Annotated in this window: 54 protein-coding genes and 1 pseudogene (1 of these 55 cut by a window edge); 25 read left to right on the top strand and 30 right to left on the bottom strand. The window is 66.0% G+C overall.

Features of this window, described 5'->3' with window-relative positions; translation table 11 throughout:
- From BLW05_RS33715 to BLW05_RS33680, 8 genes are all read right to left on the bottom strand, one after another.
- A protein-coding gene (locus BLW05_RS33715) for an ABC transporter ATP-binding protein (protein ID WP_093169028.1) crosses the window boundary here: on the bottom strand, positions 1–483 show its 5' portion. The gene continues 279 nt to the left of window position 1, outside the view; only the first 483 of its 762 coding nucleotides appear in the window; the start codon lies at positions 481–483; its stop codon lies off the left edge, out of view.
- Positions 480–1,493 (bottom strand): branched-chain amino acid ABC transporter permease, encoded by a 1,014-nt coding sequence (locus BLW05_RS33710; protein WP_093169026.1) that lies wholly within the window; start codon positions 1,491–1,493, stop codon positions 480–482. Before BLW05_RS33710 ends, BLW05_RS33715 begins: the two co-directional genes overlap by 4 nt.
- Positions 1,490–2,365: a branched-chain amino acid ABC transporter permease gene (locus BLW05_RS33705; RefSeq protein ID WP_093169024.1), complete on the bottom strand. Its 876-nt coding sequence runs from the start codon at positions 2,363–2,365 to the stop codon at positions 1,490–1,492. Before BLW05_RS33705 ends, BLW05_RS33710 begins: the two co-directional genes overlap by 4 nt.
- Before the next feature lie 13 nt (positions 2,366–2,378).
- Positions 2,379–3,530 carry an ABC transporter substrate-binding protein gene (locus BLW05_RS33700; RefSeq protein ID WP_093169022.1) on the bottom strand — a complete coding sequence of 384 codons (1,152 nt, stop codon included), beginning with the start codon at positions 3,528–3,530 and terminating at the stop codon, positions 2,379–2,381.
- Positions 3,531–3,556: 26 nt separating this feature from the next.
- Positions 3,557–4,504 (bottom strand): zinc-dependent alcohol dehydrogenase, encoded by a 948-nt coding sequence (locus tag BLW05_RS33695; RefSeq protein WP_093169020.1) that lies wholly within the window; start codon positions 4,502–4,504, stop codon positions 3,557–3,559.
- Entirely contained in the window at positions 4,501–5,298 is a 798-nt protein-coding gene (locus BLW05_RS33690; RefSeq protein ID WP_093169018.1) for an SDR family NAD(P)-dependent oxidoreductase, read from the bottom strand. The genes BLW05_RS33695 and BLW05_RS33690 overlap by 4 nt, the downstream gene beginning before the upstream one ends.
- Before the next feature lies 1 nt (position 5,299).
- On the bottom strand, positions 5,300–7,027 hold the full coding sequence (locus BLW05_RS33685) for a thiamine pyrophosphate-binding protein (RefSeq protein WP_093169016.1): 1,728 nt from the start codon (positions 7,025–7,027) through the stop codon (positions 5,300–5,302).
- Positions 7,028–7,209: 182 nt separating this feature from the next.
- The gene (locus BLW05_RS33680; protein WP_093169054.1) at positions 7,210–7,812 is read right to left on the bottom strand and encodes an SCO family protein; all 603 of its coding nucleotides are present in this window, start codon (positions 7,810–7,812) and stop codon (positions 7,210–7,212) included.
- A gap of 172 nt (positions 7,813–7,984) precedes the next feature.
- Between BLW05_RS33680 and BLW05_RS33675 the strand changes: the two genes are divergently transcribed.
- Positions 7,985–8,644: a TetR/AcrR family transcriptional regulator gene (locus BLW05_RS33675; RefSeq protein ID WP_177142937.1), complete on the top strand. Its 660-nt coding sequence runs from the start codon at positions 7,985–7,987 to the stop codon at positions 8,642–8,644.
- Between the two features lie 3 nt (positions 8,645–8,647).
- Here BLW05_RS33675 and BLW05_RS33670 read toward each other — a convergent pair whose 3' ends face one another.
- Both BLW05_RS33670 and BLW05_RS33665 read right to left on the bottom strand, forming a co-directional pair.
- Complete coding sequence (locus BLW05_RS33670) at positions 8,648–9,103, bottom strand: carboxymuconolactone decarboxylase family protein (protein WP_093169012.1); 456 nt, start codon at positions 9,101–9,103, stop codon at positions 8,648–8,650.
- An 11-nt stretch (positions 9,104–9,114) separates the two neighbouring features.
- Positions 9,115–9,564 carry a cupin domain-containing protein gene (locus BLW05_RS33665; RefSeq protein WP_256330630.1) on the bottom strand — a complete coding sequence of 150 codons (450 nt, stop codon included), beginning with the start codon at positions 9,562–9,564 and terminating at the stop codon, positions 9,115–9,117.
- Between the two features lie 177 nt (positions 9,565–9,741).
- Here BLW05_RS33665 and BLW05_RS33660 point away from each other — a divergent pair, with 177 nt between their 5' ends.
- The 3 genes from BLW05_RS33660 (at position 9,742) to BLW05_RS33650 (ending at position 14,013) form a co-directional block, all read left to right on the top strand.
- On the top strand, positions 9,742–11,229 hold the full coding sequence (locus tag BLW05_RS33660; protein WP_093169010.1) for an efflux transporter outer membrane subunit: 1,488 nt from the start codon (positions 9,742–9,744) through the stop codon (positions 11,227–11,229).
- An 80-nt stretch (positions 11,230–11,309) separates the two neighbouring features.
- Entirely contained in the window at positions 11,310–12,437 is a 1,128-nt protein-coding gene (locus BLW05_RS33655; RefSeq protein ID WP_256330629.1) for an HlyD/EmrA/EmrK family protein, read from the top strand.
- Between the two features lie 7 nt (positions 12,438–12,444).
- Entirely contained in the window at positions 12,445–14,013 is a 1,569-nt protein-coding gene (locus BLW05_RS33650; protein ID WP_177142936.1) for an MFS transporter, read from the top strand.
- On the opposite strand, the gene BLW05_RS33645 is transcribed toward BLW05_RS33650, so the two are convergent.
- Positions 13,999–15,042: an AraC-like ligand-binding domain-containing protein gene (locus BLW05_RS33645; protein WP_143045011.1), complete on the bottom strand. Its 1,044-nt coding sequence runs from the start codon at positions 15,040–15,042 to the stop codon at positions 13,999–14,001. The two genes, BLW05_RS33650 and BLW05_RS33645, sit on opposite strands and share 15 nt — an antisense overlap.
- Before the next feature lie 59 nt (positions 15,043–15,101).
- Here BLW05_RS33645 and BLW05_RS33640 point away from each other — a divergent pair, with 59 nt between their 5' ends.
- Genes BLW05_RS33640 through BLW05_RS33625 form a run of 4 tightly spaced genes read left to right on the top strand, consistent with a single transcriptional unit; the run spans position 15,102 to position 18,596 of the window.
- Complete coding sequence (locus BLW05_RS33640) at positions 15,102–16,754, top strand: cbb3-type cytochrome c oxidase subunit I (RefSeq protein ID WP_093169002.1); 1,653 nt, start codon at positions 15,102–15,104, stop codon at positions 16,752–16,754.
- The gene (locus BLW05_RS33635) at positions 16,744–17,346 is read left to right on the top strand and encodes a cbb3-type cytochrome c oxidase subunit II (RefSeq protein WP_093169000.1); all 603 of its coding nucleotides are present in this window, start codon (positions 16,744–16,746) and stop codon (positions 17,344–17,346) included. The genes BLW05_RS33640 and BLW05_RS33635 overlap by 11 nt, the downstream gene beginning before the upstream one ends.
- Before the next feature lie 8 nt (positions 17,347–17,354).
- Positions 17,355–17,942 carry a c-type cytochrome gene (locus tag BLW05_RS33630; RefSeq protein WP_093168998.1) on the top strand — a complete coding sequence of 196 codons (588 nt, stop codon included), beginning with the start codon at positions 17,355–17,357 and terminating at the stop codon, positions 17,940–17,942.
- Positions 17,943–17,951: 9 nt separating this feature from the next.
- Complete coding sequence (locus tag BLW05_RS33625) at positions 17,952–18,596, top strand: SCO family protein (RefSeq protein WP_177142935.1); 645 nt, start codon at positions 17,952–17,954, stop codon at positions 18,594–18,596.
- Between the two features lie 575 nt (positions 18,597–19,171).
- On the opposite strand, the gene BLW05_RS33620 is transcribed toward BLW05_RS33625, so the two are convergent.
- Positions 19,172–20,422, bottom strand: coding sequence for a YbfB/YjiJ family MFS transporter (locus tag BLW05_RS33620; RefSeq protein WP_371127014.1), 1,251 nt, complete (start codon positions 20,420–20,422; stop codon positions 19,172–19,174).
- A gap of 51 nt (positions 20,423–20,473) precedes the next feature.
- Here BLW05_RS33620 and BLW05_RS33615 point away from each other — a divergent pair, with 51 nt between their 5' ends.
- Positions 20,474–21,085 (top strand): TetR/AcrR family transcriptional regulator, encoded by a 612-nt coding sequence (locus tag BLW05_RS33615; protein WP_371127013.1) that lies wholly within the window; start codon positions 20,474–20,476, stop codon positions 21,083–21,085.
- A gap of 10 nt (positions 21,086–21,095) precedes the next feature.
- On the opposite strand, the gene BLW05_RS33610 is transcribed toward BLW05_RS33615, so the two are convergent.
- The 6 genes from BLW05_RS33610 to nuoF form a co-directional block, all read right to left on the bottom strand.
- On the bottom strand, positions 21,096–21,827 hold the full coding sequence (locus BLW05_RS33610) for an alpha/beta fold hydrolase (RefSeq protein ID WP_177142934.1): 732 nt from the start codon (positions 21,825–21,827) through the stop codon (positions 21,096–21,098).
- 83 nt (positions 21,828–21,910) lie between these two features.
- Entirely contained in the window at positions 21,911–22,924 is a 1,014-nt protein-coding gene (locus tag BLW05_RS33605) for a helix-turn-helix domain-containing protein (RefSeq protein WP_143045010.1), read from the bottom strand.
- Between the two features lie 55 nt (positions 22,925–22,979).
- A complete protein-coding gene (locus BLW05_RS33600) occupies positions 22,980–23,945 on the bottom strand; it encodes an AraC-like ligand-binding domain-containing protein (RefSeq protein ID WP_177142933.1) in 966 nt (321 codons plus the stop codon).
- Position 23,946: 1 nt separating this feature from the next.
- Positions 23,947–24,951 carry a helix-turn-helix domain-containing protein gene (locus BLW05_RS33595; RefSeq protein WP_177142932.1) on the bottom strand — a complete coding sequence of 335 codons (1,005 nt, stop codon included), beginning with the start codon at positions 24,949–24,951 and terminating at the stop codon, positions 23,947–23,949.
- A gap of 115 nt (positions 24,952–25,066) precedes the next feature.
- Positions 25,067–25,774 carry a helix-turn-helix domain-containing protein gene (locus tag BLW05_RS33590; RefSeq protein WP_143045009.1) on the bottom strand — a complete coding sequence of 236 codons (708 nt, stop codon included), beginning with the start codon at positions 25,772–25,774 and terminating at the stop codon, positions 25,067–25,069.
- 177 nt (positions 25,775–25,951) lie between these two features.
- The gene (gene nuoF / locus BLW05_RS33585; protein ID WP_093168982.1) at positions 25,952–27,298 is read right to left on the bottom strand and encodes an NADH-quinone oxidoreductase subunit NuoF; all 1,347 of its coding nucleotides are present in this window, start codon (positions 27,296–27,298) and stop codon (positions 25,952–25,954) included.
- A gap of 204 nt (positions 27,299–27,502) precedes the next feature.
- On the opposite strand from nuoF, the gene aceE reads away from it, so the two are divergent.
- A complete protein-coding gene (gene aceE / locus BLW05_RS33580; protein WP_093168980.1) occupies positions 27,503–30,214 on the top strand; it encodes a pyruvate dehydrogenase (acetyl-transferring), homodimeric type in 2,712 nt (903 codons plus the stop codon).
- Here aceE and BLW05_RS33575 read toward each other — a convergent pair.
- From BLW05_RS33575 to BLW05_RS33545, 7 genes are all read right to left on the bottom strand, one after another.
- Positions 30,172–31,065: an intradiol ring-cleavage dioxygenase gene (locus tag BLW05_RS33575; protein WP_093168978.1), complete on the bottom strand. Its 894-nt coding sequence runs from the start codon at positions 31,063–31,065 to the stop codon at positions 30,172–30,174. The two genes, aceE and BLW05_RS33575, sit on opposite strands and share 43 nt — an antisense overlap.
- Before the next feature lie 39 nt (positions 31,066–31,104).
- Positions 31,105–32,178 carry a maleylacetate reductase gene (locus BLW05_RS33570; RefSeq protein ID WP_093168976.1) on the bottom strand — a complete coding sequence of 358 codons (1,074 nt, stop codon included), beginning with the start codon at positions 32,176–32,178 and terminating at the stop codon, positions 31,105–31,107.
- Positions 32,175–33,092, bottom strand: coding sequence for an FAD synthetase family protein (locus tag BLW05_RS33565; RefSeq protein WP_093168974.1), 918 nt, complete (start codon positions 33,090–33,092; stop codon positions 32,175–32,177). The genes BLW05_RS33570 and BLW05_RS33565 overlap by 4 nt, the downstream gene beginning before the upstream one ends.
- A gap of 34 nt (positions 33,093–33,126) precedes the next feature.
- Positions 33,127–34,680, bottom strand: a complete 1,554-nt coding sequence (locus BLW05_RS33560) for a 4-hydroxyphenylacetate 3-hydroxylase family protein (RefSeq protein ID WP_093168972.1) — start codon at positions 34,678–34,680, stop codon at positions 33,127–33,129.
- 47 nt (positions 34,681–34,727) lie between these two features.
- Positions 34,728–35,324 (bottom strand): flavin reductase, encoded by a 597-nt coding sequence (locus BLW05_RS33555; protein WP_093168969.1) that lies wholly within the window; start codon positions 35,322–35,324, stop codon positions 34,728–34,730.
- A gap of 107 nt (positions 35,325–35,431) precedes the next feature.
- Complete coding sequence (locus tag BLW05_RS33550) at positions 35,432–36,811, bottom strand: MFS transporter (protein WP_093168967.1); 1,380 nt, start codon at positions 36,809–36,811, stop codon at positions 35,432–35,434.
- A gap of 47 nt (positions 36,812–36,858) precedes the next feature.
- Positions 36,859–37,845 (bottom strand): SphA family protein, encoded by a 987-nt coding sequence (locus BLW05_RS33545; RefSeq protein ID WP_256330628.1) that lies wholly within the window; start codon positions 37,843–37,845, stop codon positions 36,859–36,861.
- A 257-nt stretch (positions 37,846–38,102) separates the two neighbouring features.
- Here BLW05_RS33545 and BLW05_RS33540 point away from each other — a divergent pair, with 257 nt between their 5' ends.
- Positions 38,103–39,056 carry a LysR family transcriptional regulator gene (locus BLW05_RS33540; RefSeq protein ID WP_093168965.1) on the top strand — a complete coding sequence of 318 codons (954 nt, stop codon included), beginning with the start codon at positions 38,103–38,105 and terminating at the stop codon, positions 39,054–39,056.
- 644 nt (positions 39,057–39,700) lie between these two features.
- On the opposite strand, the gene BLW05_RS33530 is transcribed toward BLW05_RS33540, so the two are convergent.
- The 5 genes and pseudogenes from BLW05_RS33530 to BLW05_RS33520 all read right to left on the bottom strand — a co-directional run bounded on the left by BLW05_RS33530 (position 39,701) and on the right by BLW05_RS33520 (position 43,271).
- Positions 39,701–40,357, bottom strand: coding sequence for a trimeric intracellular cation channel family protein (locus tag BLW05_RS33530; protein ID WP_256330627.1), 657 nt, complete (start codon positions 40,355–40,357; stop codon positions 39,701–39,703).
- Positions 40,354–41,616 carry a M20 family metallopeptidase gene (locus BLW05_RS33525; protein WP_093168961.1) on the bottom strand — a complete coding sequence of 421 codons (1,263 nt, stop codon included), beginning with the start codon at positions 41,614–41,616 and terminating at the stop codon, positions 40,354–40,356. The genes BLW05_RS33530 and BLW05_RS33525 overlap by 4 nt, the downstream gene beginning before the upstream one ends.
- 352 nt (positions 41,617–41,968) lie before the next feature.
- The gene (locus tag BLW05_RS36710) at positions 41,969–42,091 is read right to left on the bottom strand and encodes a hypothetical protein (protein ID WP_256330632.1); all 123 of its coding nucleotides are present in this window, start codon (positions 42,089–42,091) and stop codon (positions 41,969–41,971) included.
- Positions 42,084–42,204 (bottom strand): annotated as a pseudogene (locus BLW05_RS36705) (IS30 family transposase); the annotation flags it as partial. The gene BLW05_RS36710 and the pseudogene BLW05_RS36705, both read right to left, overlap by 8 nt.
- 86 nt (positions 42,205–42,290) lie before the next feature.
- Positions 42,291–43,271, bottom strand: a complete 981-nt coding sequence (locus BLW05_RS33520) for a LysR family transcriptional regulator (protein ID WP_093168959.1) — start codon at positions 43,269–43,271, stop codon at positions 42,291–42,293.
- A gap of 143 nt (positions 43,272–43,414) precedes the next feature.
- Here BLW05_RS33520 and BLW05_RS33515 point away from each other — a divergent pair, with 143 nt between their 5' ends.
- From BLW05_RS33515 to BLW05_RS33450, 14 genes are all read left to right on the top strand, one after another.
- Positions 43,415–44,602: a muconate/chloromuconate family cycloisomerase gene (locus tag BLW05_RS33515; RefSeq protein ID WP_093168957.1), complete on the top strand. Its 1,188-nt coding sequence runs from the start codon at positions 43,415–43,417 to the stop codon at positions 44,600–44,602.
- Between the two features lie 49 nt (positions 44,603–44,651).
- On the top strand, positions 44,652–45,587 hold the full coding sequence (gene catA / locus BLW05_RS33510) for a catechol 1,2-dioxygenase (protein WP_093168955.1): 936 nt from the start codon (positions 44,652–44,654) through the stop codon (positions 45,585–45,587).
- A 113-nt stretch (positions 45,588–45,700) separates the two neighbouring features.
- Positions 45,701–47,065, top strand: coding sequence for a Rieske 2Fe-2S domain-containing protein (locus tag BLW05_RS33505; protein ID WP_093168953.1), 1,365 nt, complete (start codon positions 45,701–45,703; stop codon positions 47,063–47,065).
- Positions 47,062–47,553 (top strand): benzoate 1,2-dioxygenase small subunit, encoded by a 492-nt coding sequence (benB, locus tag BLW05_RS33500; protein ID WP_093168951.1) that lies wholly within the window; start codon positions 47,062–47,064, stop codon positions 47,551–47,553. The genes BLW05_RS33505 and benB overlap by 4 nt, the downstream gene beginning before the upstream one ends.
- An 18-nt stretch (positions 47,554–47,571) precedes the next feature.
- On the top strand, positions 47,572–48,591 hold the full coding sequence (benC, locus tag BLW05_RS33495; protein ID WP_093168949.1) for a benzoate 1,2-dioxygenase electron transfer component BenC: 1,020 nt from the start codon (positions 47,572–47,574) through the stop codon (positions 48,589–48,591).
- On the top strand, positions 48,588–49,382 hold the full coding sequence (benD, locus tag BLW05_RS33490; RefSeq protein ID WP_093168947.1) for a benzoate diol dehydrogenase BenD: 795 nt from the start codon (positions 48,588–48,590) through the stop codon (positions 49,380–49,382). Before benC ends, benD begins: the two co-directional genes overlap by 4 nt.
- A 25-nt stretch (positions 49,383–49,407) precedes the next feature.
- The gene (locus tag BLW05_RS33485; RefSeq protein ID WP_093168945.1) at positions 49,408–50,769 is read left to right on the top strand and encodes an MFS transporter; all 1,362 of its coding nucleotides are present in this window, start codon (positions 49,408–49,410) and stop codon (positions 50,767–50,769) included.
- A 58-nt stretch (positions 50,770–50,827) separates the two neighbouring features.
- Positions 50,828–51,004: a hypothetical protein gene (locus tag BLW05_RS36225; protein WP_177142931.1), complete on the top strand. Its 177-nt coding sequence runs from the start codon at positions 50,828–50,830 to the stop codon at positions 51,002–51,004.
- Positions 51,005–51,035: 31 nt separating this feature from the next.
- Positions 51,036–51,734, top strand: coding sequence for a 3-oxoacid CoA-transferase subunit A (locus BLW05_RS33475; RefSeq protein WP_093168941.1), 699 nt, complete (start codon positions 51,036–51,038; stop codon positions 51,732–51,734).
- Positions 51,731–52,399, top strand: a complete 669-nt coding sequence (locus tag BLW05_RS33470; RefSeq protein WP_093168940.1) for a 3-oxoacid CoA-transferase subunit B — start codon at positions 51,731–51,733, stop codon at positions 52,397–52,399. Before BLW05_RS33475 ends, BLW05_RS33470 begins: the two co-directional genes overlap by 4 nt.
- Before the next feature lie 33 nt (positions 52,400–52,432).
- On the top strand, positions 52,433–53,638 hold the full coding sequence (gene pcaF, locus BLW05_RS33465; protein ID WP_093168938.1) for a 3-oxoadipyl-CoA thiolase: 1,206 nt from the start codon (positions 52,433–52,435) through the stop codon (positions 53,636–53,638).
- 12 nt (positions 53,639–53,650) lie between these two features.
- Positions 53,651–54,478 carry a 3-oxoadipate enol-lactonase gene (gene pcaD, locus BLW05_RS33460; RefSeq protein ID WP_177142930.1) on the top strand — a complete coding sequence of 276 codons (828 nt, stop codon included), beginning with the start codon at positions 53,651–53,653 and terminating at the stop codon, positions 54,476–54,478.
- Between the two features lie 17 nt (positions 54,479–54,495).
- Positions 54,496–54,774 carry a muconolactone Delta-isomerase gene (gene catC, locus BLW05_RS33455; protein ID WP_093168936.1) on the top strand — a complete coding sequence of 93 codons (279 nt, stop codon included), beginning with the start codon at positions 54,496–54,498 and terminating at the stop codon, positions 54,772–54,774.
- A gap of 3 nt (positions 54,775–54,777) precedes the next feature.
- Positions 54,778–55,758: a tripartite tricarboxylate transporter substrate binding protein gene (locus BLW05_RS33450; protein ID WP_093168934.1), complete on the top strand. Its 981-nt coding sequence runs from the start codon at positions 54,778–54,780 to the stop codon at positions 55,756–55,758.
- Positions 55,759–56,347: the final 589 nt, after the last annotated feature.

Raw genomic sequence — 56,347 nt, 5'->3', positions numbered from 1 at the left:
CTCCAGCCGCTTGAGCGCACCGTAGGGCAACTGGCTGGCCTGCGAGCGCGCGTACTGTGCGACACCGGTGAACTCCATGAGATCGAGCGCCCGCTCGCGGCATGCGGCATCCGCTCGTCGCATCGAAGGCAGCCGCAGCATGCCGCCGAGCAGACCCGACGCCAGTGACAGGTGCGCACCGATCACCACGTTGTCGACCGCACTCATGTTCATGCAGACCTGCAGGTTCTGGAACGTCCGACTCAGTCCCTGCACGGCGAGGCGCTCCGGCGTGCAACCTTCGACGCGCTGGCCGAAGAGCTCGATGCTGCCGCTGTCAGGTGCGTAGATCCCTGTCACCAGGTTGATCAGGGTCGTCTTGCCTGCACCGTTGGGGCCGATGATGGCGTGGACCGTGCCGGGATGGACATCGAAGCAGAGGTCCTGGATGGCCTTCACCCCACCGAAGGATTTCGACAGTCCTTTCACGTTGAGCGCGTTCATGCCTGGCTCCCCCGAGCGCCGCAGGCCGAGCCTGATTCCTCGGGGGCCTCGCTCTGCTTGGCCCGCGCCGCGCCGGCAACGCGGCCCGCGAAAGCCGCTTGCAGCGAAGGCACGATGCCAGCGCGCATGAAGATCATGGCCCCGGTCAGGATGACGCCGAGCAGCAGCGTCTCCCACGACTCGAAGGCGTGCAGCAACTGCGGCAGCAGCGTGACGATGCCCGCCCCGACGATGGAGCCGAACACCGATGCCGTTCCGCCGAGGACCACCATCATCACGAACTCCACCGAACGCCCGAGCCCCGCCGCGGCGGGCGTAAGAAAGCCCACATAGTGGGCCATGAGGCTGCCCATCAAGCTCGCAACAACGGCCGACAACACGAACACGCGCGTCTTGAAGCGCGCCGCGTCGATGCCGACGATGCGGGCGGCGACCTCCGAGCCGCGGATGGCCTGCAGCGCGCGACCGGCGGGCGACTGCACCAGGTTGAGTGCGCCCCAGGTCACGATGATCAGCAACACCGCCACCAGCACGTACCACGCAGGCTCGCCCGAAAGAGTGAAGCCGAAAGCCGCAAGTGGCGCGACCGCCATGCCGTCGGAGCCGCCCGTCCAGCGGGTTTCGTTGTTGAAGACGATGGTCGCGATGAGCCCGAGCGAGAGGGTCGCCATCGCCAGGTGGTGTCCCGACAGCCGCAGGATCGGCCGCGCGATCACGAAGGCCAGCGCGCCCGTCGCCGCGGCGCCTGCCACCAATGCCGCGAGCGGCGACCAGTCGAAGTGCGTGGTCAGGATCGCCGAAGCGTAGGCGCCGAATCCGAAGAAGGCCGCATGCCCGAGACTGATCTGGCCCGCGTATCCGAACAGCAGGTTCAATCCGATCACCACGACCGCGTTGATCGCGATGCGGATCGCAAGGTCGTACGCAAAGCTGTCCGGCCCGAACCACGGGAACGCGAGCAGCACGACGGCAAGAACGCCGAGGCCGGCGCGACGGGATTGCAGTGTCATACGCGCTCCGTGACTCTTGCGCCGAAGAGGCCGCGCGGCATGAACATCAGCACCAGCAGGATCAGCACGAATGCAACGGCGTCCTTGTAGGCGGCCGAAACATAGCCGGCCGCCATGGCCTCCATCACTCCCAACGCGAGACCGCCCGCGATGGCGCCCGGCCCGCTGCCGATGCCGCCCAGCGCGGCGGCGGCGAAGCCCTTGAGGCCCAGCACGACGCCGGCGTCGTAGCTCGTGAAGGTGATCGGCGCGGTGATGACACCACCGATGGCACCGAGCGCGCCCGACAGCGCGAACGAGGCCAGCAGCACGCGGTTCGTGCTCACGCCCACCAATTCCGCCGCGAGGCGATTGTGCGAAGTCGCCAGCATCGCCTTGCCGGACACCGTGCGGCCGAAGTACCAGGCGAGCGCCATGACGACCAGCAGCGTGACACCGAACACCCAGAGGCTTTGCGGGACAAGCGTCGCACCGCCCACGCGGATCGGCGCATCACCTGAGAACGCGGCCAGCGTGTGATTGCCCTTGCCGAGCGCGACTTGCACCGCACCGCGAATCACGAGTGCGACGCCCAGCGTGACGATCAGGAGCGTGACCAGCGGCGCGCCACGCGCAGGCCGGATGGCCAGTCGCTCCATGCCCATCCCCGCGACCACCGACACCACGATCGCTAGAGCAATCGCCATCGGCAGGCCGATGCCCGCCTCCGTCAGCGCGGACGCGGTCATTGCGCCGAGCATGATGAATTCGCCCTGCGCGAAGTTCACGATGTGACTGGCGTTGTAGATCAACGCATAGCCCAGGGCCGCGAGTGCGTACATCGCGCCAACGGTCAGGCCGGAGAAAAGGAACTGCAGCAGTTCGGAGGCCATGGGAGCTCCCGGTCTACTTCACGAGCTCGAACCGGCCGTTGCGCACTTCGACGATGCGCAACGATTCCGGCTTCAGCCCATTGTGGTCGGAGCTGGACATGGTGAAGATGCCGTTCAGCCCGACCAGGCCCTTCGTGGCCTCGATCGCATCGCGCACCTTCGCTCGGTCCGTCCCGCCGGCGCGCTGGATCGCGTCGACGGCGATCGCCAGGGCGTCGGCGATGTTGCCGCCGAACGGCGACGCGTCAGCCTTGTAGGCTTCCTTGTAGGTTCGGTAGTAGTCCAGCGACGGCTTCTTCTGCGGATCGCTTCCGGGCAGTGCGTCTGGCACGACGAAGCCCGTGGTCGGCATGCGAACGCCCTCGGTCGCCGGGCCGCCGAGCTTGATGAACTCCCGGTTCACCGCCGCATGCGGCATGTACACCGGCAGCTTCATTCCCATCTGCGCGTAGTTCTTGATCGCCACCGCCGGGCTGGTGCCCGCACCGCAGAAGATCAGCATGGCCTGCGTGTCCTTCAGGTTGCGCAGCCGCGTGAGCTGCGGCGTGATGTCCGTGTCCTTCGCGCCGTAGGTCTCCTCGCCGACCACCGTGATGCCGAACTTACCGGCGGCAGCGTTCACTTCCTTCTTGCCGGATTGCCCGAAGCCGCTGGTTTCCGTCAGCATCGCGATCCGCTGGATACCGCGCTCCTTCATGTCCTGAAGGATGCGCTCCGCCACCATGCGGTCCGAATGCGGGGTCTTGAAGACCCATTTCTTCACGGGATCGACCAGCGACAAGCTACCGCCCGTCGAGACAAAAGGCACGCCCGCACGTTCTGCATAGGGCACCATCGCGAGTGCCGGCGGCGACACGGTGCCACCCAGAAGCACATCGACCTTGTCGGATTCGATGAGCCGCTTCGCGAACGTGTTGGCGTTGTTGGGGTCCGACTGGTCGTCGTACACGGTGAGCGCGATCTTGCGACCCAGCACGCCGCCCTGCTCGTTGAGCTGCTTGACGTGCAATTCGAGAGTCTTTTGCTGGGGATCGCCAATGAAGCCCACCGGCCCTGTAGCGGAAAGCACCGCGCCAATGCGGATCGGCTCCCCTTGTGCATGCGCTCCGGCGGCGGCCAGGCCGGCGGCCGCGAGCGCGGCCGCGCGGATCAATCGACTGAACATGGTTTCGTCTCCTTGGATGTTTCGAATCAGGCGCGCATGCGCATCTGCAACTTAATATGCCCGGGCGGCGAACGCCCTTCGATCAGTGCGGTGAACAAGCCCTCGGCTTCACCGAAAGGCACGGTGTGGACCCAGCGCGTGTCCAGGTCCGGGAGCATCGCGACGGCTTCGCGGAACTCGTCCGGCGTGTAGCCGAACGAGCCCTTGAGGGTGCGCTCGCCGCCAATCAGCGGACCCGCGGGCACCGAAAGATCGGCGCTGTGCAGGCCCACGAGCACTGCAGTACCGCCGGCGCGGGTCTTCATCGCCGCGTCTCGCCGAGTTGCGACGGCGCCCACGGTGTCGTAGACGACGTCGTACACGCCGCCGATGCTCTCCACGGTGCTGTCGGCGCCGAGTTCGCGCGCGAAGGCCAGGCGTTCGTCGGACAGGTCGGCGACCATGATGTTCGCGACGCCGAAGCGCTTGAGAACGAAAAGCATCGACAAGCCGATGGCGCCTGCCCCGATGATCGCGACCGGCCCACGGGGCTCAGGCGCGAGCCGGAAGGCATGCAGCGCAGTCGCGATCGGGTCTGCCATTGCAGCCTGAGCGGCCGTGGTGTCGCCCGCCGGCACGAGGTTGGCTTCGGGCACCGCCACTGATTCCGCGAACCCACCGCCTCGGTGGACACCGATGACTTCGCGGCGTTCGCAAAGATGCGGACGGCCTTCCTCGCAGGCACGGCAGCGTCCGCAAGCGAGCAGCGGATTGACGATGACGCGCTCGCCTGTGTCCTGGCGCAGCCCGACGAACTCGTGGCCGAGCGTGACCGGCGCATTCGCCTTCGGCCGCTCGTCGCGCACGACGCACAGGTCGGTGCCGCAGATGCCCGCCTGCAGGACGGTGACCATCACTTCGCCGGCACGCGGAAGCGGCGAGGCCACGTTCAGTTGACGCACCTTCGCGTCGCCGAGATAGACCAACGCCTTCATGCGGCCGCTCCTGCGCGCCGCGACGCGAGGCTGGGGTAGCGCATCATCGATGCACCGCCGTCGACGTAGAGCGTCTGCCCCGTGACGTACGCGGCATCGTCGCTCGCGAGAAAAGCGACCGCGGCCGCGATGTCCTCTGGCCGCGCGGGCCGACCGGCCGGGATGTTGTCGAGGAACGCATCGCGCGCAGAAGGGTTCGCGAGCAGGCGCGCCACCATCGGCGTGTCAGTGAGGCCCGGTCCGACAGCCGCGACGCGGATGCCGTAGGGTGCGAGCTCGAGCGCCGCGACGCGGCTGAGCATGTCGACCCCTGCCTTGGCCGCGCAGTAGGCCGCAAGGCCTTCCCCGGGCTGCTGCGCATTGGTCGATGCGATGTTGACGATCACGGCTGGGCCGCCCTGCGCAATCATCTGGCGCGCCTGCGCCTGGGATGACACGAAGACGCCGGTCAGGCACACGTCCATCACGCGCTGCCAGGTTTCCATCTGGGTGTCGACCAGCAGGCTGCTGGCGCCGACGCCTGCGGCATTGACCGCGATGTCGAGACGCCCGAAGCGCTCCACGACTTCCGCGACCGCGCGCTGCATGTCCTCCACATTGGCGACGTCGGCCGCCACTGCATAGGCGTCGTCACCGATCGCGGTCGCCGTCGCGTTCGCAGCGGCTGCGTCGCGGTCGAGCGCGACGATCCTCGCGCCTTCTTCGGCGAGGCGCGTGCAGATGGCGTGGCCGATGCCGGAGCCCGCGCCTGTGACGAGTGCAACGCGCCCTTCGAGTCGATTGACGTGGATCATCTCAGGCCTCCAGGTCGTCGGCATAGGGAACGAAGTTGCGGGACGCGTCCTGCTCCGCCATGCGCCCGACGAATCGCTGGGTGATGGGATGCATCACGCCCGGGTCCGTCATCACATTGACGCACGCCGGCTTGTTCGAGGCCAGCGCGCGCTCGATGGCCGCGTCGAGATCCGCCACGTCTTCGACAAACTCGGCGTGGCAGCCGAAGCCTGCCGCAGCCTGGTCGTAGCGTGTGCGGCCGAGCTCGCTCACCATGCGCTTGCCTTCGCCGTACATCAGGTCCTGCCCATGGGCGGACATGCCCCACATCTGGTCGTTGTTGACCACCACCACCACCGGCAAGCCATGCCGCACGAACGTGTCGAACTCGGCGAAATTGAAGCCGAGCGAACCGTCGCCCGTGAAGCAGACCACGCGCCGGCCCGGATTGGCGACCTGCGCGCCGACAGCCAGCGGGAGTCCTTCGCCCATCGAGCCGACATACCCATGTCCCAGCCAGCGGCCGGGCGCATCGCTATGTGCCGTCATGTCGATCCAGGAGTGCGATTCGCCACCATCCAGGCAAACGACGGCGTCGCGCGGGATTGCGTTTGCCACTGCCAGTGCAAGGCGGTACGGATGCACCGCGCCACGCTCGCTCTTGGCAGCAGCGGCGAAATTCTGCTTCGATGCCGAGCCCACCGCGCACAGGCGAGTGGCCCAGTCACGCGTGTCCGGTAGCGGATTGCGCTCGGTGGCCTGCAGCAGCGCGCGCAGGGTTTCACCGCAGTCGGCGATCACGGCGAGGTCGGCTTCGCGGATACGGCCGATGTCGCCGCCCTCGATGTCGACCTGCACGATCTTCGCTTCAGGTGGTAGGAAGGACTTGCGTCGGCCACCGGTGTAGATGCCGAAGCGCGCGCCGAGCACAAGCAGCAGATCGGGCACGAGGCCCTGCCCCCGCGCAGGCGCGAGCGTGGCATAGCCGCGACCCCAGAGCGGGTGATCGGTCGGCAGGATGCCGCGCGACTTGCCGTTGGTAAGCACCGGAATGCCCGAGCGCTCGGCAAACGCGCGCAACTCCTTCGCGCAACCCGAATAGAGCGTGCCACCGCCCGCGAGGATCACCGGCCGTTCCGCGCCTCGCAGCATTTCCACGATCCGGTCCACGGCCTGTGCGTTCGGCGCGGGGCGCGCTGGCGCGACGTCTCCATCCAGATGGCGCACCTCTGCTTCTTCGATGCGGCCGAACATGATGTCGATCGGCACCTCGACGTACACCGGGCCGGGCTTGCCGCTGCCTGCCTTGCGGATCGCCTGCCCGAGCAAGTCCGCGAGGCGGTTGATGTGAGGGACTTGAACGGCCCACTTCGTGATCGCGCGCATCACAGCCATCTGGTCGACGCCGCCATTGACCGGCAGCGCATCGACGTCCTGCAACGCGGGGGCGCCGCCGATGATCAGCATCGGCACGCAATCCGCGAGTGCATTGGCCACGGGCGAGACCACATTCGTGATGCCGCCTCCCGCTGTGACCATCGCCAGCCCGACCCGCCCGCTGCTGCGCGCATAGGCCGATGCCGCGAAGCCCGCCGCTTGCTCGTGCCGCGTGTCGATCACGCGCATGCCCGCATCGCGTGCGGCCTGATAGGCCGCATCCAGATGACCGCCATGCAGCGTGAATGCCGTATCGATTCCGAAGCGCCGCAGCACTTCCACAAGGACCTGACCGCCGTTGAGTTTCGCCAAGAGAATTCTCCAGAGTGAGCCGCAACGGGTGCGGCTCGAGAAAGAAGGACGGCTCGTGTTGAAAGCTATCCGCGTTGGCCGAACTATATTTAAACGCGTTCAATTATCCACTTAGCGTTTACCCTGACCTGCCACTTTCTGGCTGGTGCGGCTAGGCTCGCCGTAGGGTCAGCGCTCGGAGGTCATAAAGCTGGAACGCCTTGTTCCAGGCGCGCCCGGATGCTCCCGGCGATGGTTTCGGCGTTGCGGATCTCGGGGAAATGCGTTTCGTACCGACCACCCGGCCCCATCAAATAACTGAACGCCGTGTGCGGCACGACGTAGCCGTCAGGCGCGGTCGGATCGTCCACTGGCGCCGCAAAGATTCGATAGGACTTCTTCGCGGCCTCGACCTGTTCCGCCGAGCCGGTCAGGCCCACGAAGTCGCCCGGGAACCGCGCGAGAAATCGACGCATCGTGGCGGGGTCGTCCCGCGCAGGATCGACCGTGATGTAGAGCGGCTGAACCCGCGCAGCCAGCGGCCCCAGCAGGGTGAGTACGTGACCGAGCTTGGCGAGTTCGCGTGGACAGACGACTGCGCAGTGGGTGAACCCGAAGAACACCAGCAGATGCCGGTCGCCGTAGCTGCGCTCGCTCACCGCCAGTCCGAAGTGGTCGATCAGCTCGAACGTGCCAGCGATGGGCCCTGGCCGCGCGTCACCCGCGGGTGCCTTGTTGCTGCCGCAGCAGCACGATGGTGTGGGTGGCGTCGACGACCCGGGGGTCGTCGCAGGGGCGTGTTGCATGGTTGCTCCCGAGAGGCTGCCGATTTGCAGATTGCGCGATATTAATTGCACATGTTCAATTACTATTCGGGACTTACCCGCTCCCAACGGTTGGGGCCGTGGGCTGCCCGTCGGCCCGCGCCTATACTTTTTCAATTCCCTCCGCAGTGCGCCTCGCGCCTCACCACGCAACATGTCCTTTCGCCATCCGAAGAACGAGGTCCTCAGCCGCGCACGCACCCCCGAGGACAAGGCAAAGGTCCGCGAGGCCTTCATCGCCGCGGGACGCAAGCTGTTCGCCGAGGAGGAAGACCATTCGCGCATCTCCCTGCGCCGCATCGCCGCCGAAGCCGGCTACGCGCCGGGTGCGATCTACCAGTACTTCGCACACCAGCAGGACCTGTTCGTTCAGATTCGCGCGCACGACATGCACGCGGCAACGCAGGACCTGCGGCATCTCATCGCCCGCACCCGCGATCCCGCCCGGCGCGTCGAGAAGCTGTTCATAGGCGCCGCGGAGTACTGGCTCGGTCACATGGACGAGTTCCTGATGATCTTTCCCGCGGCATCCACGCAGCCCGCGCCGGTGCCCGCGGGCACGCAACCCTTCGGCCAATCGTCCGTGGTGATGGAAAGCCTGGATCTCTACTACGAGACCGTCGAGGGCTTGTGGGCGACGCTTTCATCCCCCCCTATGCCTGCACGACTTGCGGCCGACATGCTGATCGCAGCCGTCCACGGAACGATCGTTTTCCCGTGCATGACGCGCACCATGGAGTGGTCGGACACGCGCCTCATGGTGACAAAGCTCGTGACCACCATCGTCCGCCAATGGACGTCGCACAAGGACTAGCCCTTACCCGGGCATTGCAACTTCCGGCGTCTTCCGGAAGGCGATCGCAAGCCGGTTGTAGGTATTGATGAGCCCCACCGCGAGCGTCAGGTCCACGCGCTCGCGCTCGGTGAAGTACTCCGACATCGCGTCGTAGTCGGCCTGCGGCGCTCCGGTTTCCGATACGCGCGTAAGCGATTCAGCCCACTGCAGCGCGGCACGTTCGCGCGCCGAGAACACCATGTCCGCTTCGTGCCAGGCATTGAGCATCATCAGCTTGACCGGCGGCACGCCCGCTTTCAGCAAGTCACGGGAGTGCGCGGCCACGCAATAGGCACAGCCGTTGATCTGCGACACGCGCAGATAGACCAGGTCGATGAGCTCATGCGGCAGCCCCGACTTGTTCACGTACATGTAGACGCCACCGAGGCTGCGCATACCTTCGGGCGCGATCGATTGGTGATCCAGACGCTGTGTCATCAGGTACTCCTTCAAGGTTGATCGGGAATCTTGAGTGCGTCGCCCGTGTTGGCGACAAATACCACCAGCAACCGCGCCGGTTGCGAGCGGCTTGCGTTCTCGGTGAGTGGATGACGCACGCCGGGCGGCTCGAACCAGTTGTCGCCCGCGTGGTAAACGCGCGGCGCTTCATCGTTGATCTGGCTGCGCAATGCACCCTTCAGCACGTAGGCATAGACGAAGGCTTCTCCATGACGGTGCGGCTTCGCCTTGGCACCCGGCGGAAAGTCGACGATCAGGGTGGTCAACGTCTTGCCCGGCACATTGGGAAGCGCTTGCGAGAACTTGGGCGAGACGGTTTCCTCGACCGCGTCATGCGCGCGGGCGGCAGGCATCGGAAGAGCAAGGACTCCCGTGCACACAAGGGTGATGAAGGGGGCGGGAAGTCGAGGTAGTGGAAGAAGCATGGTGATCTCCTGCAATTGACGTTCGCGGATAGGTCCATCTTGCGGACTCAGTCGCCTATGCGATGGAATGAAGCAGGCGTGATTGGCGCTTGTCTGGCAAAGATTGGCACTGCACGTCGGCGTGATCGGTTTGATCCAAAGCCACGCGATTCATCAAAGAAGCGCGCCGTCGGCTGTCCGACCATCGGGTCCATGGGTTCAGTCTCCTTGCGCCGTGTATCGGATGCGATTCGCCGTCAGCGCACCGCACTGGTTTTCGCCGTGCCCACCTTGTGGTTGACCGCCTGTGCATTGCCCGAACAACTGCCACCGCAAGTTGGCCGGCTTGAGGCGGATGCCATTGGCCTTCGCCCCGAGCTCGCTGCCCCGTCGGTCGATGAGGCATGGTGGCGTGTGTTCCGCGATCCCGAGCTCGACGCATTGGTCGAGAAGGCGCTTGCGGACAGTCCGTCGCTCGAGATCGCCGCCGCACGGTTGCGGCGCGCGTGGGCGGTTGCGGCGCGCATCGACGCCGAAGACCGCCCCCTCGTCGCCGCCCGCTTCGACAGCGTCTACCAGCGCTTTCCGGAGCATGCGCTGTATCCGCCCAGCATCGGCGGCACGCAACAGGCCTTGACGACCGTTCAGCTCGCAATGAGCTGGGAGCTCGACTTCTTCGGGCGCAACCGGTCCGCCTTGGCCGCCGCGCTCGGCAACGCTCGCGCAGCGCAGGCGGACGCCGCCATGGCACGGCTGCTTCTGGCGTCCCAGGTCGTACGCAGCTACGTGCAACTGTCAAGGCTGCTGGCGCTGCGCGAGGTGGCCGAGCGCGCACTGTCGCAACGCAACGAAGTCCTCGCGCTCGTGCGCCGGCGCACCGGCGCCGGACTGGACACCGCGGTCGAGCTCCAGCAGGCCGAGGGGGCCATCCCCGAAAGTCACCAATCGATCGAGGCGCTGGACGAACAGATCGCGGCGCGCCGTCATGCACTCGTCGCGCTCACCGCGCAGCCGGTTGGTGCGGCAGATGCGCTCCGCCCGCGCATCGCGCAACTGGCGCCGCAGCCCCTGCCCGCCGATGTGCCGGCCGACCTGCTCGGGCGCCGCGCCGACATCGACGCCGCGCGCCGTCGCGCCGAGGCGGCAGCACGCGAACTCGACGTGGCGCACGCGGACTTCTATCCAAGCGTGAACCTCGTCGCCTTCGCCGGCTACAACGCGTTGGGGCTCGACCGCCTGTTCGAAGGCGGAAGCCGCGCGATGGGCATCGGCCCGGCGATCCGGCTGCCAATCCTCGACGCCGGCCGGCTTCGGGCCAATCAGCGCGCAAAGGCCGCCGACCTCGATGCGGCCATCGCCGCCTACAACGCAGCGTTGCTGGAGGCCGTGCGTGACGCGACGGACCAGATCAGCGCGCTGCAATCCATCGATCGCCAGCAGCAGGACCAGACGCGCGCGCAGGCTTTCGCGGAGCGTGCCTATCGCCTCGCGGTCGCGCGCTACGAGGCGGGACTCAGCTCGTACCTGGTGGTGCTGAGCGCAGAGAACAGCGTGCTCGCGCAACGGCGCGCCGCGGCCGACCTGCAAGCGCGGGCACTCGACAGTCAGGCCGAACTGATGCGCGCGTTGGGCGGTGGATACATCGCGACGGCGGACGACCCGGATGGCCGTCCGCGACATGCCGGAGAGTTTCATCCATGAATGCACCGCTTCCTGCGACAACCCCCCCGCCCCCTCAGGGCCAGCCATCTCGACGCCCTGCTGGCGTCGTGGTCACATCCGTGGCGGTCGCCATCGTGCTGGCCTTCCTTGCTTTTCGGCTGCTGGGTTTCGGAAGCGCCGTGACCACCGACAACGCCTATGTGCAAGGCAACATGATCCAGATCACGCCGCAGGTTGCCGGCACGGTGCTGGCGGTGCTCGCCGACGACACCGACTTCGTGCATGCCGGCCAGCCGCTCGTGCGCCTCGACCCGGCCGACGCACGCCTTGCGCTCGAGCAGGCTGAATCGCAACTGGCGCAGACGGTGCGCGAGGTCCGCACGCTGTATGCCAACAACGAGGTACTTGGCGCGCAAATCGCACTGCGGCAGGCCGAGGTCGGCCGGCTCGAATCCGAGCTCGCACGCGCCCGACTCGATGCTCGGCGCCGCGAAGCGCTGGTGGAGGACGGCGCCGTGGGCCGAGAGGAATTCGAGCATGCCGGCTCGCAGTTGACCTCGGCCCGAAATGCGCTCACCTCGAGCCGTGCGGCGGCTCGGGCGGCCGAGGCCCAGTTGGCGGCCAATCTATCGCTGACCGATCGCACGAGCGTGGAGCGGCATCCCAACGTCTTGCGCGCGGCGGCACGGGTGCGCGAGGCCTATCTGGCGCTTCGGCGCGCGGAGGTGCGCGCGCCGGTCGACGGCTTTGTCGCGCGACGCAGCGTGCAGGTCGGCCAACGGGTGCAGGCGGGGTCCACGCTGATGACGGTGGTGCCGCTGGATGGCATCTGGGTCGATGCCAATTTCAAGGAGGCGCAATTGCGCCACCTCAGGATCGGGCTGGACGCAACGCTGATGTCCGACCTGTACGGCCAGGACGTGCAATACCACGGGACGGTAGCAGGTCTGGGCGCGGGAACAGGATCTGCCTTCGCGCTCCTGCCGGCCCAGAACGCAACGGGCAACTGGATCAAGGTGGTGCAAAGGGTGCCGGTGCGCATCCTGCTCGACCCGCAAGAGGTTGCACAGCATCCGTTGCGTATTGGCCTCTCCGTGGAGGTCTCGGTCGAAACGGCTCGGAGCGATGGCCCCCGCCTGGGCCAGATCCAGCGGCCCGCCGCGGCCGTGACAACCGTGTTCGACGGCCAAGACAGTACTGCCGAGGATGCGGTGCGGCGAATCATCGGCGAGAACCTCGCACGCTGAGAACGCGATGCAACCGACCGCCTCCACGCCCTCGGTCACGCGACGATTCGCGCTGCTCGTGCTGATCGGGGCATTGCCTTTCAGCGACTTCCTGCAGACCGGCGTGTACGCCTTCAACGCCGCGCCGATCATGGGCGACATCGGCGCGAGCCCCGAGGAATACAGCCTTGTCGCCACCTTCTACGCGGTCACCGCGATCGGGATGATCTTCAACCACCGGTGGCTCGTCGAGCGGATGGGATGGCGCTGGTTCATGCGCGTCGCCAGTCTGCTTTTCGCCGTCGGCGCGCTGGTCTGCGCAGCGAGCGAGGGGCTAGGAACCTTCGCGGCGGGGCGCCTCATCACCGCCTTGGCATGTGCCTCGTTCTTCACCGCAGGGCGCGTGTTGGTGAATCTCATCCCGCCATCTCCCCAACGCTTCACCGGCGTCAAGTTTTTCGCGTCTGGCATTGCGTGGGGCGCGGTTTGCGGTCCGCTGTTGGCATCGGTTGCACTGTCGCTGCAGGACTGGCGACTGGCGTTCGTCGCCCAGTTGGTGCCGGCCGTGCTGCTCGCGCTGCTGGGGGAGCTCGCGCTGCCGAACGTGCCACCGCCCGCGCGCTCGCCGTTCGACGTACGCGGCCTCATCACGCTGGCCGGCGGCAGCGCGCTCGTTCTGTTCGCGCTCCAGCGCAGCGTCTTCGACTTCTTCTCGGATCGTCTTCCGCTCTATACCTACGTGACCGTCGGCGTGCCGGCGCTGGTGTTCGCAGTCTGGCTGGTGTTGAAGCGCGAGCTGCCGGCCATCCGCTTGCGAGAGATGTCGCAGCGACGCTATCTCATCGGCCTGGCCGCCTTCGCAGTCTGCTATGCGCTTCTCGGCGCCAACAACACGGCGATACCGGTGCTGCTGCTGCGCGGTCTCAACCTTCCGCTCGAAATCATCGGCCGCTACGTCGCGCTCGGGGCGCTCGGCGGCGTCCTCGTATGGATTCTTCTGTCGCGGCTGGTTCCGCGCCACCCTGGGCCGACGCGCTATTACGTGCTCGGGTTCTCGCTGCTTGCAGCGTGCGGGCTCATGCTGGGTGGTCTGAGCGAGACCGTGGAGCCGCGCCTGCACGTGCTGCCCGCGCTGCTCTGCAACGGTGCGTTCGTGATCGCGGTTCTATCGACCACTGCGGTCCAGACCTTCCGCGACCTGCAGCGCGACGAGACCCTGTTCTCGCACGCCAACCAGGTCAAGAACGTGCTCGCACAGTTCGGCGTGGCAGCGGGCATGTGCATTGCCACGCTCTTCCTGCAGTGGCGCACCACGCTGCACTACGTACGTGTCGGTGAATCCCTCGGCGTCTGGAGCGCAGCGCTGCAGGACACCCTGCGCCTCCTCGCGCAACGCTACGGCGCGGCGCAGGATCCGGAGGCGGCGTTGCGGATGGCGACCGCGACGGTCAATGGCCTGCTCATGCAGGAAGCCACGTTCATGGCATCGCTCGACTACTTCAACGGCATCGCCGCGCTGGCAGGTCTGTGTCTTCTGGCCGTGCTGGCGGAGCGCGCATGGCGCTACGGGCGCCAGCGCCGTTCAGCCGTGGCGTGACTGCCTGAGCTGCAGCGGCGTCTGGCCGACCCGCGCACGAAAGACGCGCACGAAGTGCGACGGGTCGGAGAAGCCGGCGCGTCGCCCGATCTCTCCGGTCGTCAATCGCCGGAAGAGCGGGGATTCGAGCATCCGGACCGCCGCAGCGATGCGTGCCGCCATCACGGCACCACCAAAAGTCTCGCCGGCGGCGCCAAGGCTGCGGTGAAGCGTGCGCACGGAGACCTGCAACTGCACTGCGACGTCCCCGGCAGTCAACGATGGATCCTGGCACCGCTGCGCGATGGCTTCGCGCGCGCGCTCGCAGAGCGCCCTGTCGGCGGGGGTCGGCGATCGCGGTGCAGCAATCTCGTGCGCCGACAAGGCCAGCAACGATCCCAGGTGATCCGTCAGCAATGGGGTCGGAAGCGGCGAGTCGACGACCGTCTCCGGAGAGAGCTGCTGCGCGAATGCGGTCAGTGCCCTCCCCCAGCCTTGCTTGGCGGAAATGGCACGGCCGACGAGAACGCCGGGCGACGGCAGCCACTGCTGCATCCAGGCATCGGTGAAACGGATGTGGACGAACTCGTACGCTTTCGTGATGTCGATGTCGTACGGCAGATCGGAATCGAACAGGACTGCTTCGCCCGGACGCACACGCAGCGTGCCGCGATGACGCGCCGTCCAGTCGGTATCGAGGCTCACGAGCAGATGAAAGGACCGCTCCCCGCTGCGCTCGATGTCGCGACGAACCCGGCGCGCGCTATTGCCCGAGCCGGTTTGCCTCATGACCGAGACGCCACCCAGATCGACCAGGGTCATCGCCGCCGCAAAGGATCGGGGCGACTCGCTGAAGACACTCATCGGCGTCTGCGTGGTGCTCAGCACCTCTGCGTAGTAGTCGAAGCGCGCTGTCGGTGGTACTTCGTCGGTCGTCCATCGGATCGCGCTCGGCGCATGCGCTTGTGCCACGGCTTTTCCAGTTCGGGTGGGGTGAATCACTATACGCCTCGACGACAACCAGACACCAAACAGGGCAAGCGCGTTCAAGGCCTGAAAGCCACTCACGGGTAGCCTTCCCCGGGTCCGCACAACGCCCGCGCCACCCGATGAACAGCACCCTTCTCAGTCTGCTCAGCGCCTTCCTGCTGTCGATCATCGGGTTGTTCGTCTTCATCTGGTCGATGCGCCGGGGGCTGTTGATCGAGAACCCCCGCGGGGCTTCGGTCATCTTCGCGCGTGGCGAAATCGGGAAGATCGACGATCCGGCGCTCGATGGCGATGCACGCGATTCGATGCAGGACAAGGCAAGCGGCGCCGGCCGGTCGGTGCCCGCTCCCGACCCGTCCGAGCTGCGAGACCGGGTGGCGGCCGACACATCCACCGCCTTCCCGGTGTTCATGTTCATGGCCTTCGCATGCCTCTGGCTGCTGGTGGGCTCTTTCGCTGGACTGGTCTCGGCGATCAAGTTGCACGAGCCCGACTGGCTGGTCAGCCAGGCGTGGACAAGCTTCGGCCGGCTCCGCACCGTGCATCTGAACGCAGTGTTCTACGGTTGGTTGACGAATGCAGGGCTTGGCGTGGTCCTGTGGGTGTTGCCGCGCCTGCTGCGCACCCCGCTGGTGGGCGGCATCTGGGCCATGATCGGCGGCGCCCTGCTCAATACCGGCATCGCCGGCGGCATCGGCGCCATCGCCACCGGCTGGAACGACGGCATGGAATACCTGGAGATCCCCTGGCAGATCGGGATCTTCATCTTCGCCGGCCTCGCGCTGGTCATTCTCCCGGTGCTCTTCACGCTGGTGAACCGCAAGGTGGAGCACCTGTACGTCAGTGTCTGGTACATGGTCTCGGCGATGCTGTGGATTGCCCTGCTCTACCTTGTCGCCAAGTTGCCGGGCATCCACACCGGCGTTCAGCAGGCCACCATGAACTGGTGGTACGGACACAACGTGCTGGGACTGTGGTTCACGCCCGTCAGCGTCGGCGCCATCTACTACTTCCTGCCGAAGGTCATCGGCAGGCCCGTGCAGTCGTACAACCTGTCGATCCTCGGCTTCTGGACGCTGGCCTTCTTCTATGGCCAGGTCGGCGGCCACCACCTCATCGGCGGACCGGTGCCGGGATGGCTGACCACGCTGTCGATCGTGCAGAGCCTGATGATGATCATTCCTGTCGTGGCCTTCGCGATCAACATGGCAGGCACCCTCCGCGGCCAGATGCACCTGGCGATCCATTCGCCCACGCTGCGCTTCATGATGTTCGGCGGACTGATGTACGCAGCCTCGTCGCTGCAGGGGTCCTTCGAGGCGCTGCGCAGCGTCAACCAGGTTGCACACTTCACGCACTACACGGTCGGGCACGCGCACCTGGGCGCCTACGGATTCGTCTCCATGGTGATGTTCGGGGCCATCTATTTCATGATGCCCAGGGTGCTGAACTGGGAGTGGCCCTATCCCCGACTCATCATGCTGCACTTCTGGCTGGCGGTGATCGGCATCGGCATCTACTTCATCGGACTGTCGATCGGCGGGTGGCTGCAGGGCAAGGCCATGCTCGATGCGCAGCGTCCGTTCATGGACTCGGTCGTCCTGACCTTGCCCTACCTCAGGTCGCGCTCGATCGGCGGCTCGCTGATGGTGCTCGGCCATCTGGTTTTCATCGGGCATTTCCTCGCGATGGCGCTCCGGTTCGGGCCGGCACGCGTGGGCGCGGCGCTCTTCTGGCAGCAGGGCCAGGTCGAGGCGGCCCGTGGACAGTGAGATCCGACTTGCCGCGGGAGCAACGGTCGCGCTGGCCATCGCCACGGCGGCGCTGGTGGCGATGCCGTACATCGAGGTACGCGACATCCAGCCCGCGCCGGGCCTGAAGCCCTACACGGCCGCCCAGTTGCGCGGACGCGAGGTCTATATCGCCAACGGATGCGTCTACTGCCACACGCAGCAGCCGCGCGATCGCAATCTCGGCCCCGACAGCGCGCGCGGTTGGGGCCGGGCGTCCGTCCCTGCCGATTATGTGTACGACAAGCCCCATCTGCTCGGCAGCATGCGGACTGGGCCCGACCTGTTCAACATCGGCGTGCGCCAGCCCAGTCAGGACTGGCATCTCGGGCATCTCTACCAGCCGCGGGCCTACGTGGCGGATTCGATCATGCCGGCGTTTCCGTATCTGTTCGTCGTCAAGGATGCGGCCGAGGCCGATGAGCATGTCGTCGCCATTCCCGGCGGCTGGCGGCCGCCCGTGGGCAAGGTGGTCGTGGCCACACCCCAGGCGCTCGATCTCGTGAAGTACCTGCAAGCGCTCGATCACAGCTACCCGGTGCTTCCGCCAGAAGCACCGCCACCCAAGCCCTGAGCAGCAGGATGAAACAGCACGCCCAACAACGCGAACAGGCCGACCCGGTGGAACGCACCCGGCCGGTGCCCCTGTTCGTGGCGGCCCTCACGCTGGGCGTGGTGCTCATCGGCGTGGCCTACATCCTTCTGTCCGAGTCCTTCGGTCCTCCGGGGATGGGCGACCGTCGCACCGTGGCCGATCTGCGCGGCGCGATCCCCAAACCCGGCCAACGGGTGGATGGCAAGCAGGTCTTCACCGCCAACTGCGTCGCCTGCCACCAGGCCACGGGGCTGGGCCTGCCCGGTGCATTCCCTCCGCTGGATGGTTCGGAATGGGTGCAGGGGGACGAGCGCATCCTCGCCAACATCCTGCTGCACGGCGTGACCGGCCCCATCACGGTCAATGGCGCGAATTTCGCGGGCGCCATGCCGGCTTTCGATCGGCTCAGCGATGCGGAGCTTGCAGCGGTTGCCAGCTATGTGCGCGCCAGCTGGTCCAACAAGTCGCCGCCGCTGACCGCCGAGATGTTCGAGACGGAGCGCAAGAATGGGTCTCGCACCGCGCCATTCGCCGGTGGGGACGAGCTCAAGTCGCTCGCGGCAAGGACACCTTGAGGGGCGCTCATGACGATCTTCAGGACCGTCTTCGCGAGCGTGATGATCATCGCCACCACATGCGTCGCGGCGCATGGCTTGACGCACGGCTTTCGTGCCTGGACGGCCGAGGACGTGCGCCGGCTGGAGATCGCAACGCACCCGGTGCCGACGCCGGCGGTGCAGGTGGAAGGTCCCGGAGTTGCAGGTGTGTCGCTGCACACGCTGCTGGCCCACGAGACGACACCCACCATCGTCGACTTTGCCTACACCCGTTGCCAGATCGCTTGCGCGGCATTGGGCAGCGTGTTCCAGCAGCTCCAGCGCGCGATCCTCGACGACGATACAGCGGGGTCGCGCGTGCACCTGCTCACCATCAGCTTCGATCCGGCGTACGACGATGCCGAGGTGCTGGGGCGCTACGCCGTGGCGTTGCATGCAGAGCCGCGCGTATGGCGCTTCGTTCGCGCATCGCCCGGTGACGCCACTCAGGAACTGCTGGATCGATTCCGCGTGACCGTCATCGACGACGGCCTGGGTGGGTGGGAACACAATGCCGCGCTCCTCGTGATCGACGGATCGGGTCGGTTGGTGCGGGTGTTCGATTACAGCGAAACCGAGCGCGCATTGCGCTTTGCGCGCTCGCTGTCGTCGCCCGAAAGTGCGACTCCGTGACGCGACATCCAGGCCCTGCGATCGCCGCAGGGGCCAGCCTGCTGGTGCTGCTCGCCCTGCCGCCGATGCGCCACGCGCTGGAGGCCGGGATGCGGCCGCACATGCTTCTCCAGTACCCGCTCGTCATGCTGGCCGGGGCATTGCTCGCGCATGCCGCGCCGAAGGGCCTGCGGCAGCGGCTGGGTGACTGGAACGCGATGGGCCTCAGCGGCCTCGCGATGTTCCTCTGCGTCACGACAGTCCTGATGATTCCCCGCGTCCTCGACCTGGTCCTGGTCGACCTGACGGCGGAGTCGTTCAAGTTCATCGCGTTGCTCCTGGCCGGCGCGTTGCTTCCCGCATCCTGGTCACTCGCGGGCCGCGTGCTGCAGGCTTTCCTTCTCGGCAGCGTGCTGCCGATGGGGGTCGTGGTCGGTGAGGTCCTTCAGGACTCGTCGCAGCGCCTGTGCAGCGCCTACCGCCTGGACGAGCAACAGCGGCTCGGCGAGGACCTGGTCTGGATCGCGGCCACCGTCGCCCTCGTGTGGCTATGGCGCGCCGGCCGCGAACTCATGGTGTCGGATCTTCAGAGGCGATCAGGTCCGGGGCGCATCTACGCTGCGCCCGACGATGGGCGACGCGACGCCCCGGCCGAACCAATCGAGCAGCCATGCGAGGACCAGCGCGACGCATCCCACCGCAAACAGCAATGCGTGCCGCTGACCACTGAGCGCGAACAGGTACGAGTAGGCATACCCGGCCAGCGCCTGGAACAACGCGAACACGGTGGTCGCCCGGCTCCAGGCCGCATCCTGGGCGGCAGGCGCATCGGGCAACTCGTGGTGGACACGGGCAAGCACCAGAGGCACCGCACCCGGCGGGAAGGTGCCGATCAGCACGCTGGCAAGGCCCAGCACGAACTCGTTGCGCGAGACGGTGAGTGCGGCAACCGCGAGTGCCTGCACCAGCAGCACGAGCCTCAGCGCGAGTGACGATCCGAGCCGGTCGGCAAGCGCGCCGTAGGTCATGGGCCCGACGATCGCGCCCAAGCCATAGAGCACCCAGTAGACCGCACCGGCGTGCGCGCCCATGCCGAGGCCACGCGCAACGAAGTCGGACAGGAACACCATCGTCGGCACCACCGCAACGGCCATGAGCGCGTATTCGATGTTGACGAGCAGGAGCGCGCGGCGCTGACCAGCCTTCGGCGAAGACGAAGACACGTGTGCCGCCGCGCGTGGCGCGGCCACGGCCGCCTCGGGCCAGCCCTTCCAGCTCAACGCGGTGAGCAGTGCCGAGAGCAGGCCAAGGCCGATCCAGGTCTCGCGCAAACCCAAGCCCAGCAACAGCGGCACCAGCGTGCCCGAACCCGCGATGCCCAGACCCAGCCCCATGAAGATGGCGCCTGCAGCGAGACCCTTCCGCGCGCCGGGCACATGAGGCAGAACCGTCGAAGCGACCAGCACCATGATCACGCCGCCCGCCACGCCGGACAGGAGCCGCCACCCGAAGAACCACGCTGTCGACAGCGGCACCGCGCACGCCACGAACGCCAGTGCCGCGAGGGCCATCATCAGCCGGAGCGCCCACGCATTGCCGAGGCGGCGCCCGATTGGCCGGCCGGACAGGGCACCGATCAGGTAGCCCGCCAGGTTGGCCGCACCGAGATAGATCACATCGCTGGCCTCGAACCAGTGGGATTCGATCAAGGTCGGGATGAGCGGCGAATACGCAAATCGTGCAAGGCCGATACCGACGAGGCTGGCGCTGAGCCCCGCGAACATCGTGTGCCATGGGATGCCGGCAGGCGCGGCCGGCCGGCTGGATTGGGAGTGATCGTTGGACACGCTATTTCCTATGTTGTGGTCTACATGTTTGACACTGTCGTCAAACTTGACATGTATGTCAAAGACGTGTCCAATTCACCCATGGCAGGAGTAAGGCAATTCGACGAAGACGAGGCACTCGAGCGCGTGCTCGCAGTGTTCTGGCGCAAGGGCTACGGCGCGACGTCCATGCAGGACCTCGCCGAGGCCACGGGCGTGCTGCGCGGCTCGCTCTACAACGCTTATGGCGGCAAGGAGGCGATGTTCCTGGCCGTCTTCGATCGCTACAAGGCGCGCTACCTCGCCGATGCAGCGAAGGCGCTCGACAAGCCGGACATCGAGACGGCGCTGACGGACTTCTTCGCGTTCTCGATCCGGTCGATGACGACAGGCAAGCCGTCGCGCGGCTGTCTCACCACCAAGACCGCAACCGATGAAAGCGCCGACAGCGCCGAGATTCACGCAGCGCTTGGAAGCCTCCTCGACGGCCTCGAGGAACTTTTGCAGCAGCGATTCGCGAGGGACGATGCGCATGGACGTCTGCAGCTCCCACCAGCGCAGGCTGCGCGGCTCGTCGTCACGATGACCCGGGGCATCGTGGTCATGGAACGCATCCATGGCGACGCTGCGAAGCTCCGGGCCACGGCTTCGGCGCTGGTGAAAGTGCTTCTGCACGCACCTTGAATCGCACGGTTCACGGCCCTGCCCCGACCAGCGCGTCCACCGCTTCGAGGATGACGGCCGTGGTCTCCCGCGGCCGCGACAGGAAGAGTGCGTGGCCGGATCGCACGCTGGACCACCGCGCACCCATGCGCATCGCCATGCGGCGCTGCAGGGCCGGCGGGACCAGCCGGTCGCGCTCGGCGACCAGGAACCAGCACGGGCGCACGTGCCACGCGGCGGCCCCGAGTCTTTCCTCGAGGCTATCCGCCTGAATCGGTCGCTGGGCCGCCGCGAGCACCCGGGCGTTGATGATCGGCACGTCCTGCGCGATGCGCGACGGCCAGGTGTCCTGCGGAAACGCCAGCAGCCCACCTGAATCCCTGCGCAGGAAATCGACGTGGGCCGGAGCACCTTCGGCGCGCCGCAAGTCCTCCACGCTTTCGCCGTGGTCGGGCGCGTAGGCAGCCAGGTAGACAAGCGCAACCACCGCCGCCGCGTCGCCCGCCTGGCTGATGACCGCCCCACCCCAGCCATGCCCCACGAGCACGATCGCCCCGCGATGTGCATCGATGGCGCGGTGCACGGCGACCACATCCGCGACCAACGAAGTCAGCGGGGGTTGGACGGCCGAGACCGCCAAGCCGAGTTCCTGCAACCTGGAGATCACATCGCCCCAAGCAGAGCCGTCGGACCAGGCGTCATGCACCAGGACGATGGCCGGCGCGTTCGGGCCGTATTGCGAAGGGACGCGTGGAGTCGTCATGCGATGCGTGGATGTGCCCGGGGCGCCCGGCGATGCCCGCAGCATCCGGCCGGGCCGCGGCGAACTCTTGCATCCAACCGGCGTCAATGTTCCGAATTCGCCTCGGCCTCGATCTGCGGCAGGTTCCCGGCCGAAGCGTTCAGCCCCGTGTACTCGTCGGCCTCCGACGCCCCGGCTCCCTGCCGGCGACGGAGCTGCGCGGGCGTCGCACCGAGGCGCCGGCGCAGCACGCGCGTGAAATGCGAAGCATCGCTGAAGCCGGCGCGTCGACCGATCTCGGCCGCAGTCAGCCGCCGGTACAGCGGCGACTCCAGCATGCGCAACGCGAGGCCGACCCTGGCGTTCATGAGGCTCTCGCCGAAGGTCTCGCCAAAACGGGTGAACACACGATGCAGCGTGCGTGTCGAGAGGTCCAGCGAGCCAGCGACCGCCGCGGCGGTCAGTGCAGGCTCGGCACACCGCTGGACGATCACCTCCTGGATGCGCTGCTGCAATGCGCCGTCCGCACGGGTGGGCCGTTGTGGCGACGCTCGGAATTCACTGGCCAGCAGTGCCAGCAACGCCCCGAGCTGATCCGAGACCATGGACAACGGAAGCGGCGTCTGAACCAGGAAGCGCGGTGTCAATTGCGCGGCAAAGGCAGTCAACGCCCGGCCCCACCCTTCGCTGGCCGCGATCCTGCGACCGACCAGGCTGCCGGGCGAAGGCACCCATTGGCGCATCCAGGCTTCCGACAGCTTGAGGTTGATGAACTCGTAGGTCTGGTCCACATGAATGTCGTGGTTGAAGCGGGAATCCGTGAGCATCGCGTCGCCCGGCGCCATCCGCTCACGGCCTCGGTGTGCGATGCGCCAGGGCGACGACAGGTTGATGATGAGATGAAAGCTGCGGTGTTCATCTCGCCCGAACTCCGGATCCTCGCGATAGCACCGGTGCGCGCTGCCGGCCTGCCGCACGGCAGCGAGCAGACCGAGGTCCGCGATCTGCATGTCGGCCCAGAAGTCCGCAGGGCTGGCGCTCTGCACCGCCATGGGCACCAGCGCAGAGGTCAAGGCGCTTGCGTAGTAGTCGAAGCGATGCCGCTGCGAAACTTCCACGGTCGACCAACGGACAATCTCGAGCGACGGTGCATGAACCACGGCGCGCCCCGCTTCAATGCCCGCGCAACTGCCAGGGCGAGCGTCCGGTGCGCGCGCGCAGCGTGCGCTCCAGGTGTGTTGCGTCGTTGAAGCCCGTGCGTCGCGCAATTTCCTCGATGCTCAAGCGCCTGAAGATCGAAGAGCCGAGCATGCGCAACGCGATGCCCGTGCGCGTGCCGGTCAGCAGTTCGCCAAAGCTCTCGTCGCCCGCCGAGAGCGCGCGGTGCAAGTGCTCGTCCGGAATGCCCAGCGCCTCCGCGACCTGCACGGCGCACAGGCCCGGCTCCATGCACCGCTCGAGAACGCAGGCGTGAATGCGCTCGCGCAAGGCTGCATCGCCCCGGCTGGCCTTCTTGGGAGCGCCACCGAACTCGCTCGCGACCAGCGCGAGAAGGGCGCCGACCTGGTCGGCAAGCAGGCTTTGCGGCAATGGTGAGTCGACAAGGAACTGCGGCGACAACTGCGAAGCGAAGGCAGTCAATGCGCGCCCCCAACTCGAGGTCGCAGGGATCCTCCGACCGACCAGGACCGACGGCTCGCTCACCCATCGCCGCAACCAGTCGCCCGACAGCTTCAGGTGCATGCACTCGTAGCGTCCGGGCATGTGCAACTCATGACCGAAGTTGGAGTCCGCGAGCACGGCGTCACCCGGCGCGAGCCGGATTTCACCGCAGTGCGTCAGGGTCCAGCCCGACATAAGGTTGATGATCAGATGAAAGCTGTGATCGCCACTGCGCGACAGCTCCGTCGCGCGCCGGTACGAGCGGTGGGCACTTCCGATCTGGCGGCTGATCGCCATCGGCCCGAGTTCGGCCAGCGTCATTTCCGCGTGGAAGGCAGTGCGCGACGGTGTCTCGATCTCGACGCCCATGGGCACCAGCGCCGAACTCAACACGTCCGCGAAGTAGTCGAATCGCTGCGAGACAGGCACTTCGCTGGTGGACCAGCTCTGGATGTCGGTGGTGTGGATGGCGTGCATGTCAGTGTTCCTCCCCTTCGGCCCGGGCCGGTGGCGACTCGGTCTTGTCCCCGTTGCGGATCTGGTTGGGCGTGCGGCCAACGCGGGCATGGATCACGCGCGAGAAGTGCGAAGGGTCCGGAAACCCGCTTCGCCTTCCGATCTCGGCCACCGTGAGCCGCCGATGAATGGGCGACTCGAGCATGCGCAAAGCCACCTCGACGCGCGCCGCCATCAGCATGGCGCCGAAGCTCTCTCCAAAGAGCCCCAGGTTGCGATGCAGGGTGCGCACCGAGATGCCCAGCACCTTGGCCACATCCGTCGCGGTGAGCGCGAACTCTGTGCACCGCTGCCGGAGCACTTCGCGGGTGCGGTCGCGCAAACCCTTTTCGGCAACGTCCGGTTGCGGGACGGCGCCCGTTGCCTCGTGCGTGGCCAGCGCGAGCAGCGCTCCCAGGTGGTCGGTGAGCACCTGCGATGGCAGTGGCGATTCGACCGCAAACTGGGGCGTGAGCTGCATCGCGTAGGTCGCCAGTGCCCGCCCCCAGCCCGAGGCCACGGGGATCCGACGTCCGACGATCGCGCCAGGCGAAGGCACCCACTGGCGCAACCAGCCGTCAGGGAGCTTCAAGTGCACGATGTCGTAGTCGCTGTCCGTGCGGAGCATGTGTCCGAACGACGAATCGGTCAGGATGGCGTCGCCAGGGAGCATGCGATTGCGGCCGGCATGCTCGAGCATCCAGGGCGATGTCAGGTTGATGATGAGGTGAAAGCTGCGCTCCAGGCTTCGTTCGATCTCGCGGAGACCACGGTGCGAGGCGTGCGGGCTGCCCGACAGGCGCAGCGCCGCCAGCGGGCCGAGCATCGCCATCGCGACATCGTTGCGGAACGATTCGCGCTGGTCGCTCGAGACCCACATGGGAATGACCGCGGACTCCAGCGTCTGCTGGAAATAGTCGAAACGCTGTCCGGCCGGGACGCTGTCGGTCGACCATCGAAGAATGCCGGTTTGTCGGGCTTCGAGCATGGCAGGTCCTGTCGCATGGATCGACAGAGTGTGCGGGCCTGCTCGCGCGCCGGATGGTCTGGGTGTGCCAGGCCGCGGCGCAGTTCTGGCTCCTGCGTGCCACGCCCGGCCGGCCCTATCGATGCCGATGCCGGAACGCGCGCGGCGTCTCGCCCATGACATCGACGAACACACGGGTGAAGTGACTCTGGTCGGAGAACCCCGCCGCCAGCGCGACATCGGCCAACGGGCGGTCGGACTCCTCGATCATCCGGGCCGCACTGGCGATGCGCCGCGCAATGACATAGCGGTGGGGCGGCAACCCCATGCTCTGCTTGAAGGCCCGCGAGAAATGGCATTCGGAAAGCTGTGCGATGGCGGCAAGGTCCCGCAGTTCGATGCGCTCGGCGAGCCTTTCCTCCACATGCTTTCGTACGCGGCGCAGCGCTCCGGGCGCGAGGCCGCCGCGCGGACGTTGCCGCGGCGGCGACTGGGGCACGGTCGCGCCCGTCAGGCGGTGCACGGTACCAAACAGGTCCTCCTCGCGACAACCGACCGGCAACCAGGCATCGGCACCGCGGGGCAGTTCGATCGGCATCGAAGCTTCGCGTGTGGCAATCAGAACCACGCGCGGCGCCGGTGGCGCAGCCGTGGCGCCTTCTGCCGCCGCGCTGCTGGCGGGCGTAAACGACTCCGCGTCTGCCACGACCAGATCGACCTCGGCCAGCGAAGGCGAACTGTGCCAGGGGCCGCTGGCATCGTCCCAAACCTCGACCCGGCATTGGGGCAATCGCGTCAGCGTGGCCTGAAGGCCCGCCGATACGAGGCAACTGGCGTGCGACACAAGGATCGTCGAGTGCGACTGAGGTTGGGTGGAGGGCTGGTATTGAAGAGTGATCACGGCATCTTCCCGAGGTCGGTACGGGATCAGTGTGGTTCGGGAGCAGGCCGGTAACTGGCGCAAGAGCGCCAGCCGTTTCACATGAAATGGGCTGTACGTGCCATGCGGTTCTGGCCCCGCTCAGGATCGCCGCGATGCGCTTGATCTGGAGGTATCGCGCACCAGCGCCTCGAACTCGGGCCTGAAGTGCTTGAGCATCGCCCTCACCGGCATGGCCGCCGAATCGCCCAGCGCGCAGATCGTCCGCCCCTGGATGTTGTCGGCCAGCGAGTTGAGCAGGTCGAGGTCGGCTGGCTTGCCGCGGCCGGTATGGATCCGGTCGATGATCCGCCACAGCCATCCGGTGCCCTCGCGACAAGGCGTGCACTGTCCACACGACTCGTGCATGTAGAAATACGACAGGCGCTTGAGCGACTCGACCATGCATCGCGTCTCGTCAAGGACGATCACGGCCCCCGAGCCGAGCATGGAGCCGGCCTTGGCCAGGGTGTCGAAGTCCATCGTGAGCTTCATTGCGGCCTCCGCCGGCAAGACGGGCGATGAAGCACCACCGGGGATCACCGCCTTCAGCCGATGGCCCCCGCGCATACCGCCGGCGATGTCGAGCAGGGTCGCGAAGGGCGTACCCATCGGGATCTCGTAGTTGCCCGGCAGTTCAACATCGCCGCTGACCGTGAAAATCTTGGTCCCGCCGCTGTTCGGAATGCCGCATTCCAGGAAGGCCTGGGCGCCGTTCGCGATGATCCCGGGCACTGCGGCATAGGTCTCGGTGTTATTGATCGTGGTCGGCTTGCCGTACAGGCCGAAGCTCGCGGGGAACGGCGGCTTGAACCGAGGCTGACCCTTCTTCCCTTCGAGCGATTCGAGCAGACCCGTCTCCTCGCCACAGATGTAGGCACCGAAGCCGTGCGCAGCATGCAACTGGAAGCTGTGGCCGCTCCCGAGAATGCGCTCGCCGAGGTACCCCGCGGTCCGCGCCTCCTCCAGCGCCTCTTCGAAGCGCTCGTAGGCCTCGAAGATTTCGCCGTGGATGTAGTTGTAGCCCGCGCCGGCACCCATCGCATAGCTTGCGATGACCATGCCCTCCACCACGAGATGCGGGTTGTACAGAAGGATGTCCCGGTCCTTCGCCGTGCCGGGCTCGCCTTCGTCGGAATTGCAGACCAGGTACTTCTGCCCCGGGAACTGGCGCGGCATGAAGCTCCACTTGAGGCCCGTTGGAAATCCCGCACCGCCCCGCCCCCGCAGTGCCGAGGCCTTCACTTCGGCGATGACCTCGTCCGGCGTCATCCCCTCGACCAGCACCTTGCGCAGCGCCCGGTAACCGCCACGCTGCTCGTAGTCGGCCAGCCGCCAATTGCTGCCATTCAGCCCCGCGTAGATCTGCGGCCGGATGTGGCGACCGTGAAAGCACGTTTGTTCACCGGAAGCGCGAAAGCGGCTCAGAACTTGTTCGGGCGTGGTCATGGCGGTGCCGTTCGTTCGAGGTGCGATGTCGAATCTTTGTGCACCCTCGCCCGCGCCCGCTTGAACCGCGTTGCCTTCACTGGTCCGTTCTTGCGCTGCCCGCAACCGCCTGTGCGCGCTTTGTCCCATTCGAAGCAACGACACGCAAGAAGGAAGAGCGACGGCAGCGATAGCGTGCCGAGGAGTCCATTCCAGGAGCCACGCATGTCCGCCCTTCCCCGCACCCTTCCCGGCGCGCCGCCGGATGACCCCGACGCGCAAGAGACACGGGAATGGATGGATTCGCTTTCAGCCGTCATCCATAGCCAGGGCGTCGAACGTGCCCACTTCCTGCTCGAACAACTGCTGGAGCACGCGCGCCAGAACAGCGTCGACATGCCGTTCTCCGCCAATACGGCCTACGTCAACACGATCGAGCCGGACCAGGAGGCGCGTTCACCAGGCAACCTCGAGATCGAGGAGCGGCTGCGCTCCTACATGCGGTGGAATGCCATGGCCATGGTCGTCAAGGCGAATCGGCATCCGACCACTGGCAATGGCGAACTCGGTGGCCACCTCGGTTCGTTCGCGTCCTTCGCCAACATGTTCGGCGAAGGCTTCAATCACTTCTGGCATGCCGAAAGCGGACAGCACGGCGGTGACCTGCTCTACATCCAGGGCCACATCTCCCCGGGGATCTACGCCCGCGCCTACCTGGAAGGCCGACTGACGGAAGAGCAGCTCCTCCACTTCCGCCAGGAGGTCGATGGCCGGGGACTGTCGAGCTATCCGCATCCGAAGCTGATGCCGGGTTTCTGGCAATTTCCCACCGTGTCGATGGGGCTGGGGCCGCTGATGGCCATCTATCAGGCGAAGTTCCTGCGCTATCTCCAGGCACGCGGGATTGCCGACACCGCCAACCGCAAGGTGTGGGTCTTCCTGGGCGATGGCGAGATGGACGAGGTCGAATCCAAGGGCGCGATCGGCCTTGCTGCGCGCGAGCGGCTCGACAACCTGATCTTCGTCGTCAACTGCAATCTGCAGCGGCTGGACGGCCCGGTGCGCGGCAACGGCAAGATCATCCAGGAGCTGGAAGCCGAATTCCGCGGCGCCGGCTGGAACGTCATCAAGCTGATCTGGGGAAGCGACTGGGACCCGCTGCTCGCGCGCGACGAGGACGGCGCGCTGCGCCAGTTGATGATGGACACGATCGATGGCGAGTACCAGTTGCTCAAGGCCAGCGACGGCGCCTTCGTGCGACAGCATTTCTTCGGCCGCGACCCTCGCACGCTGGCCATGGTCGCGCACATGAGCGACGACGAGATCTGGGCCCTGCGGCGTGGCGGTCACGATCCGCGCAAGGTCTACGCCGCCTTTCATGCGGCCGTCTCGCACACGGGCACGCCGACCGTCCTGCTCGTCAAGACCGTCAAGGGCTTCGGGATGGGCAAGATCGGCGAAGGTCGCAACAACGTGCACCAGACCAAGAAGCTGGCCGACGCCGACGTGCGGGCGTTTCGCGATCGCTTCAACATCCCGGTCCCGGACAGCCAGATCGCCGACCTGCCGTTCTTCAAGCCCGCCGACGACACGCCGGAGATGAAGTACCTGCACGAGCGGCGGAAGGCACTGGGCGGCTATCTGCCGCACCGTCGCATGCACTCCGACGAGCGCTTCTCCGTGCCGCCACTGGAGGCCTTCAAGACCGTCACCGAAGCCACGCAGGAGGGACGCGAGATGTCCACGACGCAAGCCTGCACGCGCTTCATCACGCAGCTCCTGCGCGATCCTGCGTTGGGGCCGCGCGTGGTGCCGATCCTGGTGGACGAGGCACGAACCTTCGGCATGGAAGGCCTGTTCAGGCAGATCGGCATCTACAACCGGGCGGGACAGCAGTACACGCCGGTCGACAAGGAACAGTTGAGCTACTACCGCGAGGACGTGCGCGGCCAGATCCTTCATGAAGGCATCACCGAGGCGGGAGGCATGTCGAGCTGGATCGCCGCCGCCACCTCCTACAGCACCAACAACAGGATCATGGTGCCCTTCTATGCCTACTACTCGATGTTCGGATTCCAGCGCATCGGCGACCTGGCCTGGGCGGCGGGCGACATCCAGGCGCGCGGCTTCCTTCTGGGCGGGACGTCCGGTCGCACCACCATCAACGGCGAAGGACTGCAGCATGAGGACGGGCACAGCCACATCCTCGCGGGCACGATTCCGAACTGCGTGAGCTACGACCCCACCTTCGCCTATGAGGTTGGCGTGATCCTTCATCACGGCCTGCAACGCATGGTCGAGCAGCAGGACAACGTCTTCTACTACCTCACCATCCTCAACGAGAACTACGCGATGCCCGCCCTGCCGCTGGGCGTCGAGCAGGAAATCATCAAAGGCATGTACAGGCTGTTGGAAGGGCCGGCAATGGATGGCGCGCCGACCGTGCAACTGCTCGGAAGCGGCGCGATCCTGCGCGAATGCATCGCGGCGCGCGACCTGCTCGCCAACGATTGGGGTGTGAGCGCGGCGGTGTGGAGCTGCCCGAGCTTCAACGAGCTGACGCGCGACGGCCAGGATGTGGAGCGTTGGAACTTTCTCCATCCGGGGGAAGCTCCGCGACGTTGCTTCGTGAATGAGCAACTTGCGTCGAGCTCGGGTCCGGTGGTCGCCTCCACCGACTACATGAAAGCGTACGCAGAGCAGATCCGGCCGTTCGTTCCGCCGGGACGTCGCTATCACGTGCTGGGCACTGACGGGTTCGGCCGCAGCGACTTCCGGGAAAAGCTGCGCCGGCACTTCGAGGTGGACCGCCACTACATCGCTGCGGCGGCGATCCGTGCGCTGGCCGACGATGGCCTGCGGCCACCCGAACAAGCCAGCGAAGCCTTGCGGCGCTACGAGATCGACTCGGAGCGCATCAATCCACGTGTCGCGTGAGCCGAGCCGACTGACCGCTTCGAGCCCTTCGGGTTCAGCACCAGATCGAACTCGAGCGCATAGCCACCGCCGGCTTGGGGCACCCAGTCCCCGAGCAACGACTCGCGCACACCGAAAACCGCATCGGAATCGAGATAGGGGTCGTCGCGGCGAAAGACGTGGGTGACGAGCGTCTCGTAGCCTTCCGCTCGAACCATGAAGTGAAGGTGCGCGGGCCGCCAGGGGTGGCGTGCGGTCGCACGCAGCATGTCACCGACCGGGCCATCGACGGGGATCGGGTAGGCCACCGCGGCAACCGTGCGGAAGTTGAAGCGGCCATCGGGACCGGAAACCAATACGCCGCGGTTCTGAGGCTGCGCGAGCGCCTCGTACTGCACGTCATAGTGGCCCGTCGCATCGGCCTGCCAGACATCGAGCACCGCGCCCGCGATGGGCTCTCCGTCGATGCCACGGACCATGCCGCTCACCTCGCAGAGTTCGCCCTTCGCACCGTTCGCGATGTCCGCTCCGTTCTCATAGTGAGGCGCCCCATCGACGTGGAACGGTCCGAACACCGTGGCCTCGGTGCAGCCCTCGGGCTTGTCGTGGTTCATCGCCACCGTCAGCATCGACAGGCCCAGGGTGTCGCTCAGAAGGATGAACTCCTGGCGATTGCCATCGCACTTCTGGCCCGTGCGCGTGAGGAACTCGATCCCCTGCATCCACTCGTCCTCGGTCAACTCGACCTCGCGCGCGAAGTCGTGCATGTGCTTCACGAGGTGCGTCAGGATCCTCTTCAGTCGCGGGCTCGGCGTGTCGGCGAAGCGTTCGATCACCGCCTCGGTGATGGTGTGCTGGTTCAGGTTTCGCATGAGGGTCTCCTTCGTGGGGGTGGTTGTCGCGCAGCTTCCCTAGGCGTGCACCGATGGCCGAACGCCGTCGTAGGCGTCCTGCAGCAGTTGGCGGATCGCATGCGCCTCGAGGCGTCGCGGGTTGGGATACGGGGTGCGCAGCGCCAGCTCGCAGGCACGGTCAAGGTCCGACTCGCGCAAACCGACGTCCTTGAGAGCAAGCAGGGCCCCTGCGCTCCCGGCAAGGTCGTACACGCACTGCGCAGCGTTCCCGCCGCCCAGCGCGGCCGCGATGCGCGACATCGCCTCGGGCGCAGCCTCGGCGTTGTAGGCGAGCGCATGCGGCAGCACGATGCTGTGCGTCTGCGCGTGCGGCAGGTTGAAGCTGCCGCCCAGCGTGTGGCACAGCTTGTGGTGCAAGGACATGCCCACGCTGCCCAGCACGGTGCCGCAAAGCCAGGCGCCGTAGAGCGCATCGCTGCGCCCTGCCAGTGCCTGCGCCGGGTCCGAGCCGCCGAAGAGCGGCAAGGCCCTGCCCAGCGCTCGAATGCCCTCCTCGGCCATCAAGGCGACGATCGGATTGACATCCCGCGCGTAGAGGCTCTCGGCCGCGTGGGCGATCGCATTCATGCCGCTCGCCACGCTCATCTCCAGCGGCAGCGAGTGCGTGAGCTCGACGTCGTAGATCACGGTGCGCGGGCGCGCGCGCGGGTCGATCCCCGTCCTCTTGACGCCGGCCTCGGTCAGCCCATAGATGCCGGTCATTTCCGAGCCGGAATAAGTGGTCGGCACCGCGATCACGGGCAGGCCCGATTCGAGCGCTATCGCCTTGCCCAGGCCGATCGTGGAACCGCCGCCGAATGCGACTGCGCAGTCCGCGCCAAGACGGGCGGCCGCAATGCGCGCTTCGCGTGCAACCTCGATGGGCACATGCATCATCGCGCCCGCGAACACGCTGGCACAGCGCGGGCCCAGCACGTCCGCCACCCGCTGCGCCTCTTCGCGCTGGCCCGGGGTGCAGAGCAAGAGCGCGCGCTTGGCGCCGAGCGCGTCAACCTCGTCGCCGAGCCGTGCGAGCGTGCCGCTTCCGAAGAGCACGCGTTGTGCATGCCCCGTGTAGATGAAGTCTTTCATGCGAAGGTCCGGTCTTGAATGGGAGCGCGGCCGCTGGCACGGCCCACGAAACGCAGGCGCAGCGGGTCGCCGCGCCGGGCCTCGAGATCACGTGCGGCCTCGAAACGCACGGTCTGCCCGGACTGTCCGCCCACGTGCAGCAGCGCCGAGAACCAACCCCCGCCGGGCTGCATCGGCCGCACCTCGCCGACGTAATCGGCTGCGGCCGGAGCGCACATCGTTGCCGGGAGCTCCGCCTCGACGACGCGTGATGCGCCGACACGCGAAAGCGATCGGGTCACGATACCGGTCAGTTCATGCGGGCGCTCCAGCACGGCGCTCGCACCCGCCAGATCGCCCAGGCTGATCAGTCGCCTCGCCTCCGTGGACGAACTGCGTACCGACGCGCCCGAGCTGCCGCCGCCGAGTGCCGGGATGCTGTCGAGCGCCACCGGCGACACCGAGAACCCGAGCCGGATGCCGAGGTCCGCAAGATAGTCGACCGACCCCTGACGGCCCCGGCCGCAGGCGAAGTTCTCACCGACGACAAGCTGTCGCATGCCCAACTGGCGCAGCAGCACCGTGGATACGAACTCGTCTGCCGACTGCCCGGCGCGCGCGGCGTCGAAGCGCAACACCAGCGCGTAGTCCACCGCGCCCGTGGCCGCCAGCAACTGCAGCCGGTCGGCCAGGCTGGAGAGCAGCTTGGGTGCCCCGGCGTCCCCGCGCAGGACTGCACGGGGATGCGGGTCGAACGTGACCAGCGCGGTGGGCAGCCCGGACCATTCGCCGCGTGCGCGGAGGTTTGCAAGCACCTGCCGATGGCCACGGTGCACGCCATCGAACATGCCGATGGTGGCGACACAAGCCTCCGGCCCGCCGCCGGTGGCTTGGTCGATCCCGCCGTCACTGGCGGGTTCGCGTAGGAGCTTCATGGCATCGGGCCCGGAGCGTGCGGCGGTGGCGCGTTCAGATGGCGAGCGTCCCGCTGAGCGAGAGCTGCTCCTGATGGCGCGCGGCGTCCATGGCCTTGGCGTAGTCGGCGGTGGCCTTGTACTCCGTCGCGTCGTCCACCACCGAATCGATGCCGCACACCTGGCGAGCGAGCTTGCCGTAGGTCCCCGAGCCGGAGAACTCGGCGCGTTGCATCGTCAGCATGCGGATGCTCTGCAGCGGCGTGCCGTTGAAGTTCTCGAACACGAAGAGACGATTGCCCCAATCGGTGAGGAACAGGTCGCGGATCACCCGGCCAATCTTCAGGCGATCCTTCGGGCGGCCGACCGGCCCGGTGTTCATCTTCTCGAAGAGCGTGTTGAGCTTGGAGTCTTCCCACTGGTCTTCCGTGGCGAAGAGCAATGCGCTACGCCCCGACAGGTCGACCAGCTCGTAGATCATCTGCGAGAAGTTCTCCAGGTACAGCGCGCGACCGAAGTCGTAGATGAGGATGTTGGGCTTGTAGAGCCCCCCCGGCGTGTGGAATCCAAGCTCCTCGCTTGCAACCACATGTGCAAGCATCGCCTGGTGAAAGCCGATCAGCTTGGCCACGCGCGTCTGCACCGCCGGGATCTTGCTGGTGCCGATGTGTTCCGTGATCAGCACCGCGAGGCCTGCCATGAGTTCGGCGCGCACCATCTGGCGCACCAGCGCGTGGTAGTGCAGCCAGTCGAACACCCGTTGCGGATAGAGCTTCGCGTGCTCGGGGTTGCCGAGATGGAAGACATGCGACCACGGGATGAAGACCTTGTCGAACACGGTCATGCCGTCGAGCTCATCGCCTTGCGAGGCGAGCGGATGCTCGATGCGGTCTTCCTTCACGAGGCTCTCACGGCAAACGACCGACACACCCTTGGTAGCCACAGGCACCGCGGCGAAGATGATCTGGTCGCCCGGAATGCCCGGCCGGAAGAACACCCCGATGTGCACCCAGTCGGCAAACGCCGTGCCCGTGGAGACGGCCTTCACGCCATCGACGACGATGCCCTTCTCGTTTCGCTCGATCACACGCAGGCCGGGCGAACGCGCCTGGGCGTCGGGCGTGGATCGGTCCATCTGCGGGTCGACGAAGTTGGGCGCGCAGTTGTGATCGCGATCACGCACCGATTGCCAGAAATCGACGATGTTGCGTGCCAGCTCCTGGCCCTCGGTGCCGACCGACTGCTTCTGCCATGGCATCGGGTCGTCGGTGTAGGTGGTGAGCACGTAGTTGTTGACGTCCGGCGTACGCGGGAACGAAGCGCCGGCCATTTCGCGCATCACCGTCTCGTGATAGCGGCGCTTGCGCTTAAGGTCTTCCTTGGTGCGGTGTCCGAACCACATCATCGATCGGCGCTCGCCCTTCTCGTCGACGAAAGTCATCACGTCCTGCAGGTCAGGGCGATGGTGCAAGTCGTAGAAGTCAGCGTGGCGCTGCGCATAGTCGCGCGTCTTCGGGTGCGTCGCGACGTTGTCGATCTTCTCGTTCCCGACCCAGACGACGCGGCCGTCATTGAGCGAGTCGAGGTACTGCTGGCCTGTGCGGAGCATGGCAATTTCCTTTGGTGGTGCGTTGGAGAGAGAAAGACCTCGTGCTCTTAGTGAGCGGTTGGCCTCGTAGTTGCATAGCTGCGCCTGCAGTAGACAAGCGGATCGCGGTGCTCTTCTTCATGCGTCTTCGTCGCCAGCACACGGGCGAGGAACACGCTGTGTGTGCCGACTTCCATCGCTTCAACGACACGGCAGTCGAGTGCGATGGTGGCGTCGGCGCTGTAGGGCGCGCCGGTCGCCAGCGTGTGCCAGCGGCCAGAACTGAAACGCTCGGGCATCGACAGCTTGCCCACGCCGGCGAACATGTCCGAGACGCCGCTCTGCTGCGAGCTCAGCCAGTTCACGCACAGCACGTCGTTTTGCTTGATGACGCCGTTCACATAGCTGCGGCGGTTCATGCACACCAGCACCGTGGGCGGTGTGTCGCAGACCGACGCGACCGCCGAGCAGGTCACACCGGCCAGGCCACCGGGGCCATTGGTGGTGACCACGGTGACGGCGGTCACTGCACGGGCTAGTGCATCGCGGAACTCAGACACCGAGATGCCGGGCTCCAGCAGATCGCACAGCGCAGTCGGTAATTTCGACTCGTCTGCCGCTTGCGCGAGAGAGGGTCGTGTTTCGTTGGCGGTCTGTGAGGTCATGTCTGCGCTCCATTTCGTGGGTGGGGAAGGAAGGTGGATGCGTTGTCTCGGTGAAAAAACTTTAAGCGCCGCGTCCCGTAATGAACATGTCTTCCAAGGCATGCGCACTATTCCGCCAGAGGCTTGGCAGGTGCGGCGATCGCGAGTGAGCCGCTCGACTTGCGAGCCGCATGTAGCAGCAGTGCAATGACGACCGTCGCGATTCCGCTTACCCCGTATTGGGAAGGCAGAGTGAGCCCGGCGGCGACGAAGGCAGTACCCATGAGCGCCCCGCAGATCGCGCCTGCGCGACCAAGGCCGATGACCCATCCGAGACCGGTGGAACGGATGTCCGTCGGATAGACCGTCGCGCAGTACGCGCTGAGATTCACCTGGGCGCCCACAATCAGCCCACCGGCTTGTGCGACAGCCGCAAACAGCATCACCCGATGCGATGGCGCGAGTCCTACAGCGGCGATCGCAAAGCCCGCAAGCACGAACGCAGCGGTAAGCGGCCACCAGGACTGCACGCGATCGATGATGCGCGCCAGCAGGAGCGATCCGACGATGCCGCCCAGCGAGAAGGTGGCGGAGATGAGGATCGCGTCACCCAGGCCAATCCCCGTCGCAACCAGCAAGGTTGGCATCCAGGTGATGATGTAGACGATCACCAGTTGCGTGCAGAACGAAGCAGCACCGAGCAACATACTGGTGCGCAACAGGTCACCACTGAAGATTCGCCGGATCGGTCGACCACCACCGGCGGCGCGTTCGACGAGAACGAACCGGTCGGCATCGCCAAAGTGCAGGCCAGGAACGAGTCGCCGCAACGAGCGTGCAATGACATCGGCAGGCGCTTGTCGCGCGACAAGGAACCGCACGGACTCTGGGAGCGCGACCGCCAGCACTACGAGCAGCAACAGCGGCGCGATGCCCCCCATCACGAACACCGCCTCCCAGCCGTATTGCGCGAGCAGGTGCGCGGAGAGTGGACCGCCGATCACACCGCCAAGCGGGAACGCGGCGTACATGACGCTCACCATCGTCGCGCGAGCGCGGCGCGGCGCGAACTCCGACACCATCGCGATCACGTTGGAAAGCGCGCCACCCAGGCCAAGCCCGGTCAGCGCGCGGAGGACGAATAGCGATCCGAATCCTCTCGCCAGCGGCGTTGCGATGGCAAAGAGCGCAAATGTCGCAGTGGCCCAGAGGATCGCCGGTCGCCGCCCGAAGCGATCCGCCACCAGGCCGAAGAGTGCCGCGCCGGCAGCCGCACCCGCATAGTGCGCAGCGAATATCGGTCCGAACGCTTCGCGGGGCAGTCGCCATGCATTCGCGATGACCGGTGCGGCATAGGTGATGGCGAGCGTGTCGAAGCCGTCCAGCAGCGCAACTAACGCGCACAGGGCGACCACGGTGAGAAGCAGCGGGCTCGTGCGAGCTCCATCGATGACTGCGTCGATGTCGATCACGCGCGGACCGACACGATCATTGACGACGTTGTGCATTACTTTGTCCTTGATGGGGTTGAAGGCCCGAGGTGTTCAGGCCGCGGCTAGAACGGCACGCGTGCCTGGAGCCACAGGCGCGTGCCTTCAGGCTTGTTGCGCGCACCGAACTCCTGCTGAAGCTTGGCGACCAACGCCAGGCGGGGCGACAGGTAGTAGGTGACGTAAGGGCCGAGCGCATTGACGCGGCCCCGATTGCCGTTGCCGTTCACGGGGCGGCCGTACTGGTCGTCGTCGGTGGTCTGTCGATACACGTAGCCGTTGATCCCCACCGCGAGTTCCGGCGACACGCGCCATCCGCCGCTGAACTCGATCGTCGCCTCGTCGCCCGACCGGTACGCCGTCGCCTCGTTCCGCTGGTTGGTCGCATAGCGGAACTTCGCGTTGACATCGAAGCCTGTCGCCGGGAACCAGGTGAACGCATAAAAGAGCGCGACCTGCGTGTAGTTGCGCCCTGTGTTCACGCGGTCGGCGACGTCGTAGGTGCCCGTCTTCAGGTGCGAATCGATACCCACCGTCTGGTGGTACACGGGCGAGTGCCAGCCGAGGATCACCGGAGAGAAAGCCATGTCGGTGAGCCCGGTCGCGTTCCCCCCGCGGTCTAACGGTGGGAGGCCGCCGGGCCGGCCCAGCGCCGCATCGAGATCACTTCCAGCTATCGCCTGCACGACACGCGTCTCGACGTTCGCCCCGAGAAAGGTCACGCCCGGCCACACGTACGAGAGCCTCGGCGCGATGGCGTTGACCGTCAGGTCAAAGCGCGTGAGTTGCGGGTTGTCGACGCCCGCGTTGTTCTTCGAATGCGTTGCGTTGTAGTGGGAGTAGTAGATGAACCAATGCGCGCCCTCGGGGAGCATCAAGCCGTTGTAGTTGGTCTCCACGCCCATCGGGTAGGAGTTGCCACCTCCCTCTGTCGCCGATGCCGATAACGCGACGAGTGAGAGCAGAGCCGGGAGTGCCCGGCCTGCAATCCTTCGCCAGGAGATCCGTTGCTCCAGTTCGATGCCTGCACCACCGGTCCACATTTCCGCCATGTCGTTGCTCCTCGTTTGGGAGCCCGGACATTAGGTTTGCGGCGCGACTTTGCACATTGACGCAAAGGCATTCGCAGTATTCCGCTGCGACATGACGCTTCGCGCCCGAATGGCATCGCTCTTGCGTCCCTGCGAATGCAGATTTGCGTCGGCTCGCGATTGGTGCGTTCAGTGTCGACACTGGCACTCGACCCGATTGCGCAAGACCGGCTTCAACTCTACCCTGCCCGCTCGACACTCACTATGGGAATGTAGACATGAGTACCATGCCTCGTGGATATGCAGATGGTCTTGATCTGAACCAGCTTCGGGTGATGGACGTGCTGCTGCGAGAACGCAGCGTGACGCGCAGCTCGATGGTCCTCAACACCACGCAGCCCGCGCTCAGCAAGGCACTGAGCCGTTTACGCTGTTACTTCGACGACCCGTTGTTCGTCCGGGTCGGCCTTCAAATGGAGCCGACCCCGAAAGCACTGGGCATGGCCCCCGCAGTGCGCGCGATCCTTGACGGGGTGCAGTCCCTGCAGGCCGAGCAGGTGCCCTTCGACCCGCGTTTGTCCAACCGGAACTTCAGCTTCCTCGCGGTGGATGCAGCCATCGTGGTGATGCTGCCGCCCATCGTTCGTGCGCTGGAGACCGAGGCGCCGAACGTGCATGTCAGCGCGATGCCCCTGGAGGCCGAACACCTGCATGGCTGGCTCCAGTCGGGCAAGGCTGACCTGGCGATCGGCTCCTATCCATTGCTCACTCAAGGCATACGACGCCAGATGCTCTTCAGCGCCACCTACATGAGCGTGATGCGACGCGGGCACCCTCGCCTTTCGAGAACGCCCTCCGTCGAAGACTTTATCGCGGAGAAGCACGTGCTGGTGGCCGCCGAGCGCACCGGTCATGCGATGCAGATCGCGCAGGAAGCACTGGAGGCCGCCATCCCGCCGCAGAACATCACCATCCGCGTGCCCGGCTTCACCGCGGCAGTGCTTGCAGCCAAGCAGACCGACGCGCTCGTCACCCTGCCTTCACCTCTCGCAGCGGTGCTCGCCCGGGAACTCGATCTTGAACTCGTCAAGCCGCCGGTGCGACTTCCCAAGTTCGAGATCGCCCAGTACTGGCACGAGCGCTATCACCGCGAGCCCGGCAACAAATGGATGCGCTCGATGCTGCACAACCTATTCAACGCGGGCTCGAAGTTCGCCGCGGCCCTTCCTTGAATCGACAAGCGCACCAGCAACACGCGTTCGTCATATCAGACAGCCACGCCCTATCCGCACAGCGGAACCCCATCCGCGAATCGAATTTTGGGCCGCTCCTGTCACCAAACAATGAATGGCGTATCAAAAGGCGCTATAGCTGCCCCGAGCCGCCGGTAAAGGAGTAGTGCTCCGCAGCGCTGGCGGAAGTACAGCGTGTCTCGATCGAACGGTCGTGTACTTGAGGGTGACCCAGTGGAAGAAGCGTTCCTGTCCGTGATGGCGGCCCATGGGCTCGAGACTAAGTCCCTGCAGACCGCGATAGCGGCCCTCGGCGGCGGCGATTGGCTGCCGCCTTCGTCACTGTGGCGGCGGCTTCGAAGCACCGCCGCGACGGCTGCTGTGGGCACGAACCCGAATTTCCACCCTGCCCTCCTGAAGGACGCTTCCCGCTGCACAACGGAATTTTGACAGTTCAATCATTGAACCCGCTCGGAGCGCCCGCCGATCTCACAGCGTGATGCAACGCTGAAAGGCGACGCGCTCAAGGATTCGCGCGTCAATCGCCGAAGTCTTGCTGTGTTTCCCGTCGCGATCCGTCCTCAGCTGCGCTCATTCACGGCGTGCAGAGCGTGGCCTACAGATTCGCGGACACGCATCGCACCTCAGTGGTCACCCCTTCCTGAAGGCCGAGGCAGGTTCCACTTGTAGCGCAGCGATAGGTAGCGCAGCAGGAAGCAAGACATCAGCGCCACCCAAGTCCGTCCGCTCGACACCCATCCGAGGCGCTCGCCAGCCACTTCGATGATCGCGCCGACCAGCGCGGCCGATGCGTAGATCTCGCGCCGGAGGATCACCGGCACCCGATTGAGGAGGACATCGCGCGCGACACCGCCGCCCACGGCGGTGACGACCCCCAGCAGCACCGCCACCTCGGCGTTGTGACCGAAGATCATGGCCTTCTGTGCGCCGGTGACCGCAAACAGCCCCAACCCCAGTGAATCGAACAGGGTTACCGGGTGCGCAAGTCGCGCAACCAGCGGGCCCGCAGCGATCGTCATCCATGCCGCAGCCATTGAAACGGCGAGGTAGCGCCAATCGGTCAGCCCGGTTGGCGGCACAGCGCCGATGCACAGGTCGCGCACCACGCCCCCGCCGCAGGCGACAGCGAAAGCGATGACCATGACACCGAACCAGTCGAGGCTCCGATCCCTGGCCGCGACCGCACCGCTGATTGCAAAGGCGAACGTACCGGCCAGATCGAGAACCGTGAAGAGGCGATGGTCATTCAGGCCGGCAAGGGCCAGTTCGTGGACATTCATGCTGCGGGACACAGCCACGCGCCGGCGGCAGTCAGCATGGCCTGCAGGCCGGTCTCGAGCGTCGGGTGAATCTGAGGCGCGAACTTCGGCGAGTGGTTGCTCGGGATCTTGTTGACGGTCCTTTCCTGCTTGGCCTTCGCGTACGCCTCCGGATTGGTGCCGCCGACAAACCAGAACACGTAAGGCACGCCCCAGGTGCGGCCAAAGATGCTGAAGTCCTCGCTGGCCGAAGCCGGACTGGGCGCCAGCGAGGCGTTCTCCCCGAACTGGTTGCCGAAGGCATGGGCCACCTTTTGCGTGGCGACCAGGTCGTTTTCGGTCAGTGGGTAGCTGTTTATGGTGGTGAATTCGGGTGGACGTTCGGCGCCGGAGGCCTCGCATTCGGCGCAGCAGATGCGGCGGATCGACTTGAGCATGTACTCGCGCGTGTCCTCGCTGAAAGTGCGCATGTTCAGCTTGATGGTGGCGTCGTCGGGGATGATGTTTTCCTTGGTGCCGGCTTGAAGCGAACCGATGGTGAGCACAGCCGGCTCGGTCGGCGCGATCTCGCGTGAGACGATGGTCTGCAGGCGCAGCGTGGTCGCGGCGGCCATGATCACCGGATCGATGGATGTCTGCGGCTGCGAACCGTGCGAGCCGCGCCCGAACAACCTGATCTTGAGGCTGTCTCCCGCCGACAGCGTGACGCCAGGGCGATAGCTCACGGTGCCGGCCGCGCCGACCATCACGTGCTGGCCGAGGATGATGTCGGGCTTCGGGAAGAGGCCATCGCCCCAATCTCGCACCATGGAGGTCGCGCCCTCGGCCGTTTCCTCGCCCGGCTGGAACGCGATCATCAACGTGCCGCTCCATGCGGCGCGATTCGTTGCCAGGACGCGGGCGGCGCCGACCATCCACGTCACGTGCATGTCGTGGCCGCACGAGTGCGCGACCCCGACCTCGATGCCGTCCGGGTCGCGTGCCGTCACGGTGCTCGCGTACGGCAGCCCGGTGTTCTCGGCCATCGGCAGTGCATCCATGTCGGCACGCAGCATCACGGTCGGACCGGCGCCATTCTTCATCAAGCAAACCACGCCGGTCACGCCCACGTTGCGCGTCACCTGGTAGCCAAGAACCTCCATCGCGTCGGCGACGATCTTCGCGGTGCGGACCTCCTGCATGGACAACTCGGGGTTCCGATGAAGGTCTTTGTAAAGCTCCTCCAGTTCGGCCATCAGGGCGGGTTTGGCTGCACCAAGGGCTTGAACGAGGGGGTTCATGACAACTCCAGAGGTGACAGACGAACAGGCAGGAAGCCGGAAAGCGGACGTGGACGTGGACGTGGACGTGGACGTCCGCGCTCGCACAGAGCTTGGAGATTCAGGTCCGCACCTTCGTTCCCTTGGGCACCGTCAGCATGATCGAGACGATTGCCACTACGGGCATCAACACATTGATGCCCAGCGCAACGATGGCCGCATCGCGCACAGCGAGGTTGCCCGAGCTTCACCCACTCTAGGTGCTGCATACCGGGCATTCAGCGATTGCAGTGGGAGCCACTCGACACCCCGCACGTCGCAGGACACAAACGGCTCGCCTGCGCTGCGGCGCCGTGGGAGGCCTCGCGGTGCATCAGCCCGCAGTCGCGCGGCGGACCTGCACGTCGACGGTGCCATCGTTGCAGAAGCCGAGCGCCTCGGCCTGCGGCGTGTGCAGCGGTGGGAAGGTCGCGAAAAAGCGTTGCACCTGCTCCATGATGTCGATCGAACAGTCCGGCAATCTGGCCAATGGTCTGACCCTTTCTTCCAGCGCTCCCACATGAGCGCCTTCTGGCTGTCCGTGTAGTAGGTTCGCGCCCGATACTTCATCTGCAACTTGCTCGAGCCAACACCCAGCGCGACAGATTCACCGTCGGGCACCGTGGAAAAACCAAGAAGTCTGAACCTGCAGTGACTTATTTCAGATCTTCAACATCTGCAGGGAATGGCGCTCCCGCGCCATCGGCTGTCAGACCCGACGGAAACGCATTGGTCTGGAAGTCCAGCCAGGGCGGGTTCTGGGCATACATCTCGACGATGAGCTGCTTGATCGCCACGATGTACCACGAGTCGTCGTTGAGCCGGTGGCTCAGGATGATCGGCGACGTGGCCTTTTCGTCGGCGATCAGCCGGTAGACGAGGTCTGTGCGCAGCCGCGCGGCGGCCGGCACGATGCACAGGCCCACCTCCGCGGCGACCAGTCCCAGCGCGGCATGCAGCTCGCGTACCTCGTGGACTTCGGCCAACTTGACCCCTTGCTCATGCAGCATGCCCAGCACGTCGTCTGCAAAGCTGGGGCGCGGCTCCTTCGGGAACACGATCAGTTTCTGGTGTTCGAGGTCCTTCAGGTTTACTGGTCCCGTCTCGGCCGCCAATGGCCATGCGGGAGGGATGGCCAGGACCAACTTTTCCTCGCGCAACACGGTGCGAGCCACCGAGGTGTCGTTGCTTCGGATGCGGCCGAACCCCAAGTCGATCCGACCGGACTTGAGCTCACCGATCTGCTGGATCGACCCCAGGTCGACCAAGTGGACATCGGTCTCCGGATAGCGCTGGCGAAACATCCGCACCACCATGGGCAGACCGCCATAGAGCGTGGACGGGACGTAGGCGATGGAAATGGATTGCCTGTGATTCCGGCCCGCCTGTCGAGCCGTGTTCTTCATCTGATCGACACGGTGCAACACTTGCAGCGACTGCTCGTAGAACAACCTCCCAGCCTCGGTCAGGCGCACCGGGCGGCTGTTGCGCTGGATGAGCTGGACTTCCAGTTCCTCCTCCAGCAACTGGATCTGGCGGCTCAGTGGCGGCTGCGCAATGTGCATCTGCTCCGCAGCGCGCGTGAAGTTCTTGGTGGTGGCCACCGCCACGAAATATCGGAGTTGACGCAAATCCATAGGGGAAAACCATATCCCATGGGATTGGTTGCTGTCTAAGTCGTTGTTTCTCAATGAAAAACGGTCACATCATACCTAATAGGTATCGTACTAGATGAATTCGGTGTTGGCTGGCAAACGGATGCAAACGTCCAATAGAGCCCATGCAACATACTGCCTGTCAACAAACCACCACCGGCTCCGCCATCATCGAACGTGTCGAGACGATGCTGGTCGATCTGCCGACGATCCGTCCGCACAAGCTTTCGATGGCCGTCATGAACGGCCAAACGCTGATGCTGGTGCGCATCCGCTGTTCAGACGGCACGGTGGGCATCGGCGAGGGCACGACCATCGGCGGCTTGGCCTACGGCGCCGAGTCGCCCGAAGGTATGAAGCTGGCCATCGACACCTACTTCGCGCCCCAACTCGTCGGCGCCGACGCGAATCGCGTGCAGGCCTTGATGGACCGCCTGAACGTCGCGTTCCGCGACAACCGCTTCGCGAAGTGCGCCGTCGAGACCGCGCTGTTCGACGCACTGGGCCACCGCACAGGCCTGCCGGTTTCCGAACTGCTCGGTGGCCGGCTGCGCGACCGGCTGCCCGTGGCTTGGACCCTGGCATCGGGGGATACCGGCCGCGACATCGAAGAAGCGCAGCGCATGCTCGAATTGCGCCGGCACCAGATCTTCAAGCTCAAGATCGGCCGCCGTTCCGTGCGTGAGGACGTGGCGCATGTCGCCGCCATCAAGAAGGCACTGGGCGATGCGGCTTCGGTGCGCGTCGACGTGAACATGGCCTGGAGCGAGCTGGAAGCCCAGCATGGCTTGGCGGGCCTGGTGGACGCTGGCTGTGAACTGGTCGAGCAGCCCGTCGCCGGCGTCGACGCACTGGCGCGCCTCACCGGCAAGTACCCCATCGCGGTCATGGCCGACGAATCCCTTGTCGGACCAGAGAGCGCCTTCGCGCTGGCCTGCGTGGCGGGCGCCAATGTATTCGCCATCAAGACCGAACAGTCCGGCGGCCTGCAGGCTGCCCAGCGCGTGGCGGCCATTGCCGACGCGGCCCGCATCGAGCTGTACGGCGGCACCATGCTGGAGGGCGCGGTCGGCACGATCGCCTCGGCCCATGTGTTCGCCACCTTCCGCGAGCTGCGCTGGGGCACCGAGCTGTTCGGCCCGCTGCTGTTGACCGAAGAGATCCTGGCCCAGCCGCTGGAATACAAAGACTTCCACCTGACCGTGCCGACGCTGCCCGGCCTGGGCATCGCGCTGGACGAAGACCGTGTCCAGCACTTCCGCCGCGACCGCACGCGCACGACCGTCGGCCCGGCCGCGGTGTCGCTGACCTGACGCGCACCCACACACTGATTTCCAACCACCCAACGAAACGGAGACACCCATGAGCGTCGAAATCTTCAAGACCACCGAAGTGCAGGACTTCTTGCGCCTGGCCAGCGGCCTGGACCAGGACGGCGGCAACCCCCGCACCAAGAAGATCGTCCACCGCATCCTGTCCGACCTGTTCAAGGCCATTGAAGATCTGAACGTCACCTCGGACGAGTACTGGGCCGGCATCGCCTACCTGAACCAGCTCGGCGCGCGTGGCGAGGCCGGCCTGCTGTCGCCGGGCCTGGGCCTGGACCGGTACTTCGACATGCGCATGGATGCGGAAGACGCAGCGCTGGGTGTAGAGATCGGCACGCCGCGCACCATCGAAGGGCCGCTGTATGTGGCGGGCGCGCCGGTGGAGCAAGGCTTCGCGCGCCTGGACGACGGCAGCGACAAGGCCGGTCACCCCTTGATCATGCACGGCACGGTCTATGGCGCCAACGGCAAGCCTGTGCCGAACGCCACGGTCGAGGTCTGGCATGCCAACACCAAGGGCTTCTACTCGCACTTCGACCCCACGGGCGAGCAACAGCCGTTCAACATGCGCCGCACCATCGTCACCGACGCACAGGGCCGCTACAAGTTCCAGAGCATCGTGCCGGTGGGCTACGGCTGCCCGCCCGACGGCCCCACGCAGGCCCTGCTGAACCAGCTGGGCCGCCACGGCAACCGCCCGGCGCACATCCACTTCTTCGTGACCGCCGAAGGCCATCGCAAGCTGACCACGCAGATCAACATCGACGGCGACCCGCTGGTGTTCGACGACTTCGCCTACGCCACGCGCGAGGGCCTGGTGCCGCCGCTGGTCGAGCGCACGGACGCGGCCAGCATCCAGGCCAACGGCATGGCCGGACCGTTCGCCGAGATCGTCTTCGACATCCGGCTCAGCGCCCTGGTCCAGGGGCTCGACAACCAGATCGTCGACCGCCCCCGCCTGGCCGCCTGACCGCCTGCGTGCTGCGGCGCAGGCCGCCGCAGCTGTCGCCAACCCGTCATCCCGTTGGTATCGAACCGCGACGCAGGTCGTGGGGGATGACCTCACTCCAAAGAGACTTCACCATGAACACGACCGCAACCACCGACAAGTACGGCGACGTTGAACAGCTGCTGGACAGCGCCTTGCAGGACGACAAGGACGCCGGTGTCTTCCGCTGCCGCCGAGACATCTTCACCGACCCCGCGCTTTTCGAACTGGAGATGAAGCACATCTTCGAGAGCAACTGGGTCTACCTGGCGCACGAGAGCCAGATCCCAGAGATCAACGACTACTTCACCACGACCATCGGCCGCCAGCCCATCGTCATCACGCGCAGCAAGGACGGCAAGCTCAACGCGGTGATCAATGCCTGCGCCCACCGCGGCGCCATGCTGTGCCGCAAGAAGCACGGCAACAAGGGCAGCTTCACCTGCCCGTTCCACGGCTGGACGTTCAACAACGGCGGCAAGCTGCTCAAGGTCAAGGACGAAAAGACCTCCGAGTACCCGGTGCAGTTCAACAAGGAAGGCTCGCACGACCTGAAGAAGGTGGCGCGCTTCGAAAGCTACAAGGGCTTTCTTTTCGGCAGCTTGAACGCCGACGTGCAGTCGCTGGACGACTACCTGGGCGAGACCAAGGTCATCATCGACCAGATCGTCGACCAGGCACCGGACGGGCTGGAAGTGCTGCGGGGCAACTCTTCCTACACCTACGACGGCAACTGGAAGCTGCAGATGGAAAACGGCAGCGACGGCTACCACGTCAGCTCCGTGCACTGGAACTACGCCGCCACCATGGGCCGCCGCGCGGACGGCGGCACCAAGGCCGTGGACGCGGCCGGCTGGAGCAAGAGCGTGGGCGGTGTCTACGGCTTCGAGAACGGCCACATCCTGCTGTGGACCAAGACCATGAACCCGGAGGTGCGCCCGGTCTACAGCCGCCGAGACGAACTCAAGGAGCGCCTGGGCGAGACCAAGGCCGAGTTCATCGTCAGCCAGACGCGCAACCTGTGCCTGTACCCCAACGTGTACCTGATGGACCAGTTCTCCACGCAGATCCGCGTGACGCGCCCGATCAGCGTGGACAAGACGGAAATCACGATCTACTGCTTCGCCCCCAAGGGCGAGAGCGCGGAAGACCGTGCCGTGCGCATCCGCCAGTACGAGGACTTCTTCAACGTGTCCGGCATGGGCACGGCAGACGACCTGGAAGAGTTCCGCTCCTGCCAGACCGGCTATGCCGGCAAGGCCGCGCCCTGGAACGACCTCAGCCGCGGCGCGCCGCTGTGGGTCGAAGGGCCCGACGAGAACGCCAAGAAGATGGGCATGAAGCCCCTGATCAGCGGCGAGCGCAGCGAGGACGAAGGCCTGTTCGTCTGCCAGCACGACTACTGGGCCAAGGCCATGCGCAAGGGTGTAAAGCAAGAGCGCGAAGGAGCACAGGCATGAGCGCGAACCACGACGCCATCTGCGCCTTCCTGTACCGCGAAGTGCGCCACTTGGACGACCGCGAGTTCGAGCAATGGCTCCAGCTCTATGCGCCGGATGCCGAATACTGGATGCCCGCCTGGGACGACGACGACCAGCTCACCGACGACCCGCACAGCCAGATCTCGCTGATCTACTACCCCAGCCGCAATGGGCTGGAAGACCGCGTGTTCCGCATCAAGACCGAGCGCTCCAGCGCCTCCATGCCCGAGACGCGCACCACCCACATGCTGAGCAATGTGGAAGTGCTGGAGGACCGTGGCGACGCGGTGGACATCCGCTACAACTTCCACACGCTGAGCCACCGCTACAAGAAGACCGACCACTACTTCGGCACCATTTTCGCAACGCTGCGCAAGGGCGGCGACGCGGGCTACCTGTTCGCCCGCAAGAAGATCGTGTTGAAAGACGACTACATCAGCCAGGTCGTCGACATCTACCACCTCTGACATGCGGGGAGACGCACGATGAACAACTACCGCATCGCCCTGAACTTCGACGACGGGGTCACCCGCTTCGTCGAATGCGGCGCCAACGAGAAGGTGCTGGACGCGGCCTTCCGCCACCGCATCAACCTGCCGATGGATTGCTCCGACGGCGTGTGCGGCACCTGCAAATGCCGCGCGGAGACGGGCAGCTACGACCTGGGCGACGACTACATCGACGAGGCGCTCACGCAGGACGAGGCAGACGAAGGCCTGGTGCTGACCTGCCAGATGATTCCCAAATCGGACTGCGTGATCTCCGTGCCCGTGCCGTCGACGGCTTGCAAGACCGGTACCGCCCAATTCGCTGCCGCGGTCAGCGAGGTGACGCTGTTCGCTGACGCGGCCTATGAACTGGTGCTGGACATCCCGGCCGAGGCGCCGGTGTTCCTTCCCGGCCAGTACGTGAACATCGACGTGCCGGGCAGTGGGCAGCACCGCTCGTACTCGTTCAGCTCGGCGCCTGGCAACAAGCGCATGACGTTCATGATCAAGCAGGTACCAGGTGGCCTGATGAGCAGTTGGCTTGGCGTTGCCGCCGCTGGCCAGCCGTTGCAGATGACCGGCCCGCTGGGCACCTTCTACCTGCGGGCCGTCACGCGGCCGCTGCTGTTCCTGGCGGGCGGCACAGGGCTGGCACCGTTCCTGTCCATGCTGGAGGTCATCGCGCAGCATGGCACTCAGCAGCCCGTACACCTGATCTACGGCGTGACGCGCGACCAGGACCTGGTGATGGTAGACCGACTCGTCGAGTACGCCCGCCGCATTCCCGGCTTCACTTTCGGCACCTGTGTCGCGGACCCGAAGACCGTGCATGAACACCAGGGCTACGTGACCCAGCACATGCCCGCACAGGCGCTGCACGGCGGCAATGTCGACGTGTACCTGTGCGGCCCGCCGCCGATGGTGGATGCCGTGCAAAAGCACTTCAAGGCAGAGGCCATCACGCCGGCCAGCTTCCACTATGAGAAGTTCACGCCCAACCAGACGGTGACAGCATGAACACCGCTAAACGCTTTGAGGACAAGGTCGTGCTGGTCACCGGCGCGGCCCAGGGCATCGGGCGCGGCGTGGCGCTGCGCATCGCGGCCGAGGGCGGCCGGGTACTCGCCGTGGACCGGTCGGACATCGTGGACGAGGTGGTCACGCAGATCCGCGAGGCCGGCGGCGCGGCCGCTGCGGCGCAGGCCGACCTCGAGACCTTTGCCGGCGCGCAGCATGCCGTGGCGCATTGCCTGGCGCACTTCGGCCGCGTTGACGTGCTGGTCAACAACGTGGGCGGCACGATCTGGGCCAAGCCCTACGAGCACTACGAAGAGCAGCAGATCGAAGCGGAGATCCGCCGCTCGCTGTTCCCCACGCTGTGGTGCTGCCGTGCGGTCTTGCCGCACATGGTGGAGCGCCAGAGTGGCGTGATCGTCAACGTCTCGTCGGTGGCCACCCGGGGGGTGCATCGTGTGCCGTATTCGGCGGCCAAGGGGGGCGTAAACGCGCTGACCGCGTCACTGGCGATGGAGCATACGCGCAACGGCATCCGCATCAACGCCACGGCCCCCGGCGGCACCGACGCGCCGCCACGGCGCGTGCCGCGCAACCAAGCGTTGCCGAGTCAGCCCACCGCCACAGAGACGGCGTGGTACCAGGGCGTCATCGACCAGACCAAGGACTCGAGCCTTATGCACCGCTACGGAACCATCGACGAGCAGGTGGCCCCGATCCTGTTCCTCGCGTCCGACGAATCCTCCTACATCACCGGCTCGGTTCTGGCCGTCGCCGGCGGCGACCTGGGCTGAGCAGGACAACTCCACGGAGACAATCATGAAACACATCGACCTGCACAAGCTGGCGGACGAAGCCAAATTCAACGGCTTCCATCGGGGCGTCCTGCTCTGGTGCGCCCTGATCATCATCTTCGACGGTTACGACCTGGCCGTCGCAGGCATCGCCCTGCCGTCGATCATGAAGGGGATGGGCGTGAGCCCGACCAACGCGGGCTTCATGGTCAGCTCGGCGCTGTTCGGCATGATGTTCGGCGCGATCTTCCTCGGTACGATTGCCGACCGCATCGGCCGCCGGCGCGCGATCGCGATCTGCATCGCGCTGTTCAGCCTGTTCACCGCAGCGGCCGGCCTCACGAGCGACCCGGTCACCTTCAGCGTCACGCGCTTCCTCGCCGGCTTGGGCATTGGAGGTGTGATGCCGAACGTGGTGGCGCAGATGACGGAATACTCGCCGCGCAAGATCCGAAGCACCATGGTCACGCTGATGTTCAGCGGATATGCGGTGGGCGGCATGCTGGCCGCCGTGGTAGGCAAGGGACTGTTAGAGAGCTATGGATGGCAGTCCGTGTTCCTGGCCGCAGGGTTGCCGGTGCTGCTGATTCCGGTGATCCTGACGTTCATGCCCGAGTCCATGCCCTTCCTGATCAAGACGGGGCAGAAGGCCCGGTTGCAGCACATCGCCGCGCAGTTGAGCCCAGGCTACCGGCCGCAGCCGGGCGATTCCTTCGACCTGCCGCAGCAAGACCGCGACACCAGCGCGCCCATCGGCAAGCTGTTCCAGGACGGCAGGGGGTTCAGCACCGTGATGTTTTGGATCGCCTTCTTCATGTGCCTGTTCATGGTCTATGCGCTCAGCTCCTGGCTCACCAAGCTGATGGCCGGTGCCGGCTACACGCTCGGATCGGCGCTGACCTTCGTGCTGGTGCTGAACTTCGGCGGCATGTTCGGGGCCATTGGCGGGGGCTGGCTTGCCGATCGCTTCCACATCAAGTACGTGCTGGTCGGCATGTACCTGCTGGCGGCGGTGTCGATCAGCCTGCTGGGTTACTCGGTGCCCACCTCGGTGCTGTACGCGCTGGTCGGCCTGGCTGGCGCCTCGACCATCGGCACGCAGATCGTGACCTATGCCTACGTGGGCCAGTACTACCCCATGGCCGTGCGCTCCACCGGCATCGGCTGGGCCTCGGGCGTCGGCCGCAGCGGTGCCATCCTGGCGCCCATCGTGATCGGCAGCCTGGTGGCGATGGCCTTGCCGCTGGAGCAGAACTTCCTGGCCATCGCTTTGCCGGCGGTGATCGCGGCGGTCGCGGTGTTCTGCATCCAGCATGGGCGTGCGGGGCAGGCACACGGTGCCGACAGCCCCGTGCCGTCCGGCACCCCAGCGGTCGCCGCGAAGTGATCAGCTGGCGCGCAGCATCCGCCAGGTAGTGAACAAGGTGCAGAAGCTGAGACTTGTCATGGCCATCCTGGGCATGACCGTTTCCTGCGCCGGCCCGGCGCTGGCGCAGGACTCTCCCTGCAAGCCGGTTCGCATAGTCGTGCCGTACTTGGCAGGCCGTCCGGTGGACGCCTTGCCGCAGGACCGGCACGCGCAGGACGAGCGCGTGAAGATTTCCGGCGTGGTGCTGGACTGAGCCGCCATCGTCTCTTGAAGGAGAAATTCTCATGATCAACAAGATTGCCTCGGTCGCCGAGGCCATGGCCGGCATCCAGGACGGTGCCACCGTCCTGATCGGCGGTTTCGGCACGGCCGGCATTCCCAACGAACTCATCGACGGCCTGATCGTGCAGGGTGCGAAGGACCTCACGGTCGTCAACAACAACGCCGGCAATGCCGAAGTGGGGCTCGCCGCGCTGCTGCAGGCGGGTCGCGTGCGCAAGATCATCTGCAGCTTCCCGCGGCAGGCGGACAGCCAGGTGTTCGACGGCCTGTACCGCGCGGGCAAGCTGGAGCTCGAACTCGTGCCTCAGGGCAACCTGGCCGAGCGCATCCGCGCGGCCGGTGCCGGCATCGGCGCGTTCTTCTGCCCCACGGGTTTCGGCACGCAGCTCGCAGGCGACCGCGAGACCCGCGAGATTGATGGCAAGCAGTACGTGCTGGAGTACCCAATCCACGCCGACGTGGCCTTGATCAAGGCCGAGACCGGCGACCGCTGGGGCAACCTGGTCTACCGCAAGGCTGCGCGCAACTTCGGCCCTGTGATGGCAATGGCCGCGCAGCGCACCATCGCCACGGTGCACGACATCGTGGAACTCGGCACGCTGGACCCGGAGACCATCGTCACGCCCGGCATCTTCGTCAACAAGATCGTCCGGATCGACCGCGTCGCCACACAGGCCGGCGGCTTCAAGAAGGCAGCATGAGCATGAACTACCAGCGTCGCACCAAGGACCAGCTCGCCGCACGCGTGGCTCAGGACATCTTCGACGGCGCCGTCGTCAACCTGGGCATCGGCCAGCCGACGCTGGTCGCCAACCATCTGCCGGCCGGCCGCGAGGTAATTCTGCACAGCGAGAACGGCATCCTCGGCATGGGGCCGGCCCCCGCGGCCGGTGCGGAAGACTACGACCTCATCAACGCCGGCAAGCAGCCCGTGACGCTGCTGCCCGGCGGGGCCTTCTTCCACCACGCCGACAGCTTCGCGATGATGCGCGGCGGCCACCTGGACATCTGCGTGCTCGGCGCCTTTCAGGTCTCTGCCACCGGCGACTTGGCCAACTGGAGCACCGGCGAGCGGGGCGCCATCCCGGCCGTGGGCGGTGCCATGGACCTGGCCATCGGTTCCAAGCAGACCTGGGTCATGATGGACTTGCTGACCAAGCAGAACGTGAGCAAGCTGGTCGAGAAGTGCACCTACCCATTGACCGGCCTGGCCTGCGTCAAGCGCGTCTACACCGACCTCGCGACCTTCGCGTGTACGGCGCAGGGCCTGCAGCTGATCGACGCCGTCGAAGGGCTGAGCCGCGAAGCGCTCGAAGGCATCGTGGGTTTGCCCATCGCTGCTGTCGAGTCGTCCACCCGCGCGTGATGGCACCCGACATCCACCTAAAAGAGAGACCCCATGACTGAACCCGTGTTCATCTGCGACGCCGTTCGCACGCCCTTCGGCAAGTACGGCGGCGCCTTGTCTTCCGTCCGTCCCGACGACCTGGGCGCCGTGGTGCTCAAGGCACTGACCGAGCGCAACACCAGCGCGGACTGGAGCGCCATTGACGACGTGATCTTCGGCTGCGCCAACCAGGCCGGCGAAGACAACCGCAACGTGGCGCGTATGTCGCTGCTGCTGGCTGGCCTGCCGCTGGAGGTGCCCGGCACCACCGTCAACCGGCTTTGCGGCTCCGGCATGGACGCCATCGGCATCGCGGCGCGAGCCATCAAGTCCGGCGAGGCCGGCCTGATGATCGCCGGCGGCGTCGAGAGCATGAGCCGTGCGCCCTTTGTCGTGCCCAAGGCGGAATCGGCTTTCTCGCGCGGCAACTCGATCCAGGACACCACGATCGGCTGGCGCTTCGTCAACCCGAAGATGAAGGCGATGCACGGTGTCGACGCCATGCCGGAAACCGCCGAGAACGTGGCCGACGACTTCAAGGTGTCGCGCGAGGACCAGGACAGCTTTGCATGGCGCAGCCAGGCCAAGGCCGCGGCGGCGCAGAAGGCCGGCTACTTTGCCGCCGAGATCGTGCCGGTCGCCGTGCCGCAGCGCAAGGGGGACCCGTTGCTGGTGAGCGAGGACGAACACCCGCGAGAGACCACGCTCGACGCGCTGGCCAGGCTCAAGCCCGTGGTACGGCCTGGCGGCACCGTGACGGCAGGCAACGCCAGCGGCGTCAACGATGGCGCCTGCGCCTTGTTGCTTGCCAGCGAGGGCGCCGCTGTGCGCAATGGGCTCACGCCCAAGGCCCGTGTGGTCGGCATGGCGACTGCCGGTGTCGCGCCGCGCATCATGGGCATCGGCCCTGCGCCGGCCACTCGCAAGGTTCTCGCGCAGACCGACCTGACCCTGGCGCAGATGGACGTGATCGAACTCAACGAGGCCTTCGCTTCGCAAGGGCTGGCCGTGCTGCGGCAACTGGGCATGGCCGATGACGATGTGCGCGTCAATCCCTACGGCGGCGCGATCGCGCTGGGCCACCCACTGGGTGCCAGCGGCGCGCGGCTCGTGACCACCGCCGTCCATCAGTTGCACCGCAACGGCGGCCGCTACGCGCTGTGCACCATGTGCATCGGCGTGGGGCAGGGCATCGCCATGATCGTCGAACGTGTTTGAAAGGTGGACGTCTTGCCGCAACCCAAACCTTCGTCGTCGCTCTCATTGAATACTGCGCGCGGTGCGTTCCGCGTCACGGAGGATGGCGATGCCGCCGCGCCCGCGCTGATCCTGTCCAACTCGCTGGGCACCACGCTGGAGATGTGGGACCAGCAGGTCGCCGCGTTCTCCAAGGACTACCGACTTATCCGCTACGACACACGTGGCCACGGCGGCAGCCCGGTCACACCCGGTCCCTACAGCTTTGCGGACCTGGGGCAGGACGTGCTGGCCGTGCTGGACGCGCTGGACATCAAGCGGGCTGCCTTTTGCGGCATTTCGATGGGCGGCCACACCGGTCTGTGGCTGGGCGTCCACGCGGGCGACCGCTTCGACGCCATCGCAGTCTGCAACAGCGCGGCCAAGATCGGCGCGGCGCAAGGCTGGAACGAGCGGGCCGCGATGGTCCGCGAAGGCGGCGAGGCCGCCATGAGGGCCCTGGCCGAGTCGTCCCCTGGTCGGTGGTTCAGCGCGGATTTCGTGAACACGCAGCCTTCCACTGTGCAACGCGCGCAAAGCTGGATCGCCGGCATCGCGCCGCAAGGCTACGCCGCGTGCTGCGAGGCCCTGGCGACGTCGGACCTGCGCGGCGACCTGGGCCGCATCACCACACCCACGCTGGTGCTGGCGGGCGCATCGGACCCGGTCACGACCGTGGCCGACGCCCAGGCGATGCAGGCGGGAATCGTCGGCGCGCATCTGGCGGTGGTGCCTGCCTCGCATCTGTCCAACCTGGAAGCGCCGCAAGCGTTCGACCAGGCCGTTCTCCAGTTTCTTGCATCCCTGCAGCACGCTTCCTGAACCCGAAAGGACTCCCCATGCTTTATCTCGTCCACATGATCGTCAACATTCCGTCCACCCTCGCGCCAGAGGAAGCGGCCCGCATCAAGGCCGAAGAGAAGGCCTACTCGCAGCAGTTGCAGAGCTCGGGCAAGTGGCCTCATCTCTGGCGCGTGGTGGGCGAGTACGCCAACTACAGCGTGTTCGACGTGGAGAGCAATGACGAGCTGCACGACACGTTGAGCCGGTTGCCGCTCTTTCCGTTCATGAAGATCACGGTCACCGCTCTGGCCAAGCATCCCTCTTCCATCGTCTAAGCCATGACCATGCACCGAAGAGCCCTGGCCCTGCTGGTCGCACTCCTCGCGCTGCCGGGCGCAGCCATGGCGCAGACCGCAGCCAACTGGCCCACCAAGCCCGTAAGGTGGATCGTGCCGTTTCCGCCGGGCGGGGCGATGGATGTCATCGCCCGCACCGTGGGCGACCGGGTTGCACAGGATCTCGGCCAGCCCTTCGTGATCGAGAACCGGCCAGGGGCTGGCGGCAACATCGGCGCCGACTATGTGGCCAAGCAGCCTGCGGACGGCTACACGATCATGATCACCTCAATCGGCATGGCGACCAACAAAGCGCTGTACGCCAAGCTCGGCTACGACCCGGTCAAGGACTTCGCGCCCGTCAGCCTGCTGGCCGTGGTGCCGAACGTGCTCGTGGTGAACGCCGCCCGCAGCAAGGACAAATCGGTCAAGGAGGTCATGGCCCACGCGAGGAGCGAGCCCGGCAAGCTGACCTATGCGTCGGCTGGAAATGGCACGTCCATCCATCTGGCGGGCGAAGTGTTTTCCTCCATGGCAGGCCTGCAACTGCTGCACATCCCGTACAAGGGCAGCGGCCCGGCGGTGACCGACATGCTGGGCGGCCAGGTCGACCTGATGTTCGACAGCATCACCTCAGCGCGGCCGCACATCCAGTCGGGCAAGCTGCGTGCGCTGGGCGTGACCTCGGCCCGGCGCTCTTCCGCGCTGCCCGATGTGCCGACGATTGCAGAGGCAGGCGTGCCCGGCTACGAGGTTTCGCCATGGTTTGGCGTGTTTGCACCAGCTGGCACGCCCGCCGATGTGGTTGCGAAACTCAACAGGGCGCTCATCGCCGCCATGCGGCAGCCTGAGATCCTCAGGAAGCTCGAAGGCGTGGGGGCCGAGCCGATCGGTTCGACGCCGCAGGCGCTGGCCGAGCACCTGAACAAGGAACTGGCGCGATGGGGCTCGCTGATCAAGGAGCGCGACATCCGCCTCGACTGATGTTGCAGCAGCTGCGGGCGTTGCAGGATGTGCTGACTGGGCAGCATGACAGGCTGATGCTCATCAAGCGCCACGTGCGCGACGACGGCGCGCGATCTGCCGGTGAGGGGCGGCGGCGTTGAAACGAAGCGCTGTTTGAACTCGCACATTTTCGGCCGAGCTTGCCTGTGGATGCCCGACCATGCCCGATGTCCCCCGGGTGCGGGTTGCTCGGATCCGACCCGACAATCGCGATGAGTTCAGGGACGTTGATACCGCTGATAGGTTAAAAGCACCAGGCCGCCATCGTTGATCGCATATCTCTGGTGCCTCCAGAGAACAGCGCGATGCGAGATGCCAGTATCGGTTGCCTTTTTCAAGCCGGTTGTCGGGCCTGCATGGATCGCTGCCTGTTGGACAAGTGCTCAGGGCCAGGAGCGTGAGTCCGACGGGCCCATGGCCGGCACCAATGCCGAGGACCTGTCGTTCGCGCTCGGAGGGCGACTGACCGCTCAGGTTTAGGGTTGTCCGATACCTGCCCGTGCGACACGACAGCGCCGAGCGCGACAGCGGCCTGAGGGCAGGTGTTGGACAAGCCTCCATGGAGGAA

The sequence above is a fragment of the Variovorax sp. YR216 genome (assembly GCF_900107745.1).
Taxonomy (GTDB): Bacteria; Pseudomonadota; Gammaproteobacteria; order Burkholderiales; family Burkholderiaceae_C; genus Variovorax.
This window is presented reverse-complemented; position numbering and strand designations above follow the sequence as displayed.

Excerpts from the sequence above, each read along its gene's own strand:
- BLW05_RS33710 (WP_093169026.1), bottom strand. The coding sequence starts at position 1,493 with ATGACACTGCAATCCCGTCGCGCCGGCCTCGGCGTTCTTGCCGTCGTG.
- BLW05_RS33705 (WP_093169024.1), bottom strand. The coding sequence starts at position 2,365 with ATGGCCTCCGAACTGCTGCAGTTCCTTTTCTCCGGCCTGACCGTTGGC.
- BLW05_RS33700 (WP_093169022.1), bottom strand. The coding sequence starts at position 3,530 with ATGTTCAGTCGATTGATCCGCGCGGCCGCGCTCGCGGCCGCCGGCCTG.
- BLW05_RS33695 (WP_093169020.1), bottom strand. The coding sequence starts at position 4,504 with ATGAAGGCGTTGGTCTATCTCGGCGACGCGAAGGTGCGTCAACTGAAC.
- BLW05_RS33690 (WP_093169018.1), bottom strand. The coding sequence starts at position 5,298 with ATGATCCACGTCAATCGACTCGAAGGGCGCGTTGCACTCGTCACAGGC.
- BLW05_RS33680 (WP_093169054.1), bottom strand. The coding sequence starts at position 7,812 with ATGCAACACGCCCCTGCGACGACCCCCGGGTCGTCGACGCCACCCACA.
- BLW05_RS33675 (WP_177142937.1), top strand. The coding sequence starts at position 7,985 with ATGTCCTTTCGCCATCCGAAGAACGAGGTCCTCAGCCGCGCACGCACC.
- BLW05_RS33670 (WP_093169012.1), bottom strand. The coding sequence starts at position 9,103 with ATGACACAGCGTCTGGATCACCAATCGATCGCGCCCGAAGGTATGCGC.
- BLW05_RS33660 (WP_093169010.1), top strand. The coding sequence starts at position 9,742 with ATGGGTTCAGTCTCCTTGCGCCGTGTATCGGATGCGATTCGCCGTCAG.
- BLW05_RS33650 (WP_177142936.1), top strand. The coding sequence starts at position 12,445 with ATGCAACCGACCGCCTCCACGCCCTCGGTCACGCGACGATTCGCGCTG.
- BLW05_RS33640 (WP_093169002.1), top strand. The coding sequence starts at position 15,102 with ATGAACAGCACCCTTCTCAGTCTGCTCAGCGCCTTCCTGCTGTCGATC.
- BLW05_RS33630 (WP_093168998.1), top strand. The coding sequence starts at position 17,355 with ATGAAACAGCACGCCCAACAACGCGAACAGGCCGACCCGGTGGAACGC.
- BLW05_RS33625 (WP_177142935.1), top strand. The coding sequence starts at position 17,952 with ATGACGATCTTCAGGACCGTCTTCGCGAGCGTGATGATCATCGCCACC.
- BLW05_RS33615 (WP_371127013.1), top strand. The coding sequence starts at position 20,474 with ATGTATGTCAAAGACGTGTCCAATTCACCCATGGCAGGAGTAAGGCAA.
- BLW05_RS33610 (WP_177142934.1), bottom strand. The coding sequence starts at position 21,827 with ATGACGACTCCACGCGTCCCTTCGCAATACGGCCCGAACGCGCCGGCC.
- BLW05_RS33600 (WP_177142933.1), bottom strand. The coding sequence starts at position 23,945 with ATGCACGCCATCCACACCACCGACATCCAGAGCTGGTCCACCAGCGAA.
- BLW05_RS33595 (WP_177142932.1), bottom strand. The coding sequence starts at position 24,951 with ATGCTCGAAGCCCGACAAACCGGCATTCTTCGATGGTCGACCGACAGC.
- nuoF (WP_093168982.1), bottom strand. The coding sequence starts at position 27,298 with ATGACCACGCCCGAACAAGTTCTGAGCCGCTTTCGCGCTTCCGGTGAA.
- aceE (WP_093168980.1), top strand. The coding sequence starts at position 27,503 with ATGTCCGCCCTTCCCCGCACCCTTCCCGGCGCGCCGCCGGATGACCCC.
- BLW05_RS33575 (WP_093168978.1), bottom strand. The coding sequence starts at position 31,065 with ATGCGAAACCTGAACCAGCACACCATCACCGAGGCGGTGATCGAACGC.
- BLW05_RS33570 (WP_093168976.1), bottom strand. The coding sequence starts at position 32,178 with ATGAAAGACTTCATCTACACGGGGCATGCACAACGCGTGCTCTTCGGA.
- BLW05_RS33565 (WP_093168974.1), bottom strand. The coding sequence starts at position 33,092 with ATGAAGCTCCTACGCGAACCCGCCAGTGACGGCGGGATCGACCAAGCC.
- BLW05_RS33560 (WP_093168972.1), bottom strand. The coding sequence starts at position 34,680 with ATGCTCCGCACAGGCCAGCAGTACCTCGACTCGCTCAATGACGGCCGC.
- BLW05_RS33555 (WP_093168969.1), bottom strand. The coding sequence starts at position 35,324 with ATGACCTCACAGACCGCCAACGAAACACGACCCTCTCTCGCGCAAGCG.
- BLW05_RS33550 (WP_093168967.1), bottom strand. The coding sequence starts at position 36,811 with ATGCACAACGTCGTCAATGATCGTGTCGGTCCGCGCGTGATCGACATC.
- BLW05_RS33545 (WP_256330628.1), bottom strand. The coding sequence starts at position 37,845 with ATGGCGGAAATGTGGACCGGTGGTGCAGGCATCGAACTGGAGCAACGG.
- BLW05_RS33540 (WP_093168965.1), top strand. The coding sequence starts at position 38,103 with ATGAGTACCATGCCTCGTGGATATGCAGATGGTCTTGATCTGAACCAG.
- BLW05_RS33530 (WP_256330627.1), bottom strand. The coding sequence starts at position 40,357 with ATGAATGTCCACGAACTGGCCCTTGCCGGCCTGAATGACCATCGCCTC.
- BLW05_RS33525 (WP_093168961.1), bottom strand. The coding sequence starts at position 41,616 with ATGAACCCCCTCGTTCAAGCCCTTGGTGCAGCCAAACCCGCCCTGATG.
- BLW05_RS36710 (WP_256330632.1), bottom strand. The coding sequence starts at position 42,091 with ATGGAGCAGGTGCAACGCTTTTTCGCGACCTTCCCACCGCTGCACACG.
- BLW05_RS33520 (WP_093168959.1), bottom strand. The coding sequence starts at position 43,271 with ATGGATTTGCGTCAACTCCGATATTTCGTGGCGGTGGCCACCACCAAG.
- BLW05_RS33515 (WP_093168957.1), top strand. The coding sequence starts at position 43,415 with ATGCAACATACTGCCTGTCAACAAACCACCACCGGCTCCGCCATCATC.
- catA (WP_093168955.1), top strand. The coding sequence starts at position 44,652 with ATGAGCGTCGAAATCTTCAAGACCACCGAAGTGCAGGACTTCTTGCGC.
- BLW05_RS33505 (WP_093168953.1), top strand. The coding sequence starts at position 45,701 with ATGAACACGACCGCAACCACCGACAAGTACGGCGACGTTGAACAGCTG.
- benB (WP_093168951.1), top strand. The coding sequence starts at position 47,062 with ATGAGCGCGAACCACGACGCCATCTGCGCCTTCCTGTACCGCGAAGTG.
- benC (WP_093168949.1), top strand. The coding sequence starts at position 47,572 with ATGAACAACTACCGCATCGCCCTGAACTTCGACGACGGGGTCACCCGC.
- benD (WP_093168947.1), top strand. The coding sequence starts at position 48,588 with ATGAACACCGCTAAACGCTTTGAGGACAAGGTCGTGCTGGTCACCGGC.
- BLW05_RS33485 (WP_093168945.1), top strand. The coding sequence starts at position 49,408 with ATGAAACACATCGACCTGCACAAGCTGGCGGACGAAGCCAAATTCAAC.
- BLW05_RS36225 (WP_177142931.1), top strand. The coding sequence starts at position 50,828 with ATGGCCATCCTGGGCATGACCGTTTCCTGCGCCGGCCCGGCGCTGGCG.
- BLW05_RS33475 (WP_093168941.1), top strand. The coding sequence starts at position 51,036 with ATGATCAACAAGATTGCCTCGGTCGCCGAGGCCATGGCCGGCATCCAG.
- BLW05_RS33470 (WP_093168940.1), top strand. The coding sequence starts at position 51,731 with ATGAGCATGAACTACCAGCGTCGCACCAAGGACCAGCTCGCCGCACGC.
- pcaF (WP_093168938.1), top strand. The coding sequence starts at position 52,433 with ATGACTGAACCCGTGTTCATCTGCGACGCCGTTCGCACGCCCTTCGGC.
- catC (WP_093168936.1), top strand. The coding sequence starts at position 54,496 with ATGCTTTATCTCGTCCACATGATCGTCAACATTCCGTCCACCCTCGCG.
- BLW05_RS33450 (WP_093168934.1), top strand. The coding sequence starts at position 54,778 with ATGACCATGCACCGAAGAGCCCTGGCCCTGCTGGTCGCACTCCTCGCG.